The sequence below is a fragment of the Streptomyces racemochromogenes genome (assembly GCF_044129415.1).
GTDB classification, from domain to species: domain Bacteria; phylum Actinomycetota; class Actinomycetes; order Streptomycetales; family Streptomycetaceae; genus Streptomyces; species Streptomyces racemochromogenes_A.
The window spans coordinates 1-46,667 of record NZ_JBBDHD010000056.1; the positions used below are offsets into that span (position 1 = coordinate 1).

A 46,667-nucleotide genomic window follows, 5' to 3' on the forward strand; every position below is an offset into this window, starting at 1 on the left:
ACCACCGCGGACACACCGCGCTCGCAGGCAAACCACCCGCCAGCCGCGTCCCCAACCTCACTGGGCAATACACCTAGCGCCCCACCCCGGCGCCCTGGCCGGAGCCGGCCAGCAGGCGGCCCTCCGGGTAGCCGAGGGCGGCCGCGGAGAGGGCGGACGGCCGGCCGCTGTGCAGGACCGTCAGGCCGCCCGTCTGCGGCAGCCCCGGCGCGGGCTCGGCTCCGATGCGGCGCAGGGCCTGCACGGCGACGGCCTCGGCGGAGCCGTGGAACCGCAGCCGGGCCCCGCCCGTGCGCACGGCGAGGGCGGCCCGGATGGAGTCCTCGACGAGCTCGTAGTGCGTGCAGCCGAGGACCACGTCCGTCACGTCGGCCGGCGTCAGCTCGGCCGCGGCGGCGACCGTGCGCGCGACGGCCTCCTCGTCGGCGTGCTCCACGGCGTCGGCGAGGCCCGGGCACGGTACCTCGGTGACGGCGGCGCCGGCGGCGAAGTCGCGGATCAGTCCGCGCTGGTACGGGCTGCCGGTGGTGGCGGGGGTGGCCCAGATGGCCACCCGGCGGCCGGCCGCCGCGGCGGGCTTGATCGCCGGGACGGTGCCGATCACGGGGATGCCGGGCTCCAGCTCGGCCCGCAGCGTGGCCAGGGAGTGCACGGAGGCGGTGTTGCAGGCCACGATCAGGGCGTCGGGCCGCAGCGCGGCGGCCGCCCGGGCGACGGCCCGGGCCCGCTCGGTGAGGTCGGCGGGGGTACGGGGGCCCCAGGGCATCCCGTCCGGGTCGGAGGACAGCAGCAGATCGGCGTCGGGCCGCAGCCGACGCGTCGCGGCGGCCGCAGCGAGGAGGCCGATTCCCGAGTCCATGAGCGCGATCTTCACCGGGTCACCCTAGTCGACGCGCCAGCCAGCCGCCCGAACTCCACCGTGACAGATGACAGCAAAACCGGATGAACAACCCCGCCATTCGCCGGATCCGGACCCGGGGCGGGCCCCGCAGCGCGCCGTGCGGCGCCGATGCGGGACACGTCCGGCCCGGGTCGGCCAGACTGCCGGCATGGGCCTCCTCATCGCCGCCTACGCCTCCCTCGCCGCCTGGCTCTGGCTCACCCTCGCCCAGGGCATGTTCTGGCGCACCGACGTCCGGCTCCCCCCGCGCACCGCCCCCGCCCGCTGGCCCTCCGTCGCCGTCGTCGTCCCGGCCAGGGACGAGGCCGGAGTGCTGCCCCGCAGCCTGCCGTCCCTCCTCGCCCAGGACTATCCCGGCCCGGCGGGCATCGTCCTGGTCGACGACGGAAGCTCCGACGGCACCGCCGCGCTCGCCCGCCGCCTGGCCGCCGAGCAGCCCGGCCTGCCCCTCACCGTGCTCACCCCCTCCGACCCGCCGCCCGGGTGGACCGGCAAGCTGTGGGCCCTGCGCCACGGGATCACCCACGCGACCCGGAGCGCGCCGGACGCCCCCGAGTACCTGCTGCTCACCGACGCCGACATCGCGCACGAGCCCGACAGCCTCCGCGAGCTGGTCTCCGCCGCGAGCACCGCCGGGCTGGACCTCGTCTCCCAGATGGCCCGCCTGCGCGTGGCCGGCACGTGGGAGCGGCTCGTCGTGCCCGCCTTCGTGTACTTCTTCGCGCAGTTGTACCCCTTCCGCCGGATCAACCGCCCCGACGCCCGCACCGCGGCGGCCGCCGGCGGTTGCGTACTGCTGCGCACCGAGGCGGCCGTCCGCGCCGGGATCCCGGACTCCATCCGCCAGGCCGTCATCGACGACGTCGCCCTCGCCCGGGCGGTCCAGCGCTCCGGCGGCCGGATCTGGCTGGGGCTGGCGGAGCGGGTGGACAGCGTCCGCCCGTACCCGGACCTGGCCGGCCTGTGGCGGATGGTCTCGCGCAGCGCGTACGCCCAACTCCGCCACCGGCCCGCGCTGCTGGCCGCAGCGGTGGCCGGGCTGGCGTTGGTCTACCTGGTCCCTCCGGCGGCCCTGTCCGCCGGGCTCGCGACCGGCCGCCCCGCCGTCGGCGCGGCCGGAGCCCTGGCGTGGCTGCTGATGGCCGGCACCTACCTGCCGATGCTGCGCTACTACCGCCAGCCTGCGGCCCTCGCGCCGCTGCTGCCCTTCACCGCCCTGCTGTACCTGCTCATGACCGTCGACTCGGCCGTGCAGCACTACCGGGGGCGCGGGGCCGCCTGGAAGGGCCGAACCTATGCCCGCCCGAGCGACGCCTGAAACCATCCGCCGCCCGGAATTCGGCCTGACGGAACGTCACCACGGAGTCGCCCGAGGTCACCGCGTTGTGACGCCCCTTCAGCTCCGAATGCGTGCACGGGCCAACGGCCGAGTACGAGTGGGAACAAGATGGGGTGCATGTGGCGAACCGTGCACGTGAACACCAAGTGAAAGCTGTGGCTCTGACCTGGGAATATGCAGGTCAGAGCGGTGTTGGCGGCACCTGGCTATGGACCCCGTGAAGTCGTGGGCTTAACTTGTCTCCCATGACCTCCCCCCGCTCCACTTATGGCGGCGGTTACTACTCCGCGCCCTCTTTCCCGGACACCCCCATCTACGACTCCCTCGTCGCAGAACGCGGGACTCCGCAGATCGCCCCGATCCGCGTCCCGGCCGCCTACGAGTCCCCCAGTGCCGGTTACCCGAGCGGTGGATACCTGCCGGCCCTCGCCTCCTCCATGCCCGCCCTCCCGCCCGCGTCGCCCCAGCAGACGCCGACGCCCGCGTACGGTTACGGGTACCCGCAGCAGCAGGCCGCGCCGGCCCCCATGCCGGTTCCGCTTCAGCACGCGCCGGCCCCGTACGTCCCGCAGCAGCAGGTCGCGCCGCGCGCCGGGTTCGTCCCCCAGCCGCAGCCCCAGCCGCAGCAGCCGCGTCCGCTCGCCGCGGGCAGCGGGTACGAGGCCATGCGGCCGGCCGCCCCGCGCCCGATGACGGCTCCCATGCCGATGGCGGCCGCCATGCCCATGGCGGCTTCCGTGCCGGTGGCGGCCCCCCTGCGGATGGCGGCGCCGATGCCGGCGGCCGTCCCGACCGCCGCGGCGGTCCCCTCGTACCAGGACCCGTACGGGGGGCAGTACCAGGGCCGCGGCTACTGACCGACCGCCCCACCGCCCCGCCCCGACCGCCCCGGGGCCGGGGCCGGGGGCCGAACCCCGCCGGACGGTGGTTCGGCGGCGGCGGCCGGAACCGGGCGGCCGGAACACTGCGCCCTGCGCGAAACGGGCTGGGGCCCCGGCGCGGGCGGCTGGCAAGATGCCCCCATGTCGAACTTGTACGTCCGGTCCCTCCACGTCCATCCCGTCAAATCGGTGGCGGGGACCGCTCCCGACGAGATGACCGTGGAGCCCTGGGGCCCGGCCGGCGACCGCCGCTGGGCCGTGGTCGACCCGGCGGGCGCCGTCATCACCCAACGCCAGCAGGCGCGGCTGGCGTTGGCCTCGGCGCGCCCGCTGACCGGCGGCCGGGTCGCCCTGTCGGCACCCGGCATGGCGGACCTGGTGGTGGAGGTGCCGGAACCGGGCCCGCTGGAGCCGGTCGTCCTGTTCGGCAAGAAGGTCGACACGGTCGTCGCCTCGACGGCCGCCGCCGAGTGGTTCAGCTCCTTCCTCGGGGAGCCCGCCCGGCTGGTGCACCTCGACGACCCGGCCGTACGCCGCCCCGTGGATCCCGACTACGCCCTGCCGGGGGAAACGGTCAGCCTCGCCGACGCCTATCCGGTGCTGCTGGCCACCACCGCCTCGCTGGACGCCCTCAACTCCCTGATCGCCGAGGGCGACCACCCCGAAGAGGGACCGCTCCCGATGAACCGCTTCCGCCCCAATCTGGTGGTCGGCGGGACCATGGACGCCTGGGCCGAGGACGGCTGGCTGCGCGTCGCGATCGGCGACGCCGTCTTCCGGGGCGTGCGCGAGTGCGGGCGGTGCATCGTCACCACCACGGACCAGGCCACGGCGGAGCGCGGCCGCGAACCCCTCAAGACCCTGGCCCGCCACCGGCGCATCGGCAAGTCGCTGGCGTTCGGGCGCCAGCTGGTGCCGGTCGTCCCGGGCACGGTGCGCGTGGGCGACGAGGTGCGCGTCCTGGAGTGACCCCGCCCCCTCCCGCCCGGGACACCGGCCCCCGGTCCACGCCCCGGCCCGCCACTGACCACGGCGGGCGGCGCGGCGGTACGGGGGCCGCCGGAGGGGACGGGCAGGCGGGCGGATTGACACCTTCGGGGGGCTCGCGGGCCCCGCTGGAACCAACCGGCGGCGCGGGGCCGTTGGAGCATGCGGGACGCACGGACACCCCGCCGGAGCGGGAGCACCGGATCGGGTGACGGACGTCCCGCGCGTCCCGGAATGCGCGTCCTCCGGGTATGCGGAAGGCTTGGGCGCGCGGACAGACGCAGACTGGCATGGGCAGGGGGAGCCGGACCGTGCGGACAGCAATGGGTGTGTGGCGCTGGCGGCGCAATCCGCTGCGCAGGCCGACCGACCTCGTCGAGGCGTGGGTGGCCTTCGTCGCGCTGGTGTGCGTGCTGCTGGTGGCCCCGGCCGTCGGCTGGGCCGCCGGCCTGCGGGTGGACGGGATCCTCCAGCGCGCCGCGCACGAGCAGCGGCAGGAGAGGTACCTGGTCCCGGCCGTGGTGGTGCGCCCCGCGGCCGCGGCGGGCGCGCGGGCCGGCGCCGTCGCCGATCCCACGGCGCAGCAGACGGCGACGGCACCGGCGCGGACCACGATCGTGGCCTCGTGGACCGCGCCCGACGGCACCCGTCACGAGGGCGCGGTCCCCGCGGCGGAGGAACCGCCCCGTCCGGGCGACCGGTTCCGGATATGGACCGACATCCGGGGCCGGCTCGTGGGGCAGCCGCTCGATCCCGGGGCGGCGTCCTTCCACGCCGCCATGGCCGGGCTGGCCGCGGCGCTCACGGCGGCCGCGCTCGCCGAGACGCTCCGCCGGCTCGTCGTACGCAGGCTCATGCATCGGCGGTACATGCGTCTGGACCGGGCGTGGGCGGCGGCCGGGCCCGACTGGGGCCGGGCGGGTGCGGGCAGCTGACCTGGCAACTCCCGGGCCCCGCGCGCGCTACGGTGGAGCAGCAGGCCCGTCCGGCCGCTTCGGCACCCGGGCGGGGCGGCGGCCGCTTCAGCCGCTCCGGCCCGTCCGGCGGCGCGAGTACGAGGGTGGGGGCACGACAGCACAATGGCTCAGGGCACGGTCCAGGTGACGCAGGGCGGGACCTCGCGGTGGCGGCGGCGTTCAGGTGAGTATCCGACACTGAGCGCGGCGCTCGCGGTGGCGGGCGACGGCGACGTGCTGTCGGTCGCCCCGGGCACCTACCGGGAGAACCTGGTGCTGTGTCATGCCGTCATCCTGCGCGGGCCCGAGGGCGCGGCGGCCGGCTCGGTGCGGATCGCCCCGCTGGACGGGGTCGCGCTCACGGTGCGCGCCTCGGCCGTGGTCCAGGACCTCCATCTGGAGGGGGCGGACCGGGCGGCGCCCGCGCTGCTCGTCGAGGACGGCTCCCCCGAGTTCAGCGACCTGCGGGTGCACACCAAGTCGGCGTCCGGCATCGAGGTGCGCGGCGGGGCCCGACCCCTGGTGCGCCGCTGCACGGTGGAGAACCCGGCCGGGGTGGGCATCGCCGTCCTGGACGGCGGCGGCGGGGTGTTCGAGGAGTGCGAGGTGGTCGCCGCCGGGCAGGCCGGGTTCTCGGTGCGCGGCGGGCACCCCCGGCTGGAGCGCTGCCGGATCCACCACGCGATCGGCGCGGGCATCGCCGTCAGCGGCGAGGGCTCGGGTCTGGAGGCGCTGGGCTGCGAGGTGTACGAGATCAAGGGCAGCGGGGTGCAGGTCGCGGCGCGGGCCGCCGCCCGCCTCACCGACTGCTCCGTGCACCGCACCTCGGGCGACGGGGTCACCCTCGACACGGAGGCGGTGCTCTCGCTCGCCGGCTGCGACATCCACGACATCCCGGAGAACGCCGTCGACCTGCGCTCCCGCTCCGTGCTGACCCTCAGCCGCACCACGGTCCGCCGGTTCGGGCGCAACGGCCTGTCGGTGTGGGACCCGGGAACCAGGGTCGAGGCCGAGTCCTGCGAGATCCACGACAGCACGGGCGACTACCCGGCGGTGTGGATCAGTGACGGGGCCACCGCCGCCCTGGAGTCCTGCCGGCTGCACGACGTGCCGGACGCCGTGTTCGTCCTGGACCGGGGTTCGCGCGCCGACGTGATCGACAGCGACCTGGCCCAGGTCCGCAACACCGCCGTCTCCGTGAGCGACGGCGCCACCGCCCGGCTGGAGGACTGCCGGATCCGGGAGGCGGGAACCGGGGCGTGGTTCCGCGACCACGGCAGCGGCGGCACGGTGAGCGACTGCACCGTCGACGGGGTGCAGACGGGGGTGATCGTCACCAAGGGCGCCGACCCCGCCGTGGAGCGGGTCACGGTCACCGCGTCCGCCGAGGCCGGGTTCTACGTGTCGGCGGGCGGGCGGGGCACCTTCACGGACTGCCGGGTGTCGGGCGGTTCCGGCTTCGGCTTCCACGTCATCGACGGCTGCCGCAGCACGCTCACCGGCTGCCACGCCGAGCGCTGCGCGCGCGGGGGCTACGAGTTCGCGGAGGACGGCCCGCTGGTCGAGGGGTGTACGGGCGACGGGCCGGGGACCCGGCTCACCGCCGAGGCGGCCGCGGGCACCGACCCCGCCGGGGCGCGGCCCGGAAGCGGTACGGTGACGGCCGCGCGGACCGTCGTGGGGCGGCCGGCGGCGCCCGGGCCGGCCTCCGTGCCGGTGCCGGAGGCCCGTACGCGCGAAGCGCCGGCCGGGGCCGGCCGGGCCGCGGACGAAGTGCTCGGACAGCTGGACGCGCTGGTCGGGCTGGACAGCGTCAAGCGCGAGGTGCGCGCCCTCACGGACATGATCGAGGTGGGGCGCAGGCGGCAGCAGGCGGGCCTCAAGGCGGCCTCGGTGCGCCGGCACCTGGTGTTCACGGGCTCCCCGGGCACCGGCAAGACCACGGTCGCCCGGCTCTACGGGGAGATCCTCGCCTCGCTGGGGGTGCTGGAGCGCGGCCACCTGGTGGAGGTGTCCCGGGTGGACCTGGTCGGCGAGCACATCGGGTCCACGGCCATCCGTACGCAGGAGGCCTTCGACCGGGCGCGCGGCGGGGTGCTGTTCATCGACGAGGCGTACGCGCTGGCGCCGGAGGACTCGGGCCGGGACTTCGGGCGCGAGGCGATCGACACGCTGGTGAAGCTGATGGAGGACCACCGGGACGCGGTGGTGGTGATCGTCGCCGGGTACACGGAGGAGATGGAGCGGTTCCTGACCGTGAACCCGGGGGTGGCGTCGCGGTTCTCACGGACCATCACCTTCGGCGACTACGGGCCGCGGGAACTGCTGCGGATCGTGGAGCAGCAGGCGGAGGAGCACGAGTACCGGCTGGGCGAGGGGACCGGCAAGGCGCTGCTGGAGTACTTCACGGAGCTGCCGAAGGGCCCGGGGTTCGGCAACGGCCGGACCGCCCGGCAGACCTTCGAGTCGATGGTGGAGCGGCACGCGAGCCGGGTGGCGCAGCTGGCGGAGGCGGGCACGGACGAGCTCACCCTGCTGTTCCCCGAGGATCTGCCGGTGCTGCCGGCGCCTTGCTGATCCGCGGGGCGGGCAGCTCCGCGTCCTCCCGTACGCCGGTCCGGGTGGCGGTGTCGGTGGCGGCCAGGCGGGCCAGGAGCGCGTCGCGTTCGGCGCTGAAGGCCGGATCGGCCTGGTAGTCGCCGTGGCGCAGGATCGGCGCGGGCAGCGGGTACAGCGGGTCGCGCCCGTAGGCGACGGGGTCGGCGAGGGGGCCCCGGTCGACGCGGCCGTCCGCGTCGGCGCCGGCCCCGACGGGCCCGCCGATGGGGTCGGTGGCCCGCCACAGGTTGCGCCAGCGGTCGAGGTCGCGGTGGAGGGCGGCGAGCGGGCCGGGGCCGAAGTAGGCGGGGAACCAGCGGCCGTAGAGCCGGGCCAGCGGTGACCCGTACGTCAGGAGGGCGACGCGGCGGCGGGTCGCGGGCGGCAGCTGCCAGACGGCGGCCGCCGCGAGCACGCTGCCCTGGGAGTGCCCGGAGATGACGAGCCGGCCGCCGGTGCGGGCGGTCCAGCCGGTCATCCGCCAGGTCAGGTCGGGCACGGCCCGCTCGGCGTAGCAGGGCGGGGCGAAGGGGTGGGCGGCGCGCGGCCAGAAGGTGCCGACGTCCCAGAGGATGCCGATGGTGCGGCGGGAGGCGGGGTCGCGGTAGGCGCGGCGGCCGAGGGCGACGAAGGCGGCCATGCCGAAGCCGATGAGCCAGGAGCCGCTGTCCTGGGCGGCCCGGGCGGCGGCCGCGAGGAGCGGGTGGGCGTGCCGGGCGGCCTCGGCCGGGACCCGGCCGCTCGCCCAGGCCCCGGCGAGGGCTCCGGCGCCGAGCAGCAGGGTGACCGCGCAGACGGCGCCCACGAACCAGGGGGCGGTGTCGGTCAGGGCGGCGGCGGCCCGCGCCCCGGCGATGCGCCGGCTGCGATCGGGGTCGGGGACCGCCCCGGGATACTCGGCCGCGACGGTGGCGGCTGCCGTGCGGCGTATCGCGGCGGCCCGGATCCCGGCGGTGGCGGCGACCAGGGCCAGCGCGAGCAGCAGCGGCGGGAGGACGGCCGCCTGCCAGGACAGCAGGACGGGCGGCCCGGGCAGCGGGGCGCCGGGGGCGGCGGGGGCGCTCGCCCCGTCGAGCCAGTCGGCGACGCGCTGGGAGACGCCGCCGGACATGACCCCGCCGAGGGCGCAGCCGAGCAGGGCGACGGCCGGGCCGCCCAGTCCGCCGAGGACGGCGCCGGGGGTGGGCGTCCGGCGGTGGAGGCGGCGGGCGACGAGGGCGAGGGCGAGGACGCAGCCGCCCTGGGCGAGCATCAGCGCCCCGAAGGCGAAGTCTCCGGGGAGCCTCCCCCGTGAGGTCCAGCCGGGCCGTGACCAGCCGGCGTAGAGGAGCGCGGCGGCCAGCAGCGCGAGGGCGCAGGCGGGCAGCAGGGTGACGGCGGCCCGGTCGAGCCGGTGGTCGGGCCGTTCCTCGGTACGGCCGCGCCGGCACACGACCCACAGCACGGCCACCGCCCCGGCGGCGAGCAGCCCCTGCACCGCCCAGCCGGCGGCGAGCAGACCGCCGGGGGCGGCGGAAGCGCGGTCCTCGCGGGCGGTGGGGGCGGCGACGGCGTACGCCACGGTCAGCAGGCCGGCGGCGGTGTGCCCGGCGCGCAGCCGGGCCACGATCCGCCGTCCGTACCAGAACCCGGGCCGCCCCAGTGGCGCGTCCGCGGGCCCGGCGCCCCCCGGCACGCCGTCCCGTCCCGGGGTGCGGGCACCGCCCGGCCCGTCCCGGCCCGCGGCCGGCGGGGTGCCGGGCCCCTGCGGAACGGCGGGGGCGTCGACACCCCCGGCGGAGCGGCCGACCCCGTCCCCGCCCCCGGCCGGCGGGGGCTGGGATTCGTACGCGCTCCAGGTGCGGGCCGACAGGAACCAGAGCAGCGCGGTGAGCGCGACCGGGGCGAGGGCGCCGAGCGCGAGCCGCCGGCCCGGCTGGGCCCACCAGCCGCCGGGCCTCAGGAAGGCGAGCCACGACCGGGACCCCGTGCAGGCGTGAGCGCCCGCGCACTGCCACGCGAGGAGGTCCAGCGCCACCTCACAGGCGGCCGCGACGAGCAGCACGGTGAGGCTGAGGGCGAGGAGCCGCACCAGCAGCCCGTACGCGCGCACCGCCCGCGGGGGTGGCCCGCCGGGGGCGGTGGCGGGCCGCGCCCAGTGGGCGAGGTTGGCCACCATGAACGGCAGGAGCAGCAGCCACAGCGCACGGGCGCCGTTGCCCGAGGTGAGCCGGGACCAGCAGTAGGCCTCGGGGACGGGCCGTCCGGCGTAGCGCTCGGGGTGGGCCTCGGCGTCGGCGTCCTCGGCCCGGCGGAACACGGCGGCGGTGGAGTCGCCCGTCACGCGGACGGGATGCGGATCGCGGAGCAGCTCACCCGGGGCGGCTCCGGCGACCCCGTGCACGAACAGTTCGAGCGCGAGCGGGGGCGCCGGCGACGGTGCGAGCGGCCGGGTGACGGGCTGCGCCCCGTCCGGCGGGACTGCGTCGGGTGCGGCGGGCTGCGGCATGGGGCCTCCGCGGGGAGGGCGGTGGATCGGAGCCCGCGCGCGGCGGGGTCGGCCGCTTCCAGCATCCCGCGCCAAGAGGGCCCTGCCCAGGCCCCGTTCGCGTGAAGGCGGCCCCCACGGTGAACGGAGCGACCGCCCGCGGCGTCCCCCCGCGCGAAACCTCCGCCCGGCCGCCTCCCCCGCCGTGCGGGGCCACCACCGCCGGCGTCCCACGCGCCGCCCGACCGGCCGCCCGAACGACCCGGCCGACCGACGGTCGCGCACCGGGCGGGACGCCGCCACGCGGCCCACGCCCCCGCCCCCGCCCCCGCCCCCGCCCCGGCGGCCCGGCCTGGTCCGGTCCGGGCCAGTAACCACCCTGTCGGCGGCGACAACTGACGGGCAGGCAGATATCGTGACGGGGCGAGGCCCGCCATCACCGCATCGACCGCAGGGGGTAACGCCATGGCCCGCCGACTCCGCCCCGTGGGGCTGGACTTCCTCGAACAGGCTCCGACGCGGCTGGTGTTCACGGCCAGGGCGGCGGCCGCGCCCGAGGCGCTGTACCGGGCGCTGGCGGAGGAGGTGACCGGCTGGCCGGCCTGGTTCCGGGCGGTGTCGCTGGCCCGGCCCACCGGGGGCGGCGCCGGGCGGGAGGTCAGGCTGCGGGGCGGGGTCCGGTTCCAGGAGACGGTCGTGGCCGCGGAGGCCGCACGGCGCTACGCCTACCGCGTCGACCGGACCAACGCCCCCGGACTGCGGGCCCTGTTGGAGGAGTGGCTGCTGGCCCCGGCCGCCGGGCCGCACTCCCCCGGCGACCGCTCCCCCGGCACCCTCGTCCGCTGGACCTTCGCCGCCGACGGCCCGGCCCCCCTGCGCGTGGCGCTGGCCGCCGCCCGCCCGGGGCTCGGTCACTCCTTCCGCACGGCGGTGCGCACCCTCGACGCCCGTCTGGCGGCGGCCCCGGCACGCGGCTGACCCCGGGCTCCGCCCTCGGATCCCGAAGCGAACCGGACCGGCCCGCCGGTCGGCGCCGGCCTCAGGCCTGCGGCTCGCGCCAGGTTCCGGTGTCCAGCAGGGTCTCGATCGTCTTCGCGTACGGCGCGATGTCCAGGCCCTGGGCCGCCAGCCACTCGTCCGAGTAGTACTTGTCGAGGTAGCGGTCGCCCGGGTCGCAGAGCAGGGTGACGACGCTGCCCGTGCGGCCCTCCGCCACCATCTCGGAGACGATCTTCAGGGCGCTCCACAGCCCGGTGCCGGTGGAGCCGCCGGCCTTGCGTCCTATGGCCTGTTCGAGGGCGCGGCAGGCGGCGACGCTCGCCGCGTCCGGGACCTTCATCATGCGGTCGATGGCACCCGGCACGAAGCTCGGCTCCATCCGGGGCCGGCCGATGCCCTCGATGCGGGAGCCGCAGTCGCTGCTCGCGTGCGGGTCGTGGCGCGTCCAGCCGTCGAAGAAACAGGAGTTCTCCGGGTCCGGGACGCAGATGCGGGTGTCGTGCTGCATGTAGTGGACGTAGCGCGCGATGGTCGCGGAGGTGCCGCCGGTGCCGGCGGTGGCCACGATCCAGGCGGGCTCGGGGTAGCGCTCCAGGCGCAGCTGCTGGTACATCGACTCGGCGATGTTGTTGTTGCCGCGCCAGTCGGTGGCCCGCTCCGCGTACGTGAACTGGTCCATGTAGTGGCCACCGGTGCGGGCGGCGAGGTCGGCCGACTCCTCGTACATCTTCATGGAGTCGTCGACGAAGTGGCATTCGCCGCCGTGGAATTCGATGAGCCGGCACTTCTCCGGGCTGGTGGTCCGCGGCATGACGGCGATGAAGGGGACGCCGATGAGCTTGGCGAAGTAGGCCTCCGAGACGGCGGTCGACCCGCTGGAGGCCTCGATGACGGGGCGTCCGGGGCGGATCCATCCGTTGCACAGCGCGTACAGGAACAGCGAGCGCGCGAGGCGGTGCTTCAGGGAGCCCGTCGGGTGCGTGGACTCGTCCTTGAGGTAGAGGTCGATGCCCCAGGCCTCGGGCAGCGGGAAGCGCAGCAGATGGGTGTCGGCGCTGCGGTTGGCGTCCGCCTGGACCTTGCGCACGGCTTCCTTGAGCCAGGCGCGGTATGCGGCGTCGCTGCGGTCGACGTCGACGGTGGTCGTCACCGCGGCCGTGTTCGAGGCCGTCGTACCGGTGGTGCCGGTGGTGCTCATGCGCCTTGCTCCTTTGTCGGTTCCAGGGCCCCCTCCTTTCGAAATGTACCCCCCTCACCTGCGCAAACAGTCACTTTGGGTTTCTATGCGGATCGCTTTCGGTCGCGTTCGGTTGCAGACGGCGCGACCGTGGGTGACCCTGGAGATTGCGTCACCGAGGGTGCAGCACCCGTAACACTGATGTCGGGGAGTCGCAGCCGTGATCACACATTCCCGCAGGCACTGCGTCGTGGAACTGCAGGCCCTGCCCGCGCGGATCGGCCAGGTCCGCAGGATCGTCTCCGCCCAACTGCGCCACTGGCAGCTCGACCCGCTCATAGACCGGGCTGCGCTCGGCGTGACGGAGCTGCTCAGCAACGTCCACCGCCACGCGCAGCCCGACAAGGTCTGCACGGTCGAGATCGAACTCCGCCTCGGGCTGCTCACCGTCTCCGTGCACGACAGCGATCCGCGGCTGCCCGTCCGGCGCGAGGCCGATGGCCTGGAGACATGTGGTCGCGGGCTGGCGCTGGTGGAGGCCGTCAGCGAGGCGTGGGGTGCCCGCCACCAGCCGGACGGACCCGGCAAAGTGGTCTGGTTCTCCCTGCGGGCCGCTCCCGCCCCGGCGGCGCCGCCGCACACGGTCCGTATCGGCGTGAAGAAGCCCGTACGGGAGCCCGCCCGGGCGGTGATCGGCGCCGTGGACGCACAGCCCGTCGTGACGGGCGTGCCGGCGTCGGTGGCGGTCGGTACCGGGCCCGGGTGACGCACCCGGGACCCGCCCGCCGCTCCGGGGCCGCGCGGCTCAGGCCGCCGCGCCCAGCGTCCCCAGCGGGTCGTCCAGCACCGGCTGCCAGGCCAGCTCGGCCGCCCCGACCAGGCTGTTGTGGTCGAGGGTGCACGGCAGGATCGGCACGCCCCCGCTGCGCCCCCACAGGCTGCGGTCCGCGACCACGGCGCGCAGCCGTTCCGGGTCCGCGTACAGCAGCTCGCGGTGGAGTCCGCCGAGGATGATCCGGTCCGGGTTGAGGATGTTCACCAAGCCGGCCAGGCCCAGCCCGAGCCGGTCGATGAGCTCCTCGGCGGCCGTCCGCACCGCGGGCTGCGCGTACTCGGTGCGCAGCAGGTCGCGGGCCTGCTGGAGCAGCGACACCTCGGGGCCGGGCGTACGGCCCGCCGCGGTGAGGAAGGCCAGCGGGTCGGCCTCCACGTCCAGGCAGCCCCGGCTGCCGCAGTGGCAGGGCCGCCCCTCGGGGTTGACCGTGAGGTGGCCGACCTCCAGGGCGAGGCCGGAGCTGCCGCTGTGCAGCCGGCCGTCCAGCACCAGCGCGCCGCCGACCCCGCGGTGGCCGGTGGCCACGCACAGCAGGTGCTGCGCGCTGCGGCCCGCGCCGTGGCGGTGTTCGGCGAGCGCGGCGAGGTTGACGTCGTTGCCGGTGAGGGCCGGCCCGTCGATGCCGGCCGCCTTCACGCACTCGGCGAAGATGGCCCGTACGGGAGAGCCGGCCGGCCAGGCCAGGTGCAGCGGGTTGAGGGCCGTGCCGTCGGGCTCGGCGACCGCCGAGGGCACTGCGAGGCCGGCGCCGATGCAGCGCCGCCCCGACGCGGCGAGCAGCTCCGCGCCCGCGCCGACGACCGCGCCGAGCACCTGGGCCGGGTCCGCGGAGACGGTGACCTTGCCGGGGGCGGTGGCCACGATCCGCCCGCCGAGGCCGACGAGGGCGGCCCGGAACCCGTCCGAGTGCACCTGGGCGGCCAGCGCCACGGGGCCGTTCTCGTCAACGGCGAGGCGGTGCGAGGGACGGCCCTGGGCGCCGCTCGCACCGCCCGGGCGGGAGTCGACGCGGATCAGGCCGAGGGCCTCCAGCTCGGCCGCGACGGCTCCGGCGGTGGCCCGGGTGACGCCCAGCTCGGCCGTCAGGACCGCGCGCGTCGGGGCCCGGCCGGTGTGGACGAGCTCCAGCGCGGGGCCCAGGACGCTGCGGCCCCGCTCCAGCTTGTTCTTCGTCGAAGCCGGAGAGGCCGGGGAAGCCGTCGGAACCGGGGAAGCCGTGCGGGCCGTCGACGCCGTGTTCTCGTCCCCCACCCCCGGCGGGGCGCCGTTGCCGTTCATGCATGGATCCTCGCATGATCGGGAGGCCGGGAGCGCAGCGGCTACGCGGGACCGAGGCCGCCGACCCGCAGGGTGATGTTCAGCCGGCCGGTCAGCCCCAGTCCGGGCGGGCCCGTGCCGGGCAGGACCTTGGGCACCCCGTGGTAGGCGAGGCGGCTGGGGCCGCCGAAGACGAAGAGGTCCCCGCTGCGCAGCTCGACGTCCCGGTAGGGGCGTCCCCGGGAGGCGGTGTTGCCGAAACGGAAGAGACAGGCGTCGCCCAGGCTGAGGGAGACGACCGGGGCGGGCGAGCGCTCCTCGGCGTCCCGGTGCATGCCCATGCGGGAGTCGCCGGCGTAGAAGTTGACCAGGGCGATGTCGTACGCCTCCGCGGCCGGCGGGGGCGTCCCGTAGGCGTCGGTGACGGCCCGGCGTCCCAGGTCGGCGAGCCAGGCGGGCATCGGCTTGACGGGGGCCCCGTCTCCGTCGACGGCGGTGGGCGCGTACCCGTACGGGTACCAGTGCAGGCCGAGGCACACCTGCCGGGCGGTCATCGTCCCGCCGCCGGGGGTGCGGACGGTGCGCAGTCCGGCGGGCGGGCGGGCCCAGGCGCGGCAGGCGTCCAGGAGCTCGCGCTGGCGCCGCGGCCCGAGCCAGTCGGGCAGGTGCACGGCGCCGGGTGCGACCTCGGTCCGCCCGCGCGGGAAGAGTTCACCGTCCACCCCTCCATTGTCAGGGGCGGCTGGCAGACTCGGGGCATGAAGATCACCGAGTACGTGGAGACGCTCGCGCGGGAAGGCGAGCTGCTGGCCGACGAGGCCGAACGGGCGGGCATCGACGCTCCGGTGCCCACCTGTCCCGAGTGGCGGGTGAGCGATCTGCTGCGGCACACGGGGGCGGTGCACCGTTGGGCGACGGGGTTCGTGACGGGCGGCCTGGTGGACCCGGTGCCGTTCCCCGAGCCGCCCGAGCTGGTGCGGGGTGAGCTGCCGGGCTGGTTCCGCGAGGGGCACGCGGAGCTGGTGCGGGCCCTGGCGGAGGCCCCGGAGGGGCTCGTGTGCTGGACGTTCCTGCCGACGGCGGCGCCGTCGCCGCTGGCGTTCTGGGCGCGGCGCCAGGCGCACGAGACGACCGTGCACCGTTTCGACGCCCAAGCCGCGCGGGGCGTGGCGTTCTCCGAGGTGACCCCGGAGTTCGCGGAGGACGGGGTGGACGAACTGCTGACCGGCTTCCACGCCCGGCCGCGCAGCCGGGTGCGCACCGATGAGCCGAAGGTGGTGCGGGTGCGGGCGGCGGACACGGGGGCGGTGTGGACGGTGCACCTGTCGAAGGAGCCGGCGCGCACGGTGCGGGGCGACACGGGCGACCCGGTGGACTGCGAGCTGACCGGCGAGGCGTCCTGGCTGTACGCGGCCCTGTGGAACCGGCTCCCGCTGGCGGGCCCGGCCGTCACCGGCGACGAGACACTGGCCCGCCTGTGGCAGGACACGGCGGGAGTCTGACCGCGCGCGTCGTCGGGGTCGCCCGCGCATGTCGGGTGACGGGTCGCCGTTCCGCGAAGGCGGCGGCGAGGGCGGCACTCAGGGCGGTGGCGTCGGGGACGTCGGGGACGAGGTGCCAGAAGGCGGTGCCGCTCGGGTCGAGCGCGGCGCCCGGGCGGTAGCCGCCCGCGGCGTCGAAAACGGCGTGCAGGGTGTCCTGGACGGAGCGGCGCAGGGCGGCGTCGTGGTCGCGGGTGGCGTTCGCGGGCCCGCAGTCGCCGCTGACGACGTCGAAGAAGATGCCGTCGACGTGGAGCAGGCCGTCGGGGGTCTTGAGGTGGTTGTCGACGGAGGCCCGGACGGCGGCGGGGTCGCGGTCGCCGTGGCCGATGTCGACCTGGCCGAGCTCGCCGGTGGCGGTGGTCCCGGCGCGCAGGGCGTCCGCTCGGGCGCGCCAGGAGGAGTCGCACGGGGCGTCGCCGTGGCCCGGGTCGAGGACGACGACGGAGGCGGCCGGGCCGGTGGCGGTGAGCTCGGCCGGCACCGGGTCCCCGGCCCGGACGTAGGCGCGGACCGCGATCTCCAGGCCGCGCACGCCCGGGGCACGGGGCACGCGGGCGGCGACGGTCCCGGCGGGCCCGGGGCCGGAGGAAGGTCTGGGAGACGGTGGCTCCGCGGACGCGGTCGCGTCCGGCGCGGGCGCGGCGAGCGCCGCGGTCGGCAGGACGGCGTAGAAGGACCGGAGCGCGCGGGCGGGGGCCAGGGCCACGGCTGTCCTCCGGCGGCGGGGGCGTCCCGGGGAGCAGTAGGGGCGCCGCCGGTCGGCCGGGCCGGAACCGGTGACATCGGCCGGGGGAACAGAAGGACGATGCGCCACCTCATCGCGTGAATCCCCCGTCCCCCGCCGCTCCCCGCCGCTGCCCGACGCCCCGCCGGGCCGCGCACGGGTACGGGCGTCAGAGCGCCGGAAGGCCCACCGTGTGCGCCAGCTGGTCGGCGGCGTGCGCGAAGAAGGCGTCACGCTCCTCGACGACGTTCTGGAACTGCCCGAACAGCTCGAAGGAGACGAGGCCGGCGAGTTGCGCCCAGGCGGCGACGAGGGCGGCGGTGACCTCCGGGGGCAGGCCCAGGCCGAAGTCGGCCGTCATCCGCTCGGCCTCGGCGCGCAGCACCGCGGGCAGGGGCGGCAGGGCGAGGCCGCGGCCCTCGTGGGCGGAGCGGACGATGGCGATCAGGACGTTGGCGACGCGGGAGGCCGGGACGACGGTCTCCTGGGGCGCGTTGTAGCCGGGGACGGGGGAACCGTAGATCAGGGCGTACTCGTGCGGGTGCGCCAGCGCCCAGGCGCGGAACGCCTGGCAGACGGCGGTCCAGCGGGCGCGCGGCGGAGCCCCGGCGGCGAGGGCGGCCGCGCCGGCCGCCTCGGCGGCGGCGCCCACGCTGTCGTACGCGTCGATGATCAGCGCGGTGAGGAGCTCGTCCCGGCTCGGGAAGTAGCGGTAGAGGGCCGAGGAGACCATGCCGAGTTCGCGGGCGACGGCGCGCAGCGACAGTTTGGCGGCCCCCTCGTCGGCGAGCCTGCGGCGCGCCTCGTCCTTGATGGCGGCGGTGACCTCGATACGGGCCCGTTCCCTGGCCCCACGCACGGTGCTCATGTGGATCAGTGTGACATACAGCCGGAGCAGTGCACAAAAACGAGAGCGGCGCCCACTTTGGAGAGCACTGCTCTTGCTTCGGTGCACCGATCCGTGCACACTGATCTCAAGCGAGAGCAGTGCTCTCGAAAACTCAGCACTCCGTCACCGTCATCGCCCCGGAGGACCACCGTGAACGCGTCCAAGCCGCACTACATCCAGGCCGGCCCGCTCGAAACCCGCTTCAACGCGCTCTTCGGCAAGCTCGCCCGCCTCGGCATCAGCCTGGCCGGCACCGCCGAACTGTCGGTGCGCGGCCGGACCTCCGGCGCGATGCAGCGCATCCCGGTCAACCCGCACACCTTCGAGGGCGGGCAGTACCTGGTCTCTGCCCGCGGCCACTCCCAGTGGGTCCGCAACATGCGCGTGGCGGGCGGCGGCGAGCTGCGCGTGGGCCGCAAGGTCCGCCCCTTCACCGCCACGGAACTCACCGACCCGGTGGAGAAGGCCGCCGTGCTGCGCGCCTACCTGGAGAAGTGGGGCTGGGAGGTCAACCGGTTCTTCCAGGGCGTGACGGCCACGTCCACGGATGCCGAGCTCCGGGCCGCCGCCGGGGACCACCCGGTCTTCCGCATCACGGTGACCGGCTGAGCCCCGCCGCGGCCCGGCGCCGTCAGCTCCGGCCGCTCCGGGCCAGGCGGGCGTCCAGCAGGTGCAGCGCCTTGCGCGCCATGGGGTGCGTACGGACCAGGTCGGCCAGGTCGGTCGACCCGCGCGTGACCCCGGCGAAGGCGTTCCAGGCGGGCCGCAGCCCCGCCAGCACCGTGTGCATGAGCCCCGGACGGGACTCGAAGACGGCAAGCATCCGCTTGCCGACGCTCATCTCCACGCCCAGGCCGGCCTTGACCGCGAAGGCGTAGTTCAGTGCCTGGCGCCGCGCGTCCACCGCGTCCTGCGCCTCGGCGATCTTCGCGGCCCACTCCCCCGCGAGCCGCCCCGAACGCAGCGCGAAGGAGATGCCCTCGCGGGTCCAGGGCTCCAGGAGTCCGGCCGCGTCCCCCGCCACCAGGACCCGGCCGCGCGACAGCGGCGACTCCGGCTTGCGGCAGCGCGTCAGGTGCCCGGAGGAGACGGCCGGTTCGAAGCCGGCCAGGCCCAGCCGCGCGATGAAGTCGTCCAGGTACCGCTTGGTCGCGGCGCCCTCGCCCTTCGCCGAGATGACCCCGACGGTGAGGGTGTCCCCCTTGGGGAAGACCCAGCCGTAACTGCCCGGCAGCGGACCCCAGTCGATGAGGACCCGGCCCTTCCAGTCCTCGGCGACCGTCGCCGGCACCGGGATCTCCGCCTCCAGCCCGAGGTCGACCTGGTCCAGCTCCACCCCGACATGGGCGCCGATGCGGCTCGCGCTGCCGTCCGCGCCGACCACGGCACGGGCCAGCACCGTCTCGCCGTCCGCCAGCACCACGGCGACCGTGCGCCGGTCGGGCACGGACGCCCCGTGCTGCTCGACCCGGCTCACGGCCGTGCCCGTACGCAGCGTCGCACCGGCCTTCTCGGCCTCGGCGACCAGCGCCGCGTCGAACTCGGGCCGGTTGATGAGCCCGAACAGCATCCGCTTCGACCGCCGGGTGCGGGCCAGCTTCCCGTCGAGGGAGAAGGTGACCGCATGCACGCGGTCCTTGAACGGCAGCACGAAGCCCGGCGGCAGGGCGTCGCGCGAAGGACCGATGATGCCGCCGCCGCAGGTCTTGTACCGGGGCAGTTCGGCCTTCTCCAGCAGCAGGACGCGCCGCCCCGCCGTCGCCGCCGCGTACGCGGCCATCGCCCCGGCCGGGCCGGCGCCGACCACGACGACGTCCCACACCTCGCCGGAGCCCCCGGCCGCCCCGCCGCCCGCCTCAGCGGCCTCGGCCCGGGCCGACCCTCCCGGACCGGCCTCCGCTGCCGCACCGGCCTCGGCTCCCGGACCGGACTCCGCCCCGGGGCCGCTCTTCGCCCCGCCCCGGGCACCGGCCCCGGCCGCCCGCTCCGCTTCCGTGCCGGATCCGCCGTCAATGCTGTCGTCGCTGGTCACGATGTGCTGCTGCTCCTGATCACACGTTGCTCCGATGCCGGGAAGATCCTACGGCGCGCTTCCGGCTCGCTCCGCTGTGCGAGGATCGAGCGACCCCGCCGTACCCCGGCGTACACCACGCACAACGTCGCACCCAAGAGGAGCGTGCCCATGTCGCAGAATCCGATCGCCGAGACCGTCGCCTCGCTGATGCCCCGCGCGAAGGCGGAGCTGACGGAGCTGGTGGCGTTCCAGTCGGTCGCGGACTGGGCGCAGTTCCCGAAGAGCGAGAGCGAAGGCGCCGCGAACTGGGTGGCCGACGCCCTGCGCGCCGAGGGCTTCCAGGACGTGGCCCTGCTCGACACCCCCGACGGCACCCAGTCGGTGTACGGCTTCCTGCCGGGCCCCGAGGGCGCCCCGACCGTCCTGCTGTACGCGCACTACGACGTGCAGCCGCCGCTGGACGACGCCGCCTGGATCTCCCCCGCCTTCGAGCTGACCGAGCGCGACGGCCGCTGGTACGGGCGCGGCGCGGCGGACTGCAAGGGCGGGTTCATCATGCACCTGCTGGCGCTGCGCGCGCTGAAGGCGAACGGCGGCGTGCCGGTCTCCGTGAAGGTGATCGTCGAGGGCTCGGAGGAACAGGGCACCGGCGGTCTCCAGCAGTACGCCGAGGCCCACCCCGAGCTGCTGGCCGCCGACACCATCGTGATCGGTGACGCGGGCAACTTCCGCCTGGGCCTGCCGACCGTCACGGCGACCCTGCGCGGCATGACCCTGATCAAGGTCAGGATCGACACGCTGGGCGGGAACCTGCACTCCGGCATGTTCGGCGGTGTCGCCCCCGACGCGCTGGCCGCGCTGATCCGGCTGCTGGACTCGCTGCGCTCCGAGGACGGCTCGACCACGGTCGACGGCCTGGCCTCCGACGCGGTGTGGGAGGGCCTCCAGTACCCCGAGGCGGACTTCCGTGCCGACGCGAAGGTCCTGGACGGGGTCGAGCTGATCGGTGAGGGCACCATCGCCGACCGGCTGTGGGCCCGTCCCGCGGTGACCGTGCTCGGCATCGACTGCCCGCCCGTCGTCGGCGCGACCCCCTCGGTGCACGCGAGCGCCGGTGCGCTGATCAGCCTGCGCGTGCCGCCGGGCGTGGACACCGCCGAGGCCATCAAGCTGCTGGAGGCGCACCTGATCGCGCACACCCCGTGGGGGGCGAAGCTGGAGCTGGAGGTCGTGGGCCAGGGCCAGCCCTTCCAGGCCGACACCACCAGCCCGGCGTACGCCTCCATGGCCGCCGCCCTGCGCGAGGCGTACGACGGCCAGGAGATGCAGATCAGCGGCATGGGCGGCTCGATCCCGCTGTGCAACACGCTGACCTCGTTGTACCCGGCGGCCGAGATGCTGCTGATCGGCCTCAGCGAGCCGGAGGCGCAGATCCACGCGGTGAACGAGAGCGTGTCCCCGGAGGAGCTGGAGCGGCTCTCGGTGGCCGAGGCCCTGTTCCTGGTGAACTACGCGGAGTCCAAGCGCGGCTGACGCCTTCCGCGTCACGTCGGTGTACGCCCGGGGCGCAGTGCGCCCCGGGCGTACTGCGCTCCGGGTGAACGCGGGTGCGGGGGCCGGTCCCGTCCGCCTACGTTCGCCGTATGGATCTTGTGGAAGTACTTCCGAACCGGCTGCACATGCTGCGCTTCCCCATCGGTCAGGCCTATCTCTGGCAGGACCGGTCCGGGGAGGCCCTGACCCTGGTCGACGCGGGACCGGCCGGCGCCGCCGACGCGATCGAGGGGGCGATACGGTCGCTCGGGCTCGCGCCCGGGAACCTGGAGCGGATCGTCCTGACCCACTGTCACCGCGACCACGTCGGCTCGGCCGGTGAGCTCGCCGGCCGCCTGGGGGCGCAGGTGCTCGCCCACCGGCTGGACGCCCCGGTGGTGCGGGGGGAGCAGCCGGTGCCCGAACCGGTGTTGCTGGACTGGGAGGTCCCGCTCTACGCGCACGGCCTGACGGTACCGGAGGCTCCGCCGACGCCGGTCGACCGGGAGCTGGAGGACGGCGAGGTGCTGCCCTTCGGCGGCGGGGCCGTGGTGGTCCACTCCCCCGGCCACACCCCGGGCAGCATCGGCGTCCACCTCCCCGAGCACGGCGTGCTGTTCACCGGTGACTGCGTGGCGGGGGTGGGCGCGGTGATGCTGGGCGTCTTCAACACCGACCGCGCCCTGGCCGTCGCCTCCTTCCACCGGCTGGCCGCCCTGTCGCCGCTGGTGGCCTGCTTCGGTCACGGGGACCCCCGTACGCGGGACACCGCGCGGGCCCTGCGCGAGGCGGCGGGGGCAGCGGCGGCGGCCTGAGCCCACCCGGAGCGCTCGCACGCCGCGCGGGCCGGATGCCACGCGGCGCGATCGCGGCCCACGCGGCGTGCGGGGGCGGGGAGTCGGCTCCGCGCAGCGGTGACCGGCCCGCCCACGGGGTCACGGTGTGGGCCGGCCCGCCTCCAGGTAGAGGGGGCGGCCGCGCTCGCGGGCCCGCAGGGCCCCGCGGAGGCGTTCGTAGCGCTGCGGCGGCAGCAGCCCCTCCGCCTCCTGCTCCGTCACGAACCGCCAGGCCCGCAGCTCCGGCCCCGGCAGCCGCAGCCGGCCGGCCTCGGCCTCCGACAGCCGGCCGCCGTCGAAGAGCAGCCGCAGCCCCCCGTACGCGGGGGACCGGGGCGGCTCCCAGTCGACCACCAGCAGCTCGGGCAGCCGCTCCAGCGTCAGGTCGAGCTCCTCCGCGACCTCCCGTACGCCGGCCCGTGCGGGGGCCTCTCCCGCCTCGACGACCCCGCCCGGGAACTCCCAGCCCGGCTTGTACGTCGGATCCACCAGGAGGACCCGGTCCCGGTCGTCGAAGAGCAGGACCCCCGCCGCCACGGTCTCGCGCGTCGGCTCCGGGGTCTGCACGATGTCGCAGACCGCCGCCGTGTCCGTCGTCACCGCTTCGGCGATGCGCTGCGCCGTCTCCCGGGCCGTCAGACGTCCGTTGTCGATGACGTGCGCGTCGGCGGTCAGCCAGCCCAACGCCCGCCGGTAGGCGGGGATGTGGTCGGCGGACCACTGCCGTATCCGCTCGTCCGCTCCGTCCCGCTCCCCCGGCCCACCCGGCTCGCGGCGGCCGGCGATCCGCTCGCGCAGGATCGTTTCCGCCGGGGCCAGCAGCACGTGCCGCACGGGAATCCGGCGAGCCGCGAGCCCGCCGAAGATCTCGTCCCGGTACTCCTGGCGCAGCAGCGTCATCGGGACGACCAGCACCCCGCCCAGCTCCGCCAGCACGGCCGCGGCCGCGTCGACGACGAGCCGCCGCCAGCTCGGCAGGTCCTGGTAGTCGTCGACCTCCGCGAGGCGTTCGCCCGGCAGGAGACGGCGCAGCGCGTCCCCGATGAGCTCCGGGTCGTACAGGGTGCTGTCCGGCAGCAGCGCGGCCAGTTCGCGGGCCGTACTGGTCTTCCCGGCACCGAAAGCGCCGTTGATCCAGACAATCACGTCTACCCCTCTCCCATGGGCTCGCCTCCGAGGCCCCCAGTGGCCTGCCCGCCCCACCCTGCCACGGAAACCCGCTCTCCGGCCGAGTGCATATCCTCGGGGTCAGAGCACCCCGCCACCCACCGCTTCCGGAGGTTTCCCCGCTGTGCCGCAGAACCGCCGCCCGTCCGGGCCCCGTTACGGCAACCGGCCGACCATGAAGGACGTGGCGGCCCGGGCGGGCGTCGGCCTGAAGACGGTCTCCCGGGTCGTCAACGGCGAGCCGGGGGTGACCCCGGACACCGAACGGCGGGTACAGGAAGCCATCGAGGCGCTCGGTTTCCGGCGCAACGACAGCGCCCGCGTCCTGCGCAAGGGCCGCACCGCCACCGTCGGCCTGATCCTGGAGGACCTCGCCGACCCCTTCTACGGCCCCCTGAACCGGGCCGTCGAGGAGGTCGCGCGCACCCACGGCGCCCTGCTGATCAACGGCTCCAGCGCCGAGGACCCGGACCGGGAGCGGGAGTTGGCGCTCGCGCTCTGCGCCCGCCGGGTCGACGGGCTGATCGTGATCCCGGCCGGCGGGGACCACCGCTACCTGGAGCCGGAGATCCGGGCCGGGGTGGCGACGGTGTTCGTGGACCGCCCGGCGGGCGGGATCGAGGCCGACGTGGTGATGTCGGACAGCTTCGGCGGCGCCCGGGACGGGGTGGCGCACCTGATCGGCGCCGGACACCGGCGGATCGGGTTCATCGGCGACCATCCCCGCATCCACACCGCCACGGAACGCCTGCGCGGCTACCGGGAGGCGATGGCGGCCGCGGGGCTGCCGGTGTCCGAGGCCTGGGTCTCCCTCGGCTCGACGGCCCCGGAGCGGGTGGCGTCGGCGGCCGGGGCGATGCTGGCGGGCCCCGAGCCGGTCACCGCCGTCTTCGCCGGCAACAACCGGGTGACGGTCACCGTCGTACGGGTCCTCGCGGGGCTGTCCCGGCCCGTGGCGCTGGTCGGCTTCGACGACTTCGAGCTGGCCGACCTGCTGCGCCCCGGCGTCACGGTGGTCGCCCAGGACCCGGCGGCGCTGGGCCGTACGGCCACGGACCGCCTCTTCCAACGCCTCGCGGGCACGGCCCTCCCCCCGTGCCGCACCGTCCTGCCCACCCGCCTCGTCCCCCGCGGCTCGGGCGAACTCCCGCCGGTCACCGGGTGAGCGCCCGCCGCGCGGGTACGGCCCCGCCGGCGGCACCGGGCCGGGCGAACGGGCTGCCCGGCCCGTACGAGCCCGCCGCCCCCGCCCCCGGGATCCGGGACCGGGGGCGGCGGCGGGTGGGTCAGGAGGCGGCCGTCAGGGTCGCCGAGCGGCGCGGGATGGCGAAGGCGTCCAGCTCGGCGCGGGTCAGACCGGTGAGGGCGGTGACCTCTTCGGTGCCGACGGCGCCGCAGTCCAGGCCGCGGACGAGGTAGCCGGCCAGGGCCTTGGCGGTGGCGGGCTCGTCCATCACGTCGCCCTCGATCTTCGCCACGTACGCCTTCAGGCGGGCGGCGGCGGCCTCCAGGCCCTCGCGGTAGAAGGTGAAGACGGCCGCGTAGCGGGTGGGGAGGTGCGCCGGGTGCATGTCCCAGCCCTGGTAGTAGGCGCGGGCGAGGGCGCGGCGGGTCAGGCCGTAGTGGAGCCGCCAGGCCTCGTGGACCTGCTCGGTGGTGCCGACGGGCTTGACGTTGGTCGAGCCGTCGGAGACGCGTACGCCGGTGCCGGCGGCCGCCACCTGCATGACCGCCTTCGCGTGGTCGGCGGCGGGGTGGTCGCTGGCCTGGTAGGCGGCGGAGACGCCGACGCAGGCGCTGTAGTCGAAGGTGCCGTAGTGCAGGCCGGTGGCGCGGCCCTTGGAGGCCTCGATCATCCGGGCCACGGTGGCGGTGCCGTCGGAGGCCAGGATGGACTGGCTGGTCTCGATCTGAATCTCGAAGCCGATCCGGCCCGGGCGCAGGCCCCGGGCGGTCTCGAACGCCTCCAGCAGCTTGACGAAGGCGCTGACCTGCTCGGCGTAGGTGACCTTGGGCAGGGTCAGGACGAGGCCCTCGGGCAGGCCGCCGTGGTCCAGGAGTCCGGAGAGGAAGATGTCGGTGGTGCGGATGCCGCGGTCGCGGACGTTGGACTCCATGCACTTCATGCGGATGCCCATGTACGGGGCGTTCGTGCCGTTGGAGAAGGCCTCCGAGACGAGGCGGGCGGCGCGGGCCGCGGCCTGGTCCTCCTCCTCGTCGGAGCGGACGCCGAAGCCGTCCTCGAAGTCCACGCGGAGGTCCTCGACGGGCTCGGAGGCGAGCTTGGCGCGGACCCGGTCGTAGACCGGGACGGCCAGTTCGTCGGAGATTCCGAGCACCTTGGCGAAGGTGGCCGCGTCGGGGGCGTGTTCGTCCAGGGCCGCGAGGGCCTGGTCGCCCCAGGAGCGGATGGTGTCGGCGGCGAAGACGTCACCGGGCACGTAGACGGTGTGGATGGGCTGACGGGTGCCGGGGTCGCCCGGGTAGTGGCGCGCGAGTTCCGCGTCCACCGGCGCCAGGGAGGCGCTGATGCCCTCGCTGACCGCGCCTGCGAGGCTCGTTGCCACCTTCTCCTGCTGACCCATCGTGCACTCTCCTCTTTTCCACTTCACGGAAGCCTAGATCCGCATAGCAGAATTTAGTCACGGGGCTTCCGCTCCGTCAATGGTCCCTCCACCGGGTGGGACAAACGACTCGGGGCCGTGCGGTGAGAATCACCACACGGCCCCGGAGGCCAAGAGATGCCCAGGTCAGAGACCGGGAGGCGGGTTTCAGCCCTTGCGCGCCTTGATCTCGCCCGTCAGCTGCGGGACGACCTCGAAGAGGTCGCCGACCACGCCGTAGTCGACGAGGTCGAAGATCGGGGCCTCGGCGTCCTTGTTGATGGCCACGATGGTCTTCGACGTCTGCATGCCGGCCCGGTGCTGGATCGCGCCGGAGATGCCGGTGGCGATGTACAGCTGCGGGGAGACCGACTTGCCGGTCTGGCCGACCTGGTTGGTGTGCGGGTACCAGCCGGCGTCGACCGCGGCGCGGGAGGCGCCGACCGCCGCACCGAGGGAGTCCGCGAGCTCCTCGATGAGGTGGAAGTTCTCCGCGCCGTTGACGCCGCGGCCGCCGGAGACGACGATCGCGGCCTCGGTCAGCTCCGGGCGGCCCGTGGACTCGCGCGGGGTGCGGGAGACGACCTTGGTTCCGGTGGCCAGGGCGCCGAAGGTGACGGCGAGCGCCTCGACGGCACCGGCGGCCGGGGCGGCCTCGACCGGGGCCGAGTTCGGCTTCACGGTGATGACCGGGGTGCCCTTGGACACGCGGGACTTGGTGGTGAACGACGCGGCGAAGGCGGCCTGCGTCGCGACCGGACCCTCGTCACCGGCCTCCAGGTCGATGGCGTCGGTGATGATGCCGGAGCCGATGCGCACGGCGAGGCGCGCGGCGATCTCCTTGCCCTCGGCGGAGGACGGGACGAGCACGGCGACCGGGGAGACGGCGGCGTACGCGGCCTGGAGGGCGTCGACCTTGGGGACGACGAGGTAGTCGGCGAACTCGGGGGCGTCGGCGGTGAGGACCTTGACGGCACCGTGCTCGGCGAGGACGGCGGCGGTGGCCTCGGCACCGGCGCCCAGGGCGACGGCGACGGGCTCGCCGACGCGGCGGGCCAGCGTCAGCAGCTCAAGGGTGGGCTTGCGGACGGCACCGTCCACGTGGTCGACGTAGACGAGAACTTCAGCCATGGGACTGCTCTCCTGCTTTACGAGGTGTCTGGGGGCTACTGGGGAGGCCGGAGCCCCTAGATGAACTTCTGGCCGGCCAGGAACTCGGCCAGCTGCTTGCCGCCCTCGCCCTCGTCCTTGACGACGGTGCCGGCGGTGCGGGCCGGGCGCTGCGCCGCGGACTCGACCACGGTGTAGGCACCTTCGAGGCCCACCTCTTCGGCGTCCAGGTCCAGGTCGGACAGGTCCCAGGACTCCACCGGCTTCTTCTTGGCCGCCATGATGCCCTTGAAGGACGGGTAGCGGGCCTCGCCCGACTGGTCCGTCACCGAGACGAGCGCCGGGAGGGAGGCCTCCAGCTGCTCGCTCGCGGAGTCGCCGTCGCGGCGGCCCGTGACGGTGCCGTCCTCGACCTTGACCTCGGAGAGCAGGGTGACCTGCGGGACGCCCAGGCGCTCGGCCAGGATCGCCGGGAGGACGCCCATGGTGCCGTCGGTCGAGGCCATACCCGTGATGACCAGGTCGTAGCCGGCCTTCTCGACGGCCTTCGCCAGCACCAGCGAGGTGCCGATGACGTCGGTGCCGTGCAGGTCGTCGTCCTCGACGTGGATGGCCTTGTCGGCGCCCATCGACAGCGCCTTGCGCAGCGCGTCCTTGGCGTCCTCGGGGCCCACCGTCAGGACGGTGATCTCGGCGTCGTCGGCCTCGTCGGCGATCTGCAGCGCCTGCTCGACGGCGTACTCGTCGAGCTCCGACAGCAGACCGTCGACGTCGTCGCGGTCGACCGTCAGGTCATCGGCGAAGTGCCGGTCGCCGGTGGCGTCGGGCACGTACTTCACACAGACAACGATCCTCAGGCTCACGCCGGCTCTCCTACCGCATCGTCTTTTACAGATACCGCTACTGATACCGCCTTGTGGAGGCAGCATAGGCGCCTTCCGGCGCGGATCCCGGTCGGGGCGGGCCCCGCTCCGAAGGGAATGTTACTCGTCAGTACACAGTGGGTCTTCCCCGGTTGCAAGGCCACCGAACTGTGATCTGGCCAACGCCGTCCGAACCCGCCCCAGCAGGGACGATTCAGTCGCGCAACGCGTTGAAGCGACCCTGGTGGTACAGCAGGGGACGACCCTCCCCGGCGGGGTCCCCCGCCACGGCCTCCGCGATGATCACACGGTGGGCCCCCGCGGGCACCCTCGCCACGACGCGGCACACCAGCCACGCCTGCACCCCGCCGAGCAGCGGCACCCCGTGCGGGCCGGGCGCCCAGTCGGTGTCCGGCCCGAAGCGGTCGGCCCCGCTGCGCGCGAAGAGACCGGCCAGCTCCCGCTGGTGCTCCCCGAGTATGTGGACGCCGAGGTACTCGCTGTCGCGGACCGCCGGCCAGCTGGAGGCGCCGGTGCCGATGGTGAAGGAGAGCATCGGGGGCTCGGCGGAGACCGAGTTGAGCGAGGTCGCGGTGAAGCCCGCCGGCCGGCCACCGCTCTCCGCCGTGATCACCGCGACCCCGGCGGCGTGCCGGCGGAAGACGGCGCGGAGCAGCTCCGGCGAGCCCGGCAGCGGCGTCCGGCCGGGGTCGGCGGCGGAAACGGAGGAAGCGGGGGCGAGGGGTGCGGGCGGGGCGGTCGGGGCCGTCATCGGGGGCCTTCCTTCTGCCGCGGGGGTCGCGGGAGGGCGGTCGGGGATCGGGGGTCGGGGGCGTTCAGCGATCCCAACAGCGCGCACTCGCGCACCGGACGAGGTCCACGTGGACCCGCCGGTGGAGCAGGAGTTCATACCGCATGCCGCCAGCCTGGCGATCTCCCGTGTACACAGTCAAGCCGCAGCGGGCAGATGTCAGGTGCGTCACGCTGTGTGCGGGTGCGCGCACCGGTACGCCGGTCACAGCACGGCACCCAGGGCGGCGATCACATCGGCCTTGCGCGGCATCCCCGCGGCCCGCCGCACGATCCGGCCCGCGCCGTCCAGGACGAGGACGGTCGGGGTCTTCTCCACGCCGAGGGCGCGGACGAGCGGGAGGTTGCGCTCGGCGTCGATCTCGATGTGCGCGACCCCGTCCACCATTTCGGCGACTTCGGCGAGGATCCTGCGGGTGGCCCGGCAGGGCTGGCAGAAGGCGCTGGAGAACTGCACCAGGCTGGCCCGCCGCCCCGGCTCCCGCCCCAGTTCGCCCGCGCCGAGGCGCCCTCGTACCACCGCCGCTCCGGCGGCCTCCACGTGCTCGGGCACGCCCGCTCCTGTCTACCCTGTCCCCATGTACGCACCACCCCGGCCGTGGCCGGGCGGCTCTCCCCCTGCGAGCGCCCGCGTCACGCCGCGCATTCCCCGCGTGACGAGGATCTCGTCGTCCGGGGGCGTCTGGGCTGGCCAGCGCGCCGCGTTTCGGGCACGATCCCCATGGTCGCGTACCTACGCTTCCGTAACTTCCGGCCGGGAGCACTTCCCCAGGCAGAAAGCGGGGTCTTCCCATGGCTGAGCTCGTCTACCCCCCGGTGATCGGCGCCGCGCACACGCTGTTCCGCGCGCTCGACATCCGCATCGACATGAAGGGCACCGAGAACATCCCGCGCAAGGGCGGGGCGGTCCTGGTGTCGAACCACATCGGCTACCTCGACTTCATCTTCGCCGGTCTGACGGCGCGGCCGCAGAAGCGCCTGGTGCGCTTCATGGCCAAGGAGTCGGTGTTCCGGCACAAGGTGTCCGGTCCGCTGATGCGCGCGATGAAGCACATCCCGGTGGACCGGCAGCAGGGCGAGTCCGCCTACCGGCACGCCCTGGAGTCGCTGCGGTCGGGCGAGATCATCGGGGTGTTCCCGGAGGCGACGATCTCGCAGTCCTTCACCCTCAAGAGCTTCAAGTCGGGTGCCGCGCGCATGGCGCAGGAGGCCGGGGTGCCGCTGATCCCGGTGGCGCTGTGGGGCACCCAGCGGCTGTGGACCAAGGGGCGGCCGAAGAACCTCAAGCGCAGCCACATCCCGGTGACCATGCGGGTCGGCGAGCCGATCGAGGCGCCGAAGGACCAGTACGCGGGGGCCATCACCCGCCGGCTGCGCGAGCGGGTGCAGGAGCTGCTGGAGGCGGCGCAGGCCGCCTACCCGGCCAAGCCGCAGGGCACCGAGGACTCCTGGTGGCTGCCGGCACACCTGGGCGGGACCGCGCCGACCGCGGCGCAGGTCAAGGAAGCGGGCTGACACCGCCCTCGGGCCCGTCCCCCCGCCCCGCCTCCGCCTCGCGCCTGCGCCGCCGGTGGGCGGCGACCCGGGCGCGCGTGGCGCAGGCGGGGGCGCAGTAGCGACGGGCGCTCCCCGGGCCCGTGCCGAGGAAGAGCCGGCCGCAGCCGGGAGCGGCGCAGGCACCCCAGGCGATGCGCCCGTACACCGTGAGCAGCCGGGCCAGTTCGAGGGCGCCGGAGGCGAGGAACCACTCTCCCCAGTCCGCCCCCTCCCGGTCCGCGTGCAGGTGCCAGGGGTGGCCGTCGTGCCGGGTCAGCCGGGGCCGGGTGCCGCACTCCTCCAGCAGCCCGTTGAGGGCCTCGGCCGCGCGGTCCTCGTCCGTCTCGGCGAGGACGAGCGCCATCCGGCGGGCCGCCGCGCGCAGTCCGGCCGCCTCCGGCTCCCCGAAGGCCTCCGGGACGAGGTCGGCGGGACGTTCCCCGTGCCGGGCCAGCAGCGCGGCGAGCGCGTCGCGCGGCAGGGCGGGCTCCGCGCGGACCGCCTCGGCCAGCTCGATCAGCCGGTCGGCCGCCGAGAAGCCCGCGACTCCCGGGCCCGCCGGTGCGCCGGCCCCGCTCCCGTTCCCCACGCCGTGTTCCTTTCGCCGTACACGCACCTGGCGTAACGTCTTGCACGCACATCACGTTACCGAACGCGGAGGGGGTTCGCCGGTGGGCGGGTTCGGGCGGTATCTGGCGGCGGCCCTGGCGGCGCGTTTCGCGTCCGAGGGCATGGGGATGGCGGTGGTGCTGCTGGCCCTGGAGCGGACGGGCAGCGCCGCGCACGGGGCGTTCGTGCTGACGGCCTGGATGGCCCCGCACGTGCTGGCCGCCCCCGTGGCGGGTGCCGTCGCGGGGCGGGCGCGCCGGCCCCGGGTGTTCTACGCGGGCGCGCTGGCCGGGTTTACGGCCGCGGTGGCGGGGCTGGCGGCGCTGCTGGGCCGGGCCCCGGTGCCGGTGGTGCTGGCGGTGGCCGTGCTGGGCGGCTCCTGCGGGCCGGTGGTGACGGGCGGACTGTCGAGCCTGGTCGCGGGGCTGGTGCCGGAGGGCCCGCGGCGGGACCGGGCGTACGGCTGGGACGCCTCGACGTACAACGCGGCCGCGGTCACGGCGCCGGCGGTGGTGAGCCTGGCCGGGGCGGTGGTCTCGGCGGGGCCCGCGATGGGGGTGCTGGCCGCCTCCGCGGCGCTGGCGGCGGCCCTGGCGGCGTCCTTGCCCTACGGGGGCCCGGACCCGCGCGTGGACGCGTACGGGGACCGCGGCGCGGCCCCCCGGCCCGGCCTGGGCGCGGGGCTGGCGGCGCTGTGGCGGGTGCGGGAGCTGCGGGCGATCACCTCGGCGACGACCCTGGCCTTCGTCGGCGTCGGGGCCCTGACCACGACCTCGGTGCTCCTGGCCCGGGGGCTCGGCAGCCCCGGCGCGGGCGGGGTGCTGATGACGGCCTTCGCGCTCGGGGCGCTGGCGGGCTCCCTGACGCTGGGCCGGATGACCTCGGTGGCGCCCGGGCGACTGGCCCGCTGGGGCATGGCCGGGACCGGAGTCGCGCTCGCGGCGGCGGCGTTCGCGCCGTCGGTCGTGCCCGCGGCGGCCGCATTCGCGGCGGCGGGGGTGTGCGACGGCCCACTGTTGACGGCCACGCTGCGGATCCGCTCGGAGCACGCCCCGGGCGCGGTGCGGGCCCAGGTGTTCACCCTGGGGGCGGGGCTGAAGGTGACGGCCGCTTCGACGGGGGCCGCCCTGGTGGGGCTGGCGGCCGCCGCACCGCCGTGGACGCTGCTGCTCGGGATCGCCGTGCTGCAGCTCGCGGCCGCCGCACTGCACCTGCTGGTGGTGGCCCACGGGCGGGCGACGGGGGCGCCGGCTACAGGGAGGTCGGCAGGTTCCGCCACAGCTCCGACCGGTCGGCGGACTCCCGGAGGACCTTGAGGGTGGCGGGGTGCGGGGCGGCGTACACCTCGGGGTGGTCGACCTCGCCGAGCTCCGGCCGCACGGGGAAGGCGAGCCGCTCCACGTCGAGGCTGAACCGGGCGTCGACCCCGGGCTTGTTGCCGCGCGGGTCCACCCGGGCCCAGCGCTCGCCGCCGGGCAGCCTCAGCGCCACGAGGCCGTGGATGACGGCGTTCGAGCCATCGTCGTCGCCGAGCAGCTGGTAGCACAGGCCCGCCGGGATGCCCTGGGCGCGCAGCAGGGCGACGAGGGCGTGCGACTTGGCGTAGCAGATGCCGTTGCGGGTGCCCAGCACGTCGGAGGCGCGCCACGAGACCCGCGGATCGCCCGAGTCGGCGGAGTGCGGGATGGTGTCGCGGACGAACTCGAAGGCAGCCTCAGCGTATGAATATGCATCACCGGTGGCGACCCAGAGGGCATCGGCGGTTTCCTGGACCAGGGGATGCCAGTGGTCGATGACCTCGCTTGAGGCTAGATAGGCGTGGATATCCGGGTTCTGTTGGATGAGCTGCATGATCGGCAGCATAGGCATGCCTCCGACCGCAGATCAATGGATTTGCGGTCGAAGGCATAACTATTCACTTCTTGGCGAGGTGGCGCCTAGCGGGCCAGCTCCTCCTTGAGGGCCTGGAGGAAGCCGTCGACGTCCTCCTCGCGGGTGTCGAAGCTGCACATCCAGCGGACGTCACCGGCGGCCTCGTCCCAGAAGTAGAAGCGGTACCGCTCCTGGAGCCTGCGCGTGACGTCGTGCGGCAGCCGGGCGAACACCGCGTTCGCCTGGACCGGATAGAGGATCTCCACCCCGTCGGTCTCGCGCACGCCCGCGGCGAGCCGCTGCGCCATCGCGTTGCCGTGGCGGGCGTTGCGCAGCCACAGGTCCTTGGCCAGCAGCGCTTCCAGCTGCACCGAGACGAAGCGCATCTTGGAGGCGAGCTGCATCGACATCTTGCGGACGTGCTTCATCTGCCGGACGGCGTCCGGGTTGAGCACCACCACGGCCTCGCCGAACATCATGCCGTTCTTGGTGCCGCCGTACGACAGCACGTCCACCCCGACCGTGTTGGTGAAGGTGCGCATGGGCACGTCGAGCGAGGCCGCGGCGTTGGCTATCCGGGCGCCGTCGAGGTGCACCTTCATGCCCAGGGAGTGCGCGTGCTCGCAGATGGCCCTGATCTCGTCCGGGGTGTAGACCGTGCCGAGTTCGGTGTTCTGGGTGATCGAGACGACCTGGGGCATCGCCCGGTGCTCGTCCTCGAAGCCCCAGGCCTCCTGGTCGATCAGCTCGGGGGTGAGCTTCCCGTCCGGGGTGGGCACGGCCAGCAGCTTGATGCCGGCCATCCGCTCGGGCGCGCCGCCCTCGTCCACGTTGATGTGGGCGCTCTTGGCGCAGATCACCGCACCCCACCGGTCGGTCATGGCCTGGAGGGCGACGACGTTGGCGCCCGTGCCGTTGAAGACCGGGAAGGCTTCGGCGTACGGACCGAAGTGGCTGCGGAAGACCTTCTGGAGGTGCTCGGTGTAGTCGTCCTCGCCGTAGGAGACCTGGTGGCCTTCGTTGGCGAGGGCGATGGCCGCGAGCACCTCCGGGTGGACCCCGGCGTAGTTGTCGCTGGCGAAACCGCGCACCGCCGGGTCGTGGTGGCGGCGGGCGTCGGTCTTGCCGTTGTCGGTTCTCACGGTTGCGGAGTGAGCCACAGACGCTGTCCGTTCACATCGGAGGCGGGCCGCTCCCACACGCCGGCGATGGCCTCGGCCAGCTCCTTGACGTCGGTGAAGCCCGCGAACTTCGCATTGGGGCGCTCGGCGCGCATCGCGTCGTGCACCAGTGCCTTGATCACCAGGATCGCAGCCGCGGCGGCGGGGCCGTCCTCGCCCCCGACCTTGCGGAAGGAGTCCGCCATGGCCAGGGTCCAGGCCTCGGCGGCCGCCTTGCCCGCGTTGTACGCGGCGTTGTTGGCGACCGGCTTGTGCGCGCCGGACTGGCTGATCAGCACGTAGCGGCCGCGGCCGCTGCGCACCAGGGCGTCGTGGAAGGCGAGCGAAGTGTGCTGGACCGTGCGGACCAGGAGCTTCTCCAGGAGGTCCCAGTCGGCGAGGTCCACGCCGGTGAAGGTCTTGCTGCCGCGCCAGCCGCCGACGAGGTGGACCAGGCCGTCGACGCGGCCGAACTCCTTCTCGGTGCGCTCGGCCCAGGCCTTCGTGGCCTCCAGGTCGAGCAGGTCGACGGTGTCCCCGGTGACGGTGGCGCCGCCGTGGGCGTAGCGGGCGGCGTCCACGGACTCCGCGAGGCGGGCCGCGTCGGCGTCGGCCGCCACCACGGTGGCGCCCGCCTCGGCCAGGCGGAGCAGGGCGGCACGGCCGGCGGGGCCGCCGGCCCCGGCCACCGCCACCACCGCTCCGTGGAGCGGGCCGTTCCCGGAGCCGTTCATCTGTGCAGCCTCCTGAGGGCGAGTGCTCACGCGGCGGTCCGCGAGGGGTCGTCGGCGTTCTGGGGCGTGATGCCCTTGGTCGAGGCGATCACGCCCTTGAGCTTCTTGGCGAGGGCCTCGTAGAACATGCTGAGCGGAAACTCGTCCGGAAGCACGTCGTCCACGAGCTTGCGCGGCGGCTGCGTCAGGTCGAGGGCGTCGGGACCCTTGGCCCACTTCGAGCCCGGGTGCGGGGCGAGGTAGGTGGAGACCAGCTCGTAGGCCTTGAACCAGTGGACCAGCTTCGGGCGGTCGATGCCCGCGCGGTAGAGGTCCTCGATCTCGGCGCACAGCTGGTTGGTGACCTGCGGGGCGCGCATCCAGTCGATCTTCAGCTTGTTGTCCGTCCAGCGCACGACGTCGTGCTTGTGGAGGTAGGCGAAGAGCAACTGGCCGCCGAGCCCGTCGTAGTTGCGGGTGCGGTCGCCGGAGACCGGGAAGCGGAACATCCGGTCGAAGAGGACGGCGTACTGCACGTCGCGGCCGTGCTCGTTGCCCTCGGACTCCAGCTTCACGGCCTCCTTGAAGGCGGTGAGGTCACAGCGCAGCTCCTCCAGGCCGTACATCCAGAACGGCTGGCGCTGCTTGATCATGAAGGGGTCGAACGGCAGGTCGCCGTGGCTGTGGGTGCGGTCGTGGACCATGTCCCACAGGACGAAGGCCTTCTCGCAGCGCTCCTGGTCCTCGACCATGCGGGCGATGTCCTCGGGCAGCTCGATGCCCAGGATCTCGACGGCTGCCTCGGTGACCTTGCGGTAGCGGGCGGCCTCGCGGTCGCAGAAGATGCCGCCCCAGGTGAAGCGCTCGGGGGCCTCGCGGACGGCGATCGTCTCCGGGAAGAGCACGGCGGAGTTGGTGTCGTAGCCCGGGGTGAAGTCCTCGAAGGTGATGCCGAGGAAGAGCGGGTTGTCGTACCGGGTGCGCTCCAGCTCGGCGAGCCACTCGGGCCACACCATCCGCAGGACGACGGCCTCGAAGTTGCGGTCGAGGTTGCCGTTCTGGGTGTACATCGGGAAGACGACCAGGTGCTGGAGGCCGTCCTCGCGCTGCGCGGCGGGGTGGAAGGCCAGCAGGGAGTCGAGGAAGTCCGGCACGCCGAAGCCCTGCGCGACCCACTTGCGCAGGTCGGCGACGAGCGCCTTGTGGTAGGCGGCGGCGTGCGGCAGCAGCGGGGAGAGGGCCTCGACCCCCGCGACGACACGCTCGACGACGGCCTCGACCTCGACGGGGGCGGGGGCGCCCTCGGCCTCGAAGTCGATCGAACCGTCCTTGGCCTGCCAGGGGCGGATCTCCTCCACGGCGGCCTTGAGCCCGGGCCACGCCGGGTGGTCCACCACCCGTGCCCCGGCGGTTATCACGGCCCCGCCGATACCCGGCACAAGAGTTTCCGTCATGTCACTTCCTCCACAGGAGAACCTCGCGTCAAGACAGCGTATGCATGCGAGGCTCTCCCGCTCAAGAGGAAACTCGGGAAATCTTTCTGTAACACCCCCCACTCCACCGGAAGTCTTCCCGTTACTCACGGTGGAATCCACCACTCCGCTTAGTAACCGGTGGGCATTCGGCGCAATCGCCGCAGCCGGCGGTCACCCCCGCCGGAAGTGCGGGATGACCTTCTCGCCCCACTGGCGCAGGGTCTCCATGCAGGCCTCCTGCGCAACGGTGCCCATCTGCACCAGGCACATCACCTCGTCCGCTCCCGCCTCCCGCAGCCGCTCCACGTACGCGATGGCCTCGTCCGCGCCGCCGTAGGCGTGGTCGGCGTTGAAGGTGGCCGTGGAGGCGGGACGTACGGGGATGTCCTGCTCGTGCAGCCGCGCCACCACCTGCTCGGCGGCCCGGCGCAGCTCCGCCGCCTCGTCGGCGCCCGCCACCACCGCCTCGTCCGGCACCCCCGCCCCGCCGTACCAGTGGCCGATGGCCTGCGCGAAGAACCGCTGCCCCCGAAGGCCGATCCGGCGGGCCTCCTCGGGGTCGTCGAGCACGATGGTCGGACAGAGCACGGAGAAGTGGTCGTTGACCACGGAGGAGACGAACCGGCTGCCGTCGCGCCGGGCGCGCGCCGCGTCGTAGACGGCCCGCATGCCCGCGATGGACTCCGGTCCGGCGAAACCCATGACCAGGGCCCCGATCCCCAGCTCGGCGGCCTTCACCAGGGTCTCGGCGCGGCTGCACGCGAGGAACAGCGGCGGGTGGGGAGCCTGGGCCGGGCGCGGCAGGACCGGATGGGGCTCGATGTCGATCAGCTCGCCGTGGTACTCCAGCTCCTCCTCCCGCCAGGCCCGGCCGATGATCCGCAGCGCCTCCTCCACCTCGGCCTCGGTGCGGTCGCGGTCGACCCCGCACAGGGAGGTCTCCTGGAGTGTCCCGCCCCGGCCCGCACCCAGGTCCAGGCGGCCGCCGGAGAGCAGGTCGAGCATCGCGGCGCGTTCGGCCACCCGGACCGGGTGGTTGAAGCCGAAGGGCATGCACACGACGCCGTGCCCGATGCGTATGGTGTTCGTCCTGGCCGCGACCCAGCTCAGGAAGACCTCCGGTGCGCTCATGTGGGCGTACCACTTCAGCGCATGGTGCTCGACGGCCCAGATCCGGTCGAATCCCATGCGTTCGGCGAACACCGCCTGCTCGACGCAGTCACGGATGACCTGGTGCTCCCGCTCCACGGTGGGGTCGGCCAGCTGAGCCTCGAAGATCACGGAGAATTTCACGATGCCTCCAGAGATGCGTCCCGTGCCCGGTCATGCTTCGATTAGAAATATGACTAGTAGTCATATCGCCAACAAGCAAGAGCTTCCGCCGACCGCGTGGGCCGTCCTCGGTCTGCTGTCGTTCCCCGGCGAGCGCACCGGGTACGAGCTGAAGAAGTGGGCGGACTCCTCCCTCCGCTTCTTCTACTGGTCGCCCGCCATCAGTCAGATCTACGCCGAACTGCGGCGGCTGGAGGAACTGGGGTACGCCTCCTCCGCGCGCTCCGGGCCGGAGGAGCTCCGCGCCAAGCGCCGCTACGCCATCACGGAGGCGGGCCGCGAGGCCCTCGCGGGCTGGGCGGCGGACACCGCGGAGGCGGGGCCGCCGGTGCTCAAGCACGGGCTGCTGCTGCGCATCTGGCTCGGGCACCTGTCCGAGCCGGACCGGCTGCGCGCGATGGTGGCGGACCACCTGGAGCGCACCCGGGGCGAACTGGCCGCCGTATGGGAGGCCATGGCGCACGCGGCGGACGTACCGGAGTGGGCCTTCCCCGCCCTCGCCCTGCGCTGGAGCGAACGCCAGCACCTGGCCGAACTGGAACTGGGCGAGGCCCTGCTGGCGGACCTCGCGGAAGCGGGCCGGCAGGCGGGAGACCACCCCGCCGGGGCGGGGCGTCAAGCCGACGGGGACGCGCCCACCCCCGGGTGACGCGGCGGGGCGGTCCCGGCCCGCCTGGGGGCCCACGCCCCCGGCGGGAAGCGGGCGGAAGGCTTCCGCAAGCCCCTGCACGACCGGTCCCAACGCGGGCGGTCCGCACTAGCATGCGTCCTCACCGGGCGCGGCCGGTCGGGACACGTGACCGCGCCGGGAGCCGCCGTCGACGGAAGCGAGAGAACCTTGACTTTCCTCACCATCGGTCACCGCGGGGTCATGGGTGTGGAACCGGAGAACACCCTGCGGTCGTTCATCCGGGCGGAGCGCTGCGGGATGGACGCCATCGCGCTGGACGTCCGCCTCAGCAAGGACGGCGTCCTCGTCGTCCTGCACGACGCGGAGGTGGACCGCACCACGGACGGCGCGGGCGCCGTCGCCGACCTGACCCTCGCCGAGCTGCGCGAACTGGACGCCGGCCAGGGCGAACGGGTGCCGGTCCTGGAGGAGGTCCTGGACGCCGTCCGGGTCCCGCTCCAGGTGTCGGTCCAGGACCCGGCCGCCGCCGGGGCCCTGGCGGAGCTGCTCGCGCGCGAGGACCTGACCGGCCGGGTGGAAGTGGCCTCGCAGGACCCGGAGCTGCTGGCCGGGGTCTCCCGGCGGATCCCGGGAGTCCGGACCGCCCTGCGCGTGGAGCGGCCCGGCGCGGACCCCGGGGAACTGGTGGCGCGCGCCCGTGCGGCGGGGGCCGCCACCGTCGCGGTCGACGTCCGCCGGCTCAGCCTGGAGGCGGTGGAGGCGGCCCACGAGGCCGGGCTGCGGGTGACGGGCTGGACGGTCAACAGCCTGGACCGGCTGCGGCTGGCGCGCGCCCTCCAACTGGACGGCGCGGCCACGGACTTCCCCGAGGTCCGCAGCACCGGCCGGTTCACGGCCTGAGCGCCTCCCGGCACGCCGCGACGGCCCCCGGGCCCACCGTCAGAGCGCCTTGACCAGCAGCTCGAAGGCCAGGTCGTCGCGGAGCGGGATGCCGAAGCGCTCGTCACCGTAGGGGAAGGGGCTCAGTTCGCCGGTGCGCCGGTAGCCGCGGCGCTCGTAGTAGGCGATGAGCTCCTCCCGTACGTTCACCACCGTCATCCGCATCTCGGTGACCTTCCAGTCCGCGCGGACACGGCGCTCGGCCTCGGCCATGACCTCCTTGCCGAGGCCGACGCCCTGCAGACCCGGCCGGACGGCGAACATGCCGAAGTAGGCGTGGTCGCCGCGGTGTTCGAGCTGGCAGCAGGCGACCAGCTCGCCCCCGCGCTCGACGACGAGCAGCCTGCTGTCCGGATCCGCGATGATCGCGCCGACCCCGCCCGGGTCGGTGCGCTGGCCGTCCAGGAAGTCGGCCTCCGTCGTCCAGCCGGCCCGGCTGGCGTCGCCGCGGTAGGCGGACTCGACGAGGGCCACCAGGGCCGGCACGTCCTCCTCCACAGCGCTGCGGAAGCTCAGGGCGGCGGGCTGGGCGGTGGACATCGGGCGCTCCGTTCGGTGCGGGGGCAGATCAGCGGCATATGACCTGCCGCGGGACTGGCAGAGAGCCTATCCCGGACCCGCGTGAAGGGGGTGTGAGCAGGGCATCCCTTCCCCTGACGCCGACGAACCGGGAGGTTCCGCCGTGCACGGATCCGCGACGCCCTTCTCCGCCTCCGCCGCCTCCGCCTGGCTGCTGGTCCTGCTCTGCGCCGTCAGCGGCGCGTACTGCCTGCTGCGGGCGCGCAGAGCGGACCGCCCGGCGCGGGGCATGGCCGCCGGCGAGGCGGTGATGGGCTTGGGGATGGCGGCGATGGCCGTGCCCTCGGGGACCGGGCCGTGGGGGCCGCAGATCCTGCTCGCCGTCTGCTGCGCGGCCGCGGTGCACGCGCTGTGGCTGCTGCGCGGCGGGACGCACCACGCGCACCACCTGGTGGGGACGCTGGCGATGGCGTACATGGCGCTGTCGACGAGCGCCGGGCACGGGCACGGCCGGGCGGGGCTGCCGGTGGTGACCGGGGCGCTGCTCCTCTACTACGCCGGGTACGTGCTCCTCGGCGGGGCGCGGCTGGTGACGGCCGGCGGAGCGGCGTCCGTCCCGTCGGGCGGGGGCGGCGCGGGTGCCGGCGGGGCCGGGGAGCTCGTGCGGGCCTGCCGACTGGCCATGGGGACGGGGATGTTGGCGATGCTGCTGAGCATGTGACGGGCCGCCGGAGGGCGGCGGCGGGGGCCCGGCGCCCGCGGGAACGTGTCCTGCGTCACCAATGCCCCCGGCCCTACCCGTAGGTAGTCCGGCGCTCATAGGCTGACGGCCATGATGGTCCCCGCCGCCCTTCTGCTGCTCGGCGCACTGACCGCGTTCCTCGCGCCCCGGCTGCTGGCCCGCGCCCACTGGCCCGAACGGGAACCGGTGGTCGCCCTGTGGGTGTGGCAGTGCGTCGTGGGGGCGACCCTGCTGTGCCTGGCGCTGTCGATGCTGCTGAGCGCGGCCGCCGCCTGGCAGGCGGTGCGCGGGCGGCTGTTCGCGGTGGCCCCGCACGGGGTGGTGGACGCGTACGGGCTGGGCAGCGGGGGCGGCCCCTGGGCGGCGGGCACGGCGCTGGCGCTGGCCTGCGGGGGGCTGTGGACCGGGGCGATGCTGACGCGGGAGGTGCTGCGGGCTCGGGCCCGGCGGCGCGCCCGGGGGGCCGAACTGCGGCTGCGCGCCCCGCTGCTGCCCGGTGAGGACCCTGCGGCGGCGCGGCTGGTGGTGCTGGAGGGGCCGCGTCCCGAGGCCTGGTGGCAGCCGGGGCCGGCGCCGCGGCTGGTGGTGACGACGGCCGCGCTGGGCCGGCTCAAGGGCAGCCAGCTGGACGCGGTGCTGGCGCACGAGCAGGGGCACGTGGCGGCCCGCCACGACTGGCTGCTGCACTGCTCGCGGGCGCTCTCGCGGGGGTTCCCGCAGGTGCCGGTGTTCGCGGCGTTCGAGGCGGAGATGGACCGGCTGGTGGAGCTGGCCGCCGACGACGTGGCCTCCCGCCGCTACGGACGGCTGACGATCGCCCTCGCCCTGGTCGGGCTGAACGAGGACCGCGGGGTCTTCGGCCCCGCCTCCGCGCAGGCGCACGTGCCGGATCGCGTACGGCGGCTGCTGTCGGCCACGCCCCGGCTGTCGGCGGGGCGCCGGCTGCGGTTGACGGCGCTGGCCACCCTGCTGCCGGCGGTCCCGCTGGCGGTGGCTTTCGTACCGGGCCTTCGCGCGCTGGCCTGATCCGCCCGGCAGAACGCGCCCGCCCGAGGCGATCCCCCGCGTCGCCTCGGGCCGACGGCTTCGCGCTGAGTATATTGGCTCGGAGCCAGTCAACGCAGGAGTAAGCATGTCCCCGCGCAGCGCATCGGTCAATGAAGAATTGCGCAGACGTTCCCGGGAGCGACTGCTGCAGGCCACCGTCGAACTGGTTGCCGAGCGCGGATACGAGGCGACCAAGCTCGGCGACATCGCGGACCGGGCCGGGGCGGCGCGCGGACTGGTCTCCTACTACTTCCCCGGCAAGCGGCAGCTGCTCCAGTCGGCGGTGCACCGGCTGATGCACCTGACCCTGGAGGAGGCGCTGGAGCGCGAGCCCCGGACGGACGACGGCCGGGAGCGGCTGGCCCGGGCGGTCGACGCGATCCTGGGGCTGGCCCGCGACCAGCCCCGGCTGATGCGCACGCACATGGCGGGCATCCTCCAGGCCGAGGGCTTCATCCAGTGCCCGGAGCAGCAGCGGCTGGCGCACCTGCTGCGGGACACCGTCGTCCGGTACGGCTCGGGGGACGTGGACACCGACTACCCGATGCTGCGCGCCCTGCTGATGGGGGCGGTGGTCGCCGTCCTGCTGCCGGGGGCGCCCATGCCCGCGTCCCGGCTGCGGGCCGAGCTGTTCCAGCGGTACGGGCTGGAGTGGGAGCGGGGGTTCCCGCCGGACGGCGGACCGCCCGGCGGAACGTTTCCTCCGTGAGCCTCCCGCCTGCGGTCAGTGGTACTCGGGCTGGCTCTGGACGTTGAGCCGGTCCATCCGCACCCGCTTGGCGCTGTCGGTGCGCCGGTCGTCGAGCCGGAGCACGTCGAGACCCTTGACGATGTCGTTCGAGTAGATGTGCCCGTTGTAGTAGTACGCCGACCAGGAGCCGCCCAGCCCCAGCCGGTCGGTGGTCAGCGGGCCGCGCTCGAAGTAGCCGATCTCCCGGGGCCGGGCCGAGTCGGTGAAGTCCCAGACCGAGACCCCGCCCTGGTACCAGGCCTGGACCATGATGTCGCGGCCGTCGCCGACCGGGACCAGCGAGCCGTTGTGGGCCACGCAGTTCTCGGTGTCGGCCTGGTGGCGCGGGATCTTGAAGTAGCTCCGGAAGACCAGTTTGCGCTGGTCTCCGCGGCCGGTGATGTCGTAGATCCCGTCGGCGCCCCGGTGGGGACCAGTGGCCTCGTTGCAGGTGGCGGCTCCGCCGCCGCCGAGCTCGTCGGTGAACACCACCTTGTCGGCGCTCTCGTTGAAGGTGGCCGAGTGCCAGAACGCGAAGTTCACGTTGTCCTGGACCCGGTCGATGACCCTGGGGTGCTCGGGCTCGCTGATGTCGAAGAGGATGCCGTCGCCCATGCAGGCGCCGGCGGCCAGGTCCTCGGAGGGCAACACGGTGATGTCGTGGCAGCCGGTGGTCTTGGAGACCCCGGGGTTGGTGGGAGCGCCGGGGTTGCCGCCGTCGGGGAAGAGCACGGGGAAGCCGACGACCGCCGCCTTGGTCGGGTCCTTCTTCGGGACCTTCACCACGGAGATGCCGTCGTGCGGGGGCTGGCAGTCGGGGAAGGCCTCGCTGGGCGAGTACGAGGAGACGTAGAGGTAGATGTCCCGGCCGCCCGGCACCAGCGTGTGGGTGTGCGATCCGCAGGCCGTCTCGACGGACTTGATGTACCTGGGGTTCTTCTTGTCCTTGATGTCGAAGATCTTGATGCCCTCCCAGGAGGACTTCTCCGTGGCCGGCTGCGAGACGCTGTTGCAGGAGTCGTCGCTGCGGGAGGAGTCGGTGGAGAGGAAGAGCAGGTCGCCGGAGACGGAGACGTCGTTCTGGCCGCCGGGGCAGAGCACCTGCGTGACGATCTTGGGGCTTTTGGAATCGGCGATGTCGTAGATGGTGAAGCCGTCGTAGTTCCCGGCGTAGGCGTAGTCGCCCTGGAACGCCAGGTCGGAGTTGACGCCCTTGAGGTTGGCGTCGGGGATGTTGGCCAGGGGTTTGACGTTGGCGCTGTGCACGACCTCGTCCTGGCCGGGGATCTCCCCGGGGGCGAGTTCGCGGCCCGGGGCGAGGTCCGCGCCGTGCCGGACGCCGGCGCCCGGGGACGCGTCGCCGGGATCGGGGCTGGCCGCCGCCGGTCCGGCGGCGGCGAGGAGCGTAGTGAGGAGTCCGGCGGCGGCCAGGGCCGCCCCCAGACTCCGGTGGCGCACTCTGACGGTGTGCAGCAAGGTCACTGTGCCTCCCGTGGGGGCCCTGCGCTCCGTTCCCGGTGGGGAAGCGGAACCTGGACCCCGGCAGTATCTTCCTTTCCATGGACATGGCAAACGCGTTACTCGGCCGATTCCTGGGGGCGGCGCTGGCCGCCTCACTCCTCCTCCCCCTCACCGGTTGCACGAGCGCCGACGACGGTCCTCGGGCGGCCGGTGACGGCTCGCCGGTGGTCGTCGCCCCGGGCAGACCGGGCGAGCAGTCCCGCACCCTCTCCCCCGGTCAGGCCGCCCGGCAGCGGCCCGACGACAGCCCCAACGCGGCCGACCGGGCGTACGTACGGCGCATGATCGAACACCACCGGCAGGCGCTGGCCATGAGCGCCCTGGCCCCCGACCGGGCCGCCGCGGACGGGGTCAAACGGCTCGCCGAGCGGATCGCGGCCGCACAGGGGCCCGAGATCGGGGCCATGGAGAGGTGGCAGGCCCGCTACCCGGCGCCGGCCGGCGGGGCCGGCGGGCACGACCACGCGGCGATGCCCGGCATGGCCACCGAACAGCAGCTGCGGGAGCTGGCGGACGCCCGCGGACCGGACTTCGACCGGCGCTTCCTCGCCCTGATGACCGCCCACCACGAGGGGGCTCTGACGATGGCGGGCGAAGCGCTGGCCCAGGGGAACAACGGCGCCGTCGAGGAGATGGCGAACGAGGTCGTGGCCGTCCAGAGCGCCGAGATCCACCGTATGCGCGCGATGGGCTGACGGGCCCGGGGGCCGGTGGCATGCTGGGGAGCATCCGCGGAAGGGAGTTCCGCCGTGCTCCGTGTCGCCGTCGTCGGCTCGGGCCCCAGCGGGGTCTACGCCGCCCAGACACTGGTCGGGCAACGTGAGGTCCCGGGCGTCCGGGTCGACGTGCTGGACCGGCTGCCGGCCCCGTACGGCCTCGTCCGGTACGGGGTGGCCCCCGACCACGAGAAGATCAAGTCGCTGACCGGAAACCTGCGTTCGGTGCTGGAGGACGAGCGGATCCGCTTCCTCGGCAACGTCGAGGTCGGCGGCGCGCCGCTGACCACCGCCCGGATGCTGGAGCTGTACCACGCGGTGGTCTACTGCGTGGGCGCCGCTCGGGACCGGCCCCTGGGGATCCCCGGCGAGGAGCTGGCCGGGGTGCACTCCGCGACGGCCTTCGTGTCCTGGTACAGCGGGCACCCCGACGCGGGCTCCTTCGACCTGGGCGGGGTCCGCTCCGCGGTGGTCGTCGGGGCGGGGAACGTCGCGGTGGACGTGACCCGGATCCTGGCCCGGGGCGTCCCGGAGCTGGAGCCCACCGACATGCCGCAGCCGGCCCTGGGGGCGTTCGCGCGCAGCGGGGTGCGCAGGGTGGCGATGGTGGCGCGGCGCGGCCCCTCTCAGGCCAAGTTCACCACCAAGGAGCTCCGCGAGCTGGGCACCCTGCCCGGGGTGGCCACCCGCGCGGACCCGGCCGAGCTGGCCCTCGACCCGGCGTACGCCGACCCGGGCGCGGCCGAGGCCCTGCCGGCGGTGGCCCGGCGCAACCTGGAGGTGCTGCGCGGCTGGGCCGGGGGCGCGGAGCCGGGCGGCGACGGCGGACGGGAGGTCTGCCTGCGCTTCTACCTGCGCCCGGTGGAGGTGCTGGGCGGCCCGGACGGCCGGGTCCGCGGGATGCGCTTCGAGCGGACCGCCCCGGACGGCCGGGGCGGGGTGACGGGGACGGGCGTGCACGAGGACCTGGAGGCCGAGCTGGTGCTGCGCTCGGTGGGCTACCTGGGCGTGCCCCTGCCCGGGCTGCCCTTCGACCCGGCCACCGGCACCGTGCCGCACGCCGCGGGCCGGGTGGTCCGCGCGGGGCGCGCCTCGCCGGGCGAGTACGTGGCGGGCTGGATCAAGCGGGGCCCGACCGGGGTGATCGGCACCAACCGCCCCTGCGCCAAGGAGACGGTCTCCTCCCTCCTCCAGGACGCGGCCGCCCTGGCCCGCCGGGACCTGCCCGGCGACCCGCTGGACGCCCTCCGGGCGGCGGGCCTGCGCCCGGTGGAGTGGCAGGGGTGGTTGTCGATCGAGGCGGCGGAGGCGGAACTGGGCCGCTCCCTGGGCCGCCACTCGGTGAAGATCCCCGACTGGGCGGGCCTCCACGCGGCGGCCGGCCTCGGGTAGGAGGAAGGAGGCCGTCCGCGCTCCCCGGCAGCCGTGGGCGGTCGGGTCCTCGGCCCGGGGGCCGTCTCCCGCACCGCGGGGACGGCCGGCTCGGGCTCAGGTCACCAGGGCGGCGCGCGCCCGGCGCGCGGCCACCTCCTCCGCCGTCACGGGGACCTGGATCCGGTAGACGTCGCCGACCCGCAGGTGGTCCGGGGTGCTGTACTCGCCGTACGTGCCGATGACCGAGACGCCCACACGGGACGCGGGCTGCCAGTACGTGCGGTAGTACGGCCGGTTCGCCGCGTGCTCCGGGACCTCCACCAGCGGGACCCCCCGCCGTTCCAGCAGGCGCCGCAGCTTGTCGAACCGGATCCGGGGCGCGAACCGGCCGTACCGGGTGCGCAGGACCCCGTCCACGAGGGCGCGGTTGCGGTGGGCGAGCCGGTGCACCTGGACGCTGATGTGGTGCCCCTCCCACGGCTCGCCGGTGTGGGCCCGCTGCCAGTGGAACTCGACGAGCCCGTAGTCGCGCGACAGGACGCCGCGGCCGCCGTTCTCCCCGCAGTCCGCTCCGAACACCTCGGCGACGCGCTCGGGAGGGTCGGCCGGGCCCAGGCCGAGGACGGTGCCCGTGGTGACGGCCTCCACGTAGAACGCCAGGGAGTACGGGGTCACGCGCGGCCCTCGGCCCGTGCGGGAACCCCTTCGACGGCCCGCGGCTCCCCCGCCCGCGCCTCCTGCGCGGCCGCGGCCGCCAGGAGGGTGTCGAGGAGGCCGGGGAAGAGGGCCTGGAGGTCCTCGCGGCGGAGGCCGTTCATCTTGGCCGTGCCGCGGTAGGTCTGGCGCACGACGCCGCTCTCGCGCAGGACGCGGAAGTGGTGCGTGGTCGTGGACTTGGTGACCGGCAGGACGAAGTCCGAGCAGGCCAGCTCCACCTCCCGCTCGGCCAGCTCGCGGACGATGGACAGCCGGAGCGGGTCGGAGAGGGCGTGCAGCACGCCTTCCAGGCGGATCCCGTCCGGTTCGGGGTGGGCCAGGACACGGGGCGCGTCACGTTCCGTCATGTCCTGCTCCGCTCCTTCGGGTTCCGGCCGGGCTGTCGGGCCGGGGGGTTCCCATGGTACGAGAACCTTCGTACGACCGGGCCCGGTGCGGCGCGGGGGGGGGGGGGGGGGGGGGGCGCGCCCCCCCCCCCCCCCCCCCCCCCCCCCCCCCCCCCCCCCCCCCCCCCCCCCCCCCCCCCCCCCCCCCCCCCCCCCCC

At 74.7% G+C, this 46,667-nt stretch carries 45 protein-coding genes; 21 read left to right on the top strand and 24 right to left on the bottom strand.

From position 1 onward, the window contains the following. Positions 1-73: 73 nt before the first annotated feature. Complete coding sequence (locus WDV06_RS21005; RefSeq protein WP_395511298.1) at positions 74-874, bottom strand: glutamate racemase; 801 nt, start codon at positions 872-874, stop codon at positions 74-76. Positions 875-1,049: 175 nt separating this feature from the next. Here WDV06_RS21005 and WDV06_RS21010 point away from each other — a divergent pair, with 175 nt between their 5' ends. From WDV06_RS21010 to WDV06_RS21030, 5 genes are all read left to right on the top strand, one after another. Then, positions 1,050-2,219, top strand: a complete 1,170-nt coding sequence (locus WDV06_RS21010) for a glycosyltransferase (RefSeq protein WP_395511299.1) — start codon at positions 1,050-1,052, stop codon at positions 2,217-2,219. A 266-nt stretch (positions 2,220-2,485) separates the two neighbouring features. Next, positions 2,486-3,097 carry a DUF6643 family protein gene (locus WDV06_RS21015; RefSeq protein WP_395511300.1) on the top strand — a complete coding sequence of 204 codons (612 nt, stop codon included), beginning with the start codon at positions 2,486-2,488 and terminating at the stop codon, positions 3,095-3,097. A gap of 165 nt (positions 3,098-3,262) precedes the next feature. Continuing rightward, complete coding sequence (locus WDV06_RS21020) at positions 3,263-4,090, top strand: MOSC domain-containing protein (RefSeq protein ID WP_395511301.1); 828 nt, start codon at positions 3,263-3,265, stop codon at positions 4,088-4,090. 329 nt (positions 4,091-4,419) lie between these two features. Beyond that, on the top strand, positions 4,420-5,043 hold the full coding sequence (locus WDV06_RS21025) for an Rv1733c family protein (protein ID WP_395511302.1): 624 nt from the start codon (positions 4,420-4,422) through the stop codon (positions 5,041-5,043). A 144-nt stretch (positions 5,044-5,187) separates the two neighbouring features. Next, positions 5,188-7,641: a right-handed parallel beta-helix repeat-containing protein gene (locus WDV06_RS21030; protein ID WP_395511303.1), complete on the top strand. Its 2,454-nt coding sequence runs from the start codon at positions 5,188-5,190 to the stop codon at positions 7,639-7,641. On the opposite strand, the gene WDV06_RS21035 is transcribed toward WDV06_RS21030, so the two are convergent. Next, complete coding sequence (locus WDV06_RS21035) at positions 7,592-10,150, bottom strand: hypothetical protein (RefSeq protein WP_395511304.1); 2,559 nt, start codon at positions 10,148-10,150, stop codon at positions 7,592-7,594. The genes WDV06_RS21030 and WDV06_RS21035 overlap by 50 nt on opposite strands. Before the next feature lie 444 nt (positions 10,151-10,594). On the opposite strand from WDV06_RS21035, the gene WDV06_RS21040 reads away from it, so the two are divergent. Further along, on the top strand, positions 10,595-11,107 hold the full coding sequence (locus WDV06_RS21040; protein ID WP_395511305.1) for an SRPBCC family protein: 513 nt from the start codon (positions 10,595-10,597) through the stop codon (positions 11,105-11,107). A gap of 61 nt (positions 11,108-11,168) precedes the next feature. Here WDV06_RS21040 and WDV06_RS21045 read toward each other — a convergent pair whose 3' ends face one another. After that, positions 11,169-12,326, bottom strand: a complete 1,158-nt coding sequence (locus WDV06_RS21045) for a PLP-dependent cysteine synthase family protein (RefSeq protein WP_395511306.1) — start codon at positions 12,324-12,326, stop codon at positions 11,169-11,171. Between the two features lie 199 nt (positions 12,327-12,525). Between WDV06_RS21045 and WDV06_RS21050 the strand changes: the two genes are divergently transcribed. Then, the gene (locus WDV06_RS21050) at positions 12,526-13,071 is read left to right on the top strand and encodes an ATP-binding protein (protein ID WP_395511307.1); all 546 of its coding nucleotides are present in this window, start codon (positions 12,526-12,528) and stop codon (positions 13,069-13,071) included. A 39-nt stretch (positions 13,072-13,110) separates the two neighbouring features. Here WDV06_RS21050 and WDV06_RS21055 read toward each other — a convergent pair whose 3' ends face one another. Beyond that, positions 13,111-14,418 carry an ROK family protein gene (locus WDV06_RS21055; RefSeq protein WP_395511308.1) on the bottom strand — a complete coding sequence of 436 codons (1,308 nt, stop codon included), beginning with the start codon at positions 14,416-14,418 and terminating at the stop codon, positions 13,111-13,113. Between the two features lie 41 nt (positions 14,419-14,459). Continuing rightward, a complete protein-coding gene (locus WDV06_RS21060) occupies positions 14,460-15,119 on the bottom strand; it encodes an alpha-ketoglutarate-dependent dioxygenase AlkB family protein (RefSeq protein ID WP_395511309.1) in 660 nt (219 codons plus the stop codon). A 36-nt stretch (positions 15,120-15,155) separates the two neighbouring features. Between WDV06_RS21060 and WDV06_RS21065 the strand changes: the two genes are divergently transcribed. After that, entirely contained in the window at positions 15,156-15,899 is a 744-nt protein-coding gene (locus tag WDV06_RS21065; RefSeq protein WP_395511310.1) for a maleylpyruvate isomerase family mycothiol-dependent enzyme, read from the top strand. Here the strand turns inward: WDV06_RS21065 and WDV06_RS21070 are convergent. Both WDV06_RS21070 and WDV06_RS21075 read right to left on the bottom strand, forming a co-directional pair. Next, positions 15,847-16,647 (bottom strand): hypothetical protein, encoded by an 801-nt coding sequence (locus WDV06_RS21070; protein ID WP_395511311.1) that lies wholly within the window; start codon positions 16,645-16,647, stop codon positions 15,847-15,849. The two genes, WDV06_RS21065 and WDV06_RS21070, sit on opposite strands and share 53 nt — an antisense overlap. Positions 16,648-16,834: 187 nt before the next feature. Next, positions 16,835-17,533 (bottom strand): TetR/AcrR family transcriptional regulator, encoded by a 699-nt coding sequence (locus WDV06_RS21075; protein WP_395511312.1) that lies wholly within the window; start codon positions 17,531-17,533, stop codon positions 16,835-16,837. A 171-nt stretch (positions 17,534-17,704) separates the two neighbouring features. Here WDV06_RS21075 and WDV06_RS21080 point away from each other — a divergent pair, with 171 nt between their 5' ends. Then, complete coding sequence (locus WDV06_RS21080) at positions 17,705-18,163, top strand: nitroreductase/quinone reductase family protein (RefSeq protein WP_395511313.1); 459 nt, start codon at positions 17,705-17,707, stop codon at positions 18,161-18,163. A 22-nt stretch (positions 18,164-18,185) separates the two neighbouring features. Here the strand turns inward: WDV06_RS21080 and WDV06_RS21085 are convergent, their stop codons facing one another. Beyond that, the gene (locus WDV06_RS21085; RefSeq protein WP_395511339.1) at positions 18,186-19,376 is read right to left on the bottom strand and encodes a geranylgeranyl reductase family protein; all 1,191 of its coding nucleotides are present in this window, start codon (positions 19,374-19,376) and stop codon (positions 18,186-18,188) included. Positions 19,377-19,736: 360 nt separating this feature from the next. Between WDV06_RS21085 and WDV06_RS21090 the strand changes: the two genes are divergently transcribed. After that, the gene (locus tag WDV06_RS21090; protein ID WP_395511314.1) at positions 19,737-21,101 is read left to right on the top strand and encodes a dipeptidase; all 1,365 of its coding nucleotides are present in this window, start codon (positions 19,737-19,739) and stop codon (positions 21,099-21,101) included. Between the two features lie 110 nt (positions 21,102-21,211). After that, positions 21,212-21,916, top strand: a complete 705-nt coding sequence (locus tag WDV06_RS21095; RefSeq protein WP_395511315.1) for an MBL fold metallo-hydrolase — start codon at positions 21,212-21,214, stop codon at positions 21,914-21,916. A gap of 120 nt (positions 21,917-22,036) precedes the next feature. Here the strand turns inward: WDV06_RS21095 and WDV06_RS21100 are convergent, their stop codons facing one another. After that, complete coding sequence (locus tag WDV06_RS21100) at positions 22,037-23,083, bottom strand: NUDIX hydrolase (RefSeq protein ID WP_395511316.1); 1,047 nt, start codon at positions 23,081-23,083, stop codon at positions 22,037-22,039. 196 nt (positions 23,084-23,279) lie between these two features. On the opposite strand from WDV06_RS21100, the gene WDV06_RS21105 reads away from it, so the two are divergent. Continuing rightward, entirely contained in the window at positions 23,280-24,269 is a 990-nt protein-coding gene (locus WDV06_RS21105) for a LacI family DNA-binding transcriptional regulator (protein WP_395511340.1), read from the top strand. Positions 24,270-24,390: 121 nt separating this feature from the next. On the opposite strand, the gene WDV06_RS21110 is transcribed toward WDV06_RS21105, so the two are convergent. The 5 genes from WDV06_RS21110 to WDV06_RS21130 form a co-directional block, all read right to left on the bottom strand. Next, positions 24,391-25,689: a DUF6986 family protein gene (locus WDV06_RS21110; RefSeq protein ID WP_395511317.1), complete on the bottom strand. Its 1,299-nt coding sequence runs from the start codon at positions 25,687-25,689 to the stop codon at positions 24,391-24,393. 186 nt (positions 25,690-25,875) lie between these two features. Further along, positions 25,876-26,838, bottom strand: a complete 963-nt coding sequence (locus WDV06_RS21115; RefSeq protein WP_395511318.1) for an electron transfer flavoprotein subunit alpha/FixB family protein — start codon at positions 26,836-26,838, stop codon at positions 25,876-25,878. A gap of 56 nt (positions 26,839-26,894) precedes the next feature. Then, the gene (locus WDV06_RS21120; protein WP_042809767.1) at positions 26,895-27,680 is read right to left on the bottom strand and encodes an electron transfer flavoprotein subunit beta/FixA family protein; all 786 of its coding nucleotides are present in this window, start codon (positions 27,678-27,680) and stop codon (positions 26,895-26,897) included. A 214-nt stretch (positions 27,681-27,894) separates the two neighbouring features. After that, positions 27,895-28,452: a flavin reductase family protein gene (locus WDV06_RS21125; RefSeq protein WP_395511319.1), complete on the bottom strand. Its 558-nt coding sequence runs from the start codon at positions 28,450-28,452 to the stop codon at positions 27,895-27,897. A gap of 243 nt (positions 28,453-28,695) precedes the next feature. Next, complete coding sequence (locus WDV06_RS21130) at positions 28,696-29,043, bottom strand: TlpA family protein disulfide reductase (protein WP_395511320.1); 348 nt, start codon at positions 29,041-29,043, stop codon at positions 28,696-28,698. Positions 29,044-29,282: 239 nt separating this feature from the next. Between WDV06_RS21130 and WDV06_RS21135 the strand changes: the two genes are divergently transcribed. Further along, positions 29,283-30,005: a lysophospholipid acyltransferase family protein gene (locus WDV06_RS21135; protein WP_045950475.1), complete on the top strand. Its 723-nt coding sequence runs from the start codon at positions 29,283-29,285 to the stop codon at positions 30,003-30,005. Here the strand turns inward: WDV06_RS21135 and WDV06_RS21140 are convergent. Next, positions 29,989-30,615, bottom strand: coding sequence for a CGNR zinc finger domain-containing protein (locus tag WDV06_RS21140; protein ID WP_395511321.1), 627 nt, complete (start codon positions 30,613-30,615; stop codon positions 29,989-29,991). The genes WDV06_RS21135 and WDV06_RS21140 overlap by 17 nt on opposite strands. Before the next feature lie 82 nt (positions 30,616-30,697). On the opposite strand from WDV06_RS21140, the gene WDV06_RS21145 reads away from it, so the two are divergent. Further along, positions 30,698-31,951, top strand: a complete 1,254-nt coding sequence (locus WDV06_RS21145) for an MFS transporter (protein ID WP_395511322.1) — start codon at positions 30,698-30,700, stop codon at positions 31,949-31,951. Here the strand turns inward: WDV06_RS21145 and WDV06_RS21150 are convergent. From WDV06_RS21150 to WDV06_RS21170, 5 genes are all read right to left on the bottom strand, one after another. Further along, positions 31,887-32,486, bottom strand: coding sequence for a transglutaminase-like domain-containing protein (locus WDV06_RS21150; RefSeq protein WP_395511323.1), 600 nt, complete (start codon positions 32,484-32,486; stop codon positions 31,887-31,889). The two genes, WDV06_RS21145 and WDV06_RS21150, sit on opposite strands and share 65 nt — an antisense overlap. 86 nt (positions 32,487-32,572) lie before the next feature. Next, positions 32,573-33,667 carry a threonine aldolase family protein gene (locus tag WDV06_RS21155; protein WP_395511324.1) on the bottom strand — a complete coding sequence of 365 codons (1,095 nt, stop codon included), beginning with the start codon at positions 33,665-33,667 and terminating at the stop codon, positions 32,573-32,575. Further along, the gene (locus WDV06_RS21160; protein ID WP_395511325.1) at positions 33,646-34,401 is read right to left on the bottom strand and encodes an SDR family NAD(P)-dependent oxidoreductase; all 756 of its coding nucleotides are present in this window, start codon (positions 34,399-34,401) and stop codon (positions 33,646-33,648) included. Before WDV06_RS21160 ends, WDV06_RS21155 begins: the two co-directional genes overlap by 22 nt. 26 nt (positions 34,402-34,427) lie before the next feature. Next, positions 34,428-35,834 carry a DUF6421 family protein gene (locus WDV06_RS21165; RefSeq protein WP_395511326.1) on the bottom strand — a complete coding sequence of 469 codons (1,407 nt, stop codon included), beginning with the start codon at positions 35,832-35,834 and terminating at the stop codon, positions 34,428-34,430. 192 nt (positions 35,835-36,026) lie between these two features. Next, positions 36,027-37,148, bottom strand: coding sequence for an LLM class flavin-dependent oxidoreductase (locus tag WDV06_RS21170; protein WP_395511327.1), 1,122 nt, complete (start codon positions 37,146-37,148; stop codon positions 36,027-36,029). A gap of 49 nt (positions 37,149-37,197) precedes the next feature. Here WDV06_RS21170 and WDV06_RS21175 point away from each other — a divergent pair, with 49 nt between their 5' ends. Both WDV06_RS21175 and WDV06_RS21180 read left to right on the top strand, forming a co-directional pair. Next, on the top strand, positions 37,198-37,836 hold the full coding sequence (locus WDV06_RS21175; RefSeq protein WP_395511328.1) for a PadR family transcriptional regulator: 639 nt from the start codon (positions 37,198-37,200) through the stop codon (positions 37,834-37,836). Between the two features lie 189 nt (positions 37,837-38,025). Next, the gene (locus WDV06_RS21180) at positions 38,026-38,718 is read left to right on the top strand and encodes a glycerophosphodiester phosphodiesterase (RefSeq protein WP_395511329.1); all 693 of its coding nucleotides are present in this window, start codon (positions 38,026-38,028) and stop codon (positions 38,716-38,718) included. A 39-nt stretch (positions 38,719-38,757) separates the two neighbouring features. On the opposite strand, the gene WDV06_RS21185 is transcribed toward WDV06_RS21180, so the two are convergent. Then, positions 38,758-39,297 (bottom strand): GNAT family N-acetyltransferase, encoded by a 540-nt coding sequence (locus WDV06_RS21185; protein ID WP_395511330.1) that lies wholly within the window; start codon positions 39,295-39,297, stop codon positions 38,758-38,760. A 142-nt stretch (positions 39,298-39,439) separates the two neighbouring features. On the opposite strand from WDV06_RS21185, the gene WDV06_RS21190 reads away from it, so the two are divergent. The 3 genes from WDV06_RS21190 to WDV06_RS21200 all read left to right on the top strand — a co-directional run bounded on the left by WDV06_RS21190 (position 39,440) and on the right by WDV06_RS21200 (position 41,774). Continuing rightward, entirely contained in the window at positions 39,440-39,997 is a 558-nt protein-coding gene (locus WDV06_RS21190) for a DUF5134 domain-containing protein (protein ID WP_395511331.1), read from the top strand. A 111-nt stretch (positions 39,998-40,108) separates the two neighbouring features. Further along, positions 40,109-41,044, top strand: a complete 936-nt coding sequence (locus WDV06_RS21195; RefSeq protein WP_395511332.1) for a M56 family metallopeptidase — start codon at positions 40,109-40,111, stop codon at positions 41,042-41,044. A gap of 106 nt (positions 41,045-41,150) precedes the next feature. Then, positions 41,151-41,774: a TetR/AcrR family transcriptional regulator gene (locus WDV06_RS21200; RefSeq protein WP_395511333.1), complete on the top strand. Its 624-nt coding sequence runs from the start codon at positions 41,151-41,153 to the stop codon at positions 41,772-41,774. Positions 41,775-41,789: 15 nt separating this feature from the next. On the opposite strand, the gene WDV06_RS21205 is transcribed toward WDV06_RS21200, so the two are convergent. After that, positions 41,790-43,277 (bottom strand): LVIVD repeat-containing protein, encoded by a 1,488-nt coding sequence (locus tag WDV06_RS21205; protein WP_395511334.1) that lies wholly within the window; start codon positions 43,275-43,277, stop codon positions 41,790-41,792. Positions 43,278-43,354: 77 nt separating this feature from the next. On the opposite strand from WDV06_RS21205, the gene WDV06_RS21210 reads away from it, so the two are divergent. Both WDV06_RS21210 and WDV06_RS21215 read left to right on the top strand, forming a co-directional pair. Further along, the gene (locus WDV06_RS21210) at positions 43,355-44,011 is read left to right on the top strand and encodes a DUF305 domain-containing protein (RefSeq protein ID WP_395511335.1); all 657 of its coding nucleotides are present in this window, start codon (positions 43,355-43,357) and stop codon (positions 44,009-44,011) included. A 54-nt stretch (positions 44,012-44,065) separates the two neighbouring features. Next, positions 44,066-45,424, top strand: coding sequence for an FAD-dependent oxidoreductase (locus WDV06_RS21215; RefSeq protein WP_395511336.1), 1,359 nt, complete (start codon positions 44,066-44,068; stop codon positions 45,422-45,424). Positions 45,425-45,520: 96 nt separating this feature from the next. On the opposite strand, the gene WDV06_RS21220 is transcribed toward WDV06_RS21215, so the two are convergent. Together WDV06_RS21220 and WDV06_RS21225 are read right to left on the bottom strand one after the other, a co-directional pair. Beyond that, positions 45,521-46,081 (bottom strand): hypothetical protein, encoded by a 561-nt coding sequence (locus WDV06_RS21220; protein ID WP_395511337.1) that lies wholly within the window; start codon positions 46,079-46,081, stop codon positions 45,521-45,523. Then, the gene (locus tag WDV06_RS21225) at positions 46,078-46,470 is read right to left on the bottom strand and encodes an ArsR/SmtB family transcription factor (protein WP_395511338.1); all 393 of its coding nucleotides are present in this window, start codon (positions 46,468-46,470) and stop codon (positions 46,078-46,080) included. The genes WDV06_RS21220 and WDV06_RS21225 overlap by 4 nt, the downstream gene beginning before the upstream one ends. Positions 46,471-46,667 lie beyond the last annotated feature (197 nt).

Coding starts and splice junctions, on each gene's coding strand:
- WDV06_RS21150 (WP_395511323.1), bottom strand. CDS start 32,486: ATGCAGCTCATCCAACAGAACCCGGATATCCACGCCTATCTAGCCTCA.
- WDV06_RS21225 (WP_395511338.1), bottom strand. CDS start 46,470: ATGACGGAACGTGACGCGCCCCGTGTCCTGGCCCACCCCGAACCGGAC.
- WDV06_RS21065 (WP_395511310.1), top strand. CDS start 15,156: ATGAAGATCACCGAGTACGTGGAGACGCTCGCGCGGGAAGGCGAGCTG.
- WDV06_RS21010 (WP_395511299.1), top strand. CDS start 1,050: ATGGGCCTCCTCATCGCCGCCTACGCCTCCCTCGCCGCCTGGCTCTGG.
- WDV06_RS21125 (WP_395511319.1), bottom strand. CDS start 28,452: ATGACGGCCCCGACCGCCCCGCCCGCACCCCTCGCCCCCGCTTCCTCC.
- WDV06_RS21035 (WP_395511304.1), bottom strand. CDS start 10,150: ATGCCGCAGCCCGCCGCACCCGACGCAGTCCCGCCGGACGGGGCGCAG.
- WDV06_RS21115 (WP_395511318.1), bottom strand. CDS start 26,838: ATGGCTGAAGTTCTCGTCTACGTCGACCACGTGGACGGTGCCGTCCGC.
- WDV06_RS21020 (WP_395511301.1), top strand. CDS start 3,263: ATGTCGAACTTGTACGTCCGGTCCCTCCACGTCCATCCCGTCAAATCG.
- WDV06_RS21040 (WP_395511305.1), top strand. CDS start 10,595: ATGGCCCGCCGACTCCGCCCCGTGGGGCTGGACTTCCTCGAACAGGCT.
- WDV06_RS21175 (WP_395511328.1), top strand. CDS start 37,198: ATGACTAGTAGTCATATCGCCAACAAGCAAGAGCTTCCGCCGACCGCG.
- WDV06_RS21075 (WP_395511312.1), bottom strand. CDS start 17,533: ATGAGCACCGTGCGTGGGGCCAGGGAACGGGCCCGTATCGAGGTCACC.
- WDV06_RS21200 (WP_395511333.1), top strand. CDS start 41,151: ATGTCCCCGCGCAGCGCATCGGTCAATGAAGAATTGCGCAGACGTTCC.
- WDV06_RS21090 (WP_395511314.1), top strand. CDS start 19,737: ATGTCGCAGAATCCGATCGCCGAGACCGTCGCCTCGCTGATGCCCCGC.
- WDV06_RS21210 (WP_395511335.1), top strand. CDS start 43,355: ATGGACATGGCAAACGCGTTACTCGGCCGATTCCTGGGGGCGGCGCTG.
- WDV06_RS21015 (WP_395511300.1), top strand. CDS start 2,486: ATGACCTCCCCCCGCTCCACTTATGGCGGCGGTTACTACTCCGCGCCC.
- WDV06_RS21110 (WP_395511317.1), bottom strand. CDS start 25,689: ATGGGTCAGCAGGAGAAGGTGGCAACGAGCCTCGCAGGCGCGGTCAGC.
- WDV06_RS21135 (WP_045950475.1), top strand. CDS start 29,283: ATGGCTGAGCTCGTCTACCCCCCGGTGATCGGCGCCGCGCACACGCTG.
- WDV06_RS21185 (WP_395511330.1), bottom strand. CDS start 39,297: ATGTCCACCGCCCAGCCCGCCGCCCTGAGCTTCCGCAGCGCTGTGGAG.
- WDV06_RS21030 (WP_395511303.1), top strand. CDS start 5,188: ATGGCTCAGGGCACGGTCCAGGTGACGCAGGGCGGGACCTCGCGGTGG.
- WDV06_RS21045 (WP_395511306.1), bottom strand. CDS start 12,326: ATGAGCACCACCGGCACCACCGGTACGACGGCCTCGAACACGGCCGCG.
- WDV06_RS21095 (WP_395511315.1), top strand. CDS start 21,212: ATGGATCTTGTGGAAGTACTTCCGAACCGGCTGCACATGCTGCGCTTC.
- WDV06_RS21055 (WP_395511308.1), bottom strand. CDS start 14,418: ATGAACGGCAACGGCGCCCCGCCGGGGGTGGGGGACGAGAACACGGCG.
- WDV06_RS21195 (WP_395511332.1), top strand. CDS start 40,109: ATGATGGTCCCCGCCGCCCTTCTGCTGCTCGGCGCACTGACCGCGTTC.
- WDV06_RS21165 (WP_395511326.1), bottom strand. CDS start 35,834: ATGACGGAAACTCTTGTGCCGGGTATCGGCGGGGCCGTGATAACCGCC.
- WDV06_RS21105 (WP_395511340.1), top strand. CDS start 23,280: ATGAAGGACGTGGCGGCCCGGGCGGGCGTCGGCCTGAAGACGGTCTCC.
- WDV06_RS21160 (WP_395511325.1), bottom strand. CDS start 34,401: ATGAACGGCTCCGGGAACGGCCCGCTCCACGGAGCGGTGGTGGCGGTG.